The organism is Streptomyces shenzhenensis (assembly GCF_003688995.1).
GTDB classification, from domain to species: domain Bacteria; phylum Actinomycetota; class Actinomycetes; order Streptomycetales; family Streptomycetaceae; genus Streptomyces; species Streptomyces shenzhenensis_A.
In genome coordinates, this window is sequence record NZ_PENI01000010.1 from 1 (window position 1) to 56,835 (window position 56,835).

Here is a 56,835-nt window from a genome sequence, read left to right on the forward strand (position 1 = left end):
GGTGCCGGGCGGCGAAGCGAGGCAAGCCACGAGACGGCAGCCGCCTGATAGCCACACCCAGCACCCCTGGGCGACCCAACCCTACGAATGGCTCGACCAACCCGATCAAGACGGTAGAGCCGCCTGACGGTTCGGGCTTCGACCGAACGGCGTTCCTGCGGACCCACGTGCGCAGCTCCTCCGGATACGGAGACCGGCGTCCCACCTGGACATCCCTTCCTGGACCACCGAGCCCCACCGTCAGGATGCCCATTCCCCAAGACCAGCCTCACCGGTCCAGCACGTCCGTGGCAGACATGACGCACAGCTCCTGACCTCTGCCAGCAACTGCATGGGTGCCAAATGCGCGCTGCGAGTAATAACGCCCTCCCGTCCCCGGGAGGAAAGGGCTTCTGGCGAGGTATTTCTCTGTATCCCGGCAGGATTCGAACCTGCGACACTCGCTTTAGGCGTTCGATCACGGTGCGGCGCGGCGTGCCGAAGCAGTGCTCGGCGGGCGGTGGTCGATCTGACTGCGGCCGCATCTGTGCGCCATCGTCCGCCGCCGTTGATGTCGACTGGTGATGTCAGCGGAGGGCTCTTGAGGTGCGCGATAGCCTCGCTGGCGTTGTTTCTGGCTCCGACAGACTGGCTGGCTCTGGCGGGGGCCACTGAGTGCCATGAGTGGAGGTGTCCGGTGCAGATCGGCGGCGTTGAGGTGTACGTGAATCACCCGGTGCTGCATCTGGGTGCGACCGATTGGGTTCCCATCTCCCTCGACCTGGGGGACGCCGGTGCGGCCAGTTGCGACACCCATGTTGCGGTCCGTGTCCGGCCCCAGTCGGATCTGATCCGAGTACGAGTCTTCCAGGATTCTGACGACCCTTCGGGTGCCGACCCTTCCTTTACGACCGTGTTCGACGGCCAGCTCCTCCTGCCGGATGGGCGCTTTGCTGTAGGCGATGCCGAGGGGCTCACGCGCTTTGTGCGATTGCTCGGGGACCGAGGAGCTTGGAACGTCCGTGTGGCCGTGGACAATCCGGGACGGGACGCGCGTGCTATCGACGTGACTGTCGGATGGCCTGGCGTGTAGCACCGTCGACGGTCCCCCAAACCCCGGCCGAATGCTGTGACATCAGCTTGGGAAGCGCCGAGCACGAGGCCCTGCCCCCGGGTCCTGGACAGCGAGGTCAGCGCCTACAACCCCGGCCTGCGAGCCGCCTACGGCGTCGGCCCCGACACCGCGGCGCAGTTGCTGGTCACCGCCGGAGCCAATCCCGAACGCATGCGGACCAAGGCATCCTTCACCGCCCTGTGCGGCGTCGCCCCGGTCCCCGCCTCCAGTGGCAGAACGAACCGACACCGCCTGTCCCAGGGCGGAGACCGCGATGCCGACGCGGCCCTCTACCGCATTGCCCTGGTCCGCACGTCCAGCGACTCCACAACCCGCGCATACACGGCACGGCAGACCGCCGCAGGCCGGACGAAGAAGGAGATCATCCGGCTCCTGAAACGAGCCATGGCCCGGGAGATGTTCCGCTACCGTCACCGTCCCCGGCGTCGCCGACCTGTGGCCCCTGCGTCAAGCCAAGAACATCACCCTCACGGCCGTCGCTCAGCACTTCGGTGTCTGGCCCACCACCACCTCCAGACTTGAACGAGGCCTCAGCCGAGACGACGACCTCGCCCATGCCTACCGCGACTGGATCCAGGAGCATCAGCGGTGGTCCTTGGGAAGCCTCCGCGGACGTCTTGCTTGGGCCGTGTGGTCGTTCTTCTGAACTCGTATACCCCAACACGCTTACGTGTATGGACGAGTGGGCAAGTCGCCGTACGACTGCCACCTCGTCGGATGCAACAACCTCCGCACGCCCCGCTGCGCGGCCTGCGCCAAGGTCTACCGTTGGCGACACCTTCCACCTGATCACTGTCGACGGCGAGGCGGCAAGGGCGCCTGCGAACACGTCGCCGCTCACCCCCGGGCTTCGTCACCTTCACCGCCCCCGGCTCGGCCCCCTCCGTAATCGCCGCACCGATGGCCGCCCCTGCCGCTGCGGCAGCCACCACGACGTAGTGATAGCTACGTAGCTGCAACGCTTGAACCGTGAAGGGTCTACTCGAGGGAACCTCTCTTGGTTCTGGCCTTTCTGTCCGTACGCCTCCCTCTTGCCCATCTCGTAGTATCCTTGAAATGCTGCTTTCCCTTGCTTTGCTTCCTCTGGTTGCGCTAGCCTTGGGGAGTCGACACTGACTGGCAAGGGGGAAGGCATGAGCCCAACTATTGACGTTGATGAACAGACCTACCGCTCCATCGAGTTCGCCGCACGCATGGGCAATACCACTGCAGGTGAGGTCGTTGCTCGACTCGTGAGAACCGCAAGCGTGCCGCCCTCTGGGGCGACCGCTACGGACCAAGGTGGCGTGGAGCCTGACCGCAAGGTCGATGTGTACGTCGACTATGAAGGCCATCGCACTCGTGGCAACTATGACCGTGACACGAAGAGGATCGACATCACATCGGGGCCACTTGCCGGGCAGAGCTTCAAGACGCCGACTGGGGCAGCCCGGGCGGTAGTGGCGCACTACAAGCCGGACGTCAACCCGAACCGCAACGGTTGGTCGTTTTGGGTGCTTGATGACGGGTCCGGCGAGTTCCTGCAGACCATCCGGCACTCGACGTGAGTTCGCGGCGAGCGATGCCAGGGGCAAGGACGGGCCTGTGGCACAACCCCTGAAACGCCGAAGGGCCAGCCCAGGAGGGAACCCCTCCTGAGCTGGCCCTTAGCGCTGTGCCCCCGGCAGGATTCGAACCTGCGACACCCGCTTTAGGAGTTCTCTCTGTGCGGGGCTGTGACCTGCGGAAACGTGAGTGGCAGGGTATCTGGCCTGGGAAACACCCCTCCGTAGTTCTCATGTGTTTACAGGGCTTCTCGTCCTCATGTGTGCCTTATCCGTTCCGTGTGGGTACCGATCGGACGGCATGGAGTCCGAGTCTTGGTCCGGTGATCGTGCCACGGTGCGGCGCGGCTTCTCGGACAGATGCATAGCCTTGTGAGGTGCCGAGGCATGAGCCCCGTGTCGGCGCTCGTGAGCCTGTTACGTGAAATGAATCAGACCCACGAGCTGCGCCCGTGAAAGAGTCGAGTGGCGCTTGCGTGCAACGTGGACTAATCGCGCAGTAGGCGCATGGCCAGTATGGAACCGTCGGGATGTACGGAAACGGGGCCGTTCCAGCGTGGAGCCCAGGTGTCGCGTGGCCAAGTGGACTGGCGCGCGTAGATTTCCCGGCGGTACTGTTCCAGCCGTCCTTCCTCAAGGTGGCGGAAGAGATCCTCCGCGACTCCAGAGAATGCCTCGACTCGCTTCCTGTTAAGCCGGAAGATGTGGTCTGTGCCGACGAAGTCGGTACCGAAGAACTGGTGCCGTGCGTCTTGGACGCTGTCCGTAGCTGCGTGCGTAGTTCCTTCGAAGTGTCGTTTTCCTTGTCGCTTCGTCAGGTATGGGATGGTCGCTCTTGTGTCTCCGGCGAAGGCCGTAAGACCAGCGGCAGCTGTGCGAGCAAGCGCGTGTTGAAACCATCCGTAACGTTCGGGACTCACGTGATAGCCGGGTTCGGGCTCTACGGGCTCGTCGCTTTGCGTGGGTGGCTGGATGCCGGGATAGACGTTCTCGTCCTCCAACGCGTGATCAAGAACGTGCTCCGGACCGTCCAGCCAACCTCCTTCTCCGCCCGCCTCCAGAGTGTGGACCGTCAGTGGGCCGTCGAGTGGGAGCTCTGTGCTGAACACCAGACACGGTGTCTCGTCCCATGCTCCGATGTGCACTGCCTCGGCGTGGCCGGAAGCCGAGGCGAGCTGAGCATGGGAGGCGGAGAGCCCGCTGTGGTTGCCCTTGCACGCGATCGGGAAGACGCGAGAAGGCTCGCCGGGCTTCCATACCTCGGCGAAGAACTGTGGTCGGTATCGATAACCCGACTTCGGGCCAGAGTCCCTACTGGTCAGGGCCCACCCTGCGCGCAGAGCTGTGTCAGCCGGCACCATCGAGACGAAGTGGTTCGGATAGCGCCTGTTCAGGAGCCGTGTGGCGAGCGTCAACGCGAAACCGATGCCGAGTTCTCCCGACTGAAGCGCCTTGTAGTACTCCGCGGTCTCCTTGCCCTCGGCGGAGAGGGCCATGAAGGACTCCGAGTTCCCGGTTAGAGCCTGGTTGTACTTCAGGCAGCCCCAGTGCTCGGCGAGACCGCGGCCCGCTCCGCGCCGCGCCAAGGCGATTGCCCGTCCAAAGGTGTGGAGCACATTCCAGGGTGTGAGTTGCGCGGGGCGGCCGAGATCCTTTGCCGGTATGGGGCACAGCTCGGGCTTCCGGCGAAGCCGATCAAGTTCCTTCTCCCTTCTTTGCTTGTCGTCGTACGCCGCCGCGGCGCTCACATCTCCGGCCAGTTCCGGGTTCGAGTGGACCGCGACGTTTGACGGCTCCGCAAGGTCTCTCAGCACTTCTGCCGTGATCTTCAACCTGCTCCCCCTCGTGATCCGATGTGCCTGGGTTGAGCGCCGCGGCCCGGCAGCCACGCCGCGGATTTCTTATGTGCCAGCTCTATGCGTCGGCTTCGGGCTGGCTGGCCGCGAGGTCGTTGAGGGCGCCGTTTACGACGTACCAGGAAACGGTGAGCGTGTCGCGGTCGGGAGTGTGCGCCTCGCGGAACTCACGCCGTGGGTGGACGAAATTGCGGTACTTGCAAACGGCCTGGCTGAAGCGCTCCATGTCGACGTCGATCCAGCCCGCCTGGTGGCAGATGTCGATGAGCGCCTTGAGGCCAATGAAATTAGGGTCCTTGTTGCTCAGCAGGGAGGCGTCGCGCTCCTCGATCACCGTAAGCAGAACGCCTTCGAGGAGGCTGCCCAGCATGATGATGGCCGCGACATGAGCGCCGTTGGCGTAACAGGTACGGGCTTCGTCCAGTCGGCGTTGGAGCAGCGCGGCCATCCGTGGTTCACGGATGATCTCGGCCATGGTGGCCTTGAGCTCGACCGGTGCCTGCTGGCCCGGGTGCGCCATAGCCGGGTCGCAGATGACGATCCTGGGGCGGCCGCCCGGATTTTCCAGGCGGAAACCCTCGTGGACGAGGAAAGTGTTGACCGCGTTGACGACGGTCGGGAGCACATCGGGTTCACCGAGGTACTCGCGTGCATCCGCGAGTCTGAGCAGCACCTTCTCCAACTCGGTGGGGCTATCACGACGAGCAGTGAGGAGCTGGAGAGTCCACTCGCCCCGGTACTCGCCGTCGTACTCGGGCACATTGAGCCACCCGGCGTTCTCCAGGAACTGGGCGATCTCGAAGCCTCTGCGGTAGTAGAGGTGGTCGTCACCGCAGATGACGCGGGTTAGCTCCTTCAAAGTGTTGCCGTCGAGCGGGCCCAGAACGGTTTCTTGCGTCATGCGGCGTCGTCCTCTGCGGTGTCGTCGTCGATTCGGTCGTCGGTCTGTTCGTCCCCGGTGCCCTCGTCGTCGGTGAGCTCGTCCTCCGAGGAGAGGTCGAGCGGCTTCCACTCGGCTTGGGAACCAGCTGTCTGGGCGACTGGAGCGGGGCGCGCGTGGCTGGCGGGCCGGATCTCCTGGCGGTCGAGTTCCTCCCACAGGCCGTCGAGCGCGGCGTCGGGATCGAAGCGGAATTCGCTTTCCCGTACCCGCCAGAACTCCCAGCCCACGCGCTTCAGTTCGCGGTCCCGCCGCTGGTCGTTCTCGATCTGCTCCCGTGTGGCGTGGTGGAAGGCGTCGCCATCGCACTCGACGGCGAGACGGCCGCGGGCACCCACGACCACCAGGTCGATGCGCTTGCTGCCGGCCGGGAACTGCGGGATCACGTGGTAGCCCCGCTGCTTGATCATCAGATACACCTGCTGTTCGAAGAGCGAGTCGAAGGGAGCCCTGCGTACGTCCGGCAGCACCGGTCCGATGTCGTCGGCGGCCTCCAACGCGGCGGGCGGATTCTCCATGTACGTCAGGAGGTTGAGCCGCAGGTCATGCGGTTTGAGACGGTCCGGCGGGACCGAATAGAAGAGCCACATCTGGTCCTGGGCCCTGCTGGCGGCGACGTTGTACGACTGCTGCTCGCTCTTGTTCCCGCCCACTGCGCGCGGCGGGTTCGTCACGACCATGGACAGCAGGATGATGTGACGCTCGTCGCCCTGGAACGAGGCCGCGTTGCCGACACGGATCCGGTGACGCTCGCGCACGGTGACCGGCAGTCGCTCGATGAGGGACTCCAGGAGCTTGATCTGCCCGAAGCCCTGGAGCACGATCACGCCCATGGTTTTGTCCTGATAGGAGGGGTCCTCGGCCAGGCGAGCCAGGCAGTCGACGATCGCCTCGGCCTCCTTGGGGTTGTGGACACGGCTTTCGCGGCCCGCGACCACGGCGCCTTCGACGAAGTGGGTACGCAACGGGTCCAGCCGTTCGGCGCCGTACTGACGCAGAGGCAGGAGCTTGTTGTTGTAGAACGTGCTGGAGGACCAGTTGATGATCTCGGGCACACAGCGGAAGTGCTCTTCGAGGCGGATTACCTGCGGGAAGAAGGTGGACAGCAACTGGTACAGGTTGGTGTGCGGCGTGTAGAGCTGGCGCAGTCGGCTGGGCATGTCCGGCAGATGGGCGGTCAGCTTGTCCTGGATAGCTTGGTGACGGCCGTTGCGTGTGAGGGCGGGCGCGCACTGTTTGTCGTCACCGACGACGATCACGCGGGGAGCCAGCCACAGGAGGAACAGTGCGTCCATGCCCGCCTGGCTGGCTTCGTCCACGATGACTACGTCAAAGGCGTCCCGCCTCGCCTGCACCATCTCGGCGACCTGAGGGATGGGCATGACCCACGCGGGCACCGCGTCCTGAGCCACGGACATCGCATCGCGTGCCGCAGCTTTGAAGAGGCCCGTGTTCTTTCCCTTGCCCTTGCCGAGGGACGCCATATGCGTTCGGTACGCCTGAAGCGCCGAGCGCTGTTCCTGCGTCATCCGTTCCAGGCAGTACAACCGGCCCCAGGCTGCGGCGAGTTCACCGGTCACCTGCTCCAGTCGGTCTTCGTGCTCGCTCAGGTCGCCTTCGAGCTTGCGCTCCAGCCCGGGCGTGCGCTGCCTGTCCAGAAACTGCGAAGCCTTCGCCCACGACCACGCCCGCTCCAGGGAGCCCAGCCGTTCCTCCCAGTCGGGGTCGTCGGCGTTGTGGACGAGGCGGCCCGCGAGCAAGGAGTGGCCGGCGTGCAGGGCGCCCAGCAACTCGGCGCACCGGCGTGTGCGGTGCTCCCGCTGGTGCGCGGTGGCCAGTGCCTCCAGGGCCTCGGCATAAGCCTCCACATCCTGGTCGCGGAGAGCCTGTACCAGGGCTATGGACTCAGTGGCTGGCTGCGTGCCGTTGACGGGGGTACGAAGGAGTTCGTCCCACGCGGCCAGCTGTCCAACGGCCTCGTCGGCGGCCCGTCGGCCACGGAGTGCGGCGACACCGGCGTTGAAGTCCTGCCATGCCCGGCAGGAGGCGATCGTCAGCCGTACGCCGTGACGTACAAGAAGCTCGTCGATTCGGTCCCGGGCCGAACCGAATGCCTGTATGTGCTCAAGGCGCTCGGCGCGTGCGGTCAGTTCGGCCAGCCGCACCTCCACGTCCCCCGGCGGGACCGCGGTGTTCACCTGCTGCCAGCGCGTGGCCGCGCCGGCGAGCGCGGAGTGTGCCCGGAGGTGGGCCAGCACGGCGTCCAGATCTTCAGCCGTCTGCGGCGCGCGGCCGTCGACAGTGCAGCAGTCCAACAATTCTCTGGCGTCCTTCTGCGCCTTGCCCGGGAACCGGGACCGCAGTGTCTTGCCCGTGGCCAGGTGGGCCCGGAGAGCGGCACCCGCGGTTGTCAGTTGGCCTGCCTTCTGGGCGGTCAGTTCCTCGGGCACGGTCACCAGGCGCAGACCCAGCGCATCCACGTCCCGCACGACGTCGCGGATGTCGTCGGTGACGGCTGTCACACGCTGCCACAGTCCGAGGTCGGACCGCGAGAGCCGGTCCGTCAGCGCCCGGGTGATCCAGGAACCGGGATCCCAGCGCGTGGCGTCGGCAGGCATTCCGAGGTGGTGAAGGGCCGTCTCGCAGGCATCGAGCAGAGAGGCCAGCTCGGAGGTCACGGACTCGTCGAGATGGGCGAGTACGTTCCGGATCTCGACGGCCTCCGCGGACAGACCCTCATCGCTGAGGCTGCTGGCCGCGAATACGTCTGCGACGCGCCGTGGCGAAGGAAGCTCGGCAGGTACGGGAAGCGCGCCGCCGGAACGCGGTTCACCCGCGCCGCCACGCAACAGCACGAGCAGTTCGTGGGCCTCCTCGGAAGCCAGCGGCGGGACGTCCTCGGCGGTGTCGGGCAGACGGCCGATCCATCCGAACTCCTCGGCACCGGCATGGACCCGCTCCACGATCTCGGCGAGCGTTCCTGCGTATCCCGGTGCCACACTCCGATGTCGGTACTCGGCCTCTCGGAGCGAGATCACCTGCTCCGTGAGCGTCTCGATCCGTCCCCGCACTTCGTCCCGCTCGCCGGTGAGGCGGCGGATCTCAGCGCGTAGTTCGGCAGGGTCGCTGGCGGCCACCTGGTCGGTGAGCGCGTTGATGGTGCGCTCCAGCTCGCCCTCGCTCTCGCCGTCGTGGCGAGTGGAGCTGAGGAGCAGGACGCACAAGTCCCTTACCGGATGCGGAAGTTTGTCCCGCAACACGGTGAGCGGCTGGTCGCGGGCACTGGTCACGAGTACCCGCTGGCCCTGTGCGAGCAATGCCGAGACAAGGTTGGCGATCGTATGGGTCTTGCCCGTCCCTGGCGGCCCCTGGACCACCACACCGGTGTCGTGTTCCAGACGCCCCAGCACACTGCGCTGCTGAGCGTTCGTCTTGCCCGGGAAGAGAGGATCGTCACCGAAGAGCGGCGCCCTCTGGGCCCCGTCCCAGGTGGAACGGTCGGCGGTCTCGATGTTCATGGCCATCTGGGCCAGGCCGAGCGGTGCCCGGCCATCCGAGGCCACCGTCTCGGCGATGTGGTCGTAGAACCGCAGCAGCGAGTTGAGGTTACGTGGGCGCATGACCAGGGCCGGTGCGTAGGTGAGACGCGCTCCCGGTTCGGGTGCGCGGGGTGGCTCCCACGCTGCGCTGAAGCCCATGGGCCGCGTGGTCGCCCGCTCCTGCCATTGCGCGACCTGCTCCAGTGCCTCGGGCCCCAGCGGATCCATCCCGCGAGCCGTGATCTCCTCCGAGAGAGCGGCCCCGCGCTCGCGTACCCAACCGTCGTCACTGTCCAGGAAGTCCTGGTCTTCGAGACGCAGGGCGCTCTCCGACGACAGCTGCACCGTCAGTCGCGCCGTCCGGCGATCCACCGACGTCTCCACCCGATGGGTGAACAGATGGCGGTGCACTACGTCACCGTCCGGGGCGACCCAGGTCAAAAGCCCTACGCCCAGGACGAGTTCCGTCTGGCCGTCCTCCCGGGTCAGCTTCTGGTGCCACGCGTACATCCGGTCGTAGAGCTCGCGGAGCGGTCGCTCCGCGAGCTCCCGCGCTGCCCACCGGCGCCAGCGATCCAGCCATGTGCCGTAGGCCCGCAGCACCTCGCCGGCCTCTTCACGGCGCAGGGTGCTTTCATCCGCCGGCCGCTCCCTCTCGTCCGCGACGCGCACCAGTTCGCCCCCCGGCCCCTCCTCCGCAAGAGGAGGATCACCCCCGTCGGGGTCCAGGCAGCGCGTCGGCTCGACCCAGCCGTCGAGCGAGTCGGGCAGATCGGGCGGCGCACTCTGCGGCACATGGTCGAGTGTCAGCAGCACGCCGTCAGGGCGTGGTGCCGGCCTGCGGACGGGCTCCGGCAGCCTGGCCAGCCACAGGCGTTCACGGTTGCGGTCGTCACGCTGTCGCTGGTGGCTGCTGTGGACCATGTCGCGTAGGAAGTTGATCAGCCCCGCTGTTTGCCCGATGACATCGGGATCACTCGCGTGGCGTCGCGGATCGTTCACCGTTCTCCTCTCGGCCGCTGACGAACGTTTCAGGATGGGGGTCGGTCAGGAGTGCAACAACGAGCTCTGGGCAGGATGACCGGATCTGTTTCCCAGCTCCGGCGACGTGCGCGTCGCTGAATGGCCTTGTCGCGGATGTGCCGAACGGTCTGAGAGGAGCGCGCTCCACGTGCTCGTGGCAGGCGCCTCTACGCAGGTGAAAAGCGATGTGGAGAGGTCGGCGGGAGATACCGGCACGCACTTGCATGCGGGGTGCCGAGGGCAGGCGAACGTAGGGCTGAGCCCGCGACGAATGATGACCGGTTATGGTGCAAACCGGACGTCCGGCTTAAGGAATGGAGCGCGGAGGTGCCCACGTCGTGAGGCAGCGCGAATACTGGTAGTGCCCGGAAGCGAGGTTGGTCCCAAGGCCCACCCGACGGGCAGACCAGGACGCCTCCCCTGAGGAAGAAACCAGGTCAGCGGATGAAACGTGGTGCCCCTGGCAGGGTTCGAACCTGCGACACCCGCTCTATCCCGTCTGCTCAGGAGACGCCCCGGTCGCCAGTGATCGCCCGCGACCACCCCCGTTGATGTCAAAAGTAGATGTCAAAGGCCCCGGACCATGATCGGTCCGGGGCCTTTTGGCTGGTGCCCCCGGCAGGATTCGAACCTGCGACACCCGCTTTAGGAGAGCGGTGCTCTATCCCCTGAGCTACGAAGGCGGGGATCTGTCGGGGAGCGGGGCTGAGGTGCGGTTGTAGGTGGACGAACCGTACTCAGTCGGGATCCCGGCAGAGTCGTGGTGGTGCGGCCGAGGATGACTGCGCCACCGCGGCCAGTGTAGCGGGTGGCCTGGGGGACGGAGGTGGAACAGCACCCGGGGCCGATCCTTCGAAGGTGGATGAAGAGGGTGGGGTTGAGGGGGCAGGGTCGGTGGTTGTCCCTGTCCGCCGTCCCCCGCAACAGCGCCGTGTCCCGTTCCAGCGTTCCAAGGCTGCTGGATCTTCCCTGTTCAGAGCACGTTTCGGCGTTCCAGCGTGCCCAACTGGCCGGCGTACGTGGCGGCTGGGACGGATCGGCCCGCACGCTTCTGCCATCCGAGCACCACAGCCACCCGAACAGTGAAGGGGCAGCACCATGTCCGGCATCCGAAACTCCCGTACCCGTCTTGTCGGCGCCGCCGCCACCGTCGTTCTTGCCGCGCTCTCCCTGACCGCGTGCAACGACGGAACGGGCGTCACCGACGAAGGCGCCTCGACGGGCGCCTCCACCACCGGCTCGGCTCCCGCGGACGCCCCCGCCTCCGGCGCGTCCTCCCAGGGGGAGCCCACGGCGCCCGTCGGCTCCGAGCCGGCCGCGAACACCGCCGCCCCGAAGGGCCCGTCCTCCGCCGGCAAGCCCGTCACCTGCGAAGGCTCCACCACCAAGACCGTCGCCGCCCCGCTGAACCGCCCCGTCAACCACATGCTGCTCACCGTCACCAACACCGGCAGCAAGCCCTGCTTCCTCTACACCTACCCCGCCGTGCGCTTCGGCGAGGCCCAGGCCGTGCCGCCGGTCATCGAGGACTCCCGGCCGCAGGCCGTCGTCACCCTCGCCCCGGGCGAGTCCGGCTACGCCTCCGTCAACCTGTCCGCCGCCGACGGCAGCGGCACCAACGGCCGGACCGAGAAGTCCCTGACCGTCTACTTCCACGGCCGCTCCGGCAACGAGAGCGTCGGCGCCGGCGCCCACCCCGCGCTGCCCGCGAAGGGCGTCTACGTCGACGACTCGCTGGAGGTCACCTACTGGCAGCAGTCGATGGACGACGCCCTCACCTGGTGACGCCTGCGGCGTACGGTCCGAGGGCGGTGGCCCGGGCCGCGGTCAGGTGACGCAGTCCTCCAGGGTCCGGCGGGCCGCGTGGGTGGCCACGTTCACCGCGGCCACCGCCCGGCCCGCGCGGTCGCGGACCGGCCAGGGACGCCGGTTCGTTCAAGTGGTGGGCCAGGGCGGTCAGGTACGGGGTGGCCAGCTGGGGGAGGGGTGCGCGTCCGTCGTGCTCTGCGGCAGCCCCGTGCGGCGCCGACCGTTGATCCGTTCGCTCGGGCCTGGCGGCGGCGCCCGCGGCCCCATGGTGTGCGTGAGCGGCATCACGCTCGCCCGCCCTGAACCTCCGCCTCCGCGTGCGTACGTCTTCTACCCCCGCGCCACCCGTACCTTGTAGTCCCCGTTGGGCTCCTTGGCCGTCACCTCGATCGTGATCTTCCGGCGGGGGTCCTTGAAGGTTTCGCCGGGGGCGAAGGGGGCGTCGGAGAGTTCGGCGTGGACGTTGGGGCTGCGCGTACAGCCGCCGCTGTCGCGGTGGGCGTCGTACACCGTGACGGGTCCGCGGCCGGTGTCGACGTTCGCGTCGACCTTGTAGACGAGGACGCCGGGGTGGCACACGGCCTCGTCGTTGCCGCCGGTGGTGCGCACTTCGAGGGCGTAGCCGGTGTGCGCGGCGAGCGGGACGAAGATGAGTTTCCGGCCGCCGGCCCGGAACAGCGGGGACAGCGTGTACTCCTTGGTGCCCGAGGTGGCCGCGCAGCTCACCTGGTCGACGTCCAGCCAGCCCAGCTTCCACTTGTGCCAGCCGAGCAGGTCGTTGTTGGCGCCCCAGTCCTCGCTCATGATGTCCCAGTGGCCGACCGAGCCGCCGCCGTCCTGGGTGTAGAGGTCGGGCAGGCCGAAGACGTGGCCGTTCTCGTGGGGGAGTACGCGGTAGCCGGTACGGGCGTAGGAGCCGGAGCCGTCGTCCTGGCGGGAGTAGACGAAGGACGCGTTGGCGACGGCGACGCCGTCGGCTGTGGGCGCCTCCCCGTTGCCGGCGAAGGTCACCGACAGCACCGTGTCCAGGGCGGAGGGGCCGGCGTCGGGGCTGACCAGCACGTTCAGGAGGTCGTAGTCCCGGAAGTCGACGGTCGGGTCGGCGGCGGTCACGATGTCCTGGACCAGTTGGCGGTAGCCGGGGTCGAAGGGGGCGCCGCGTTCTATGCCGTAGTCCTGGAACGCCTTCGGCATCCGCAGCCAGGTCGGGATGGGGGTCTCGGCGCGGTAGTCGAGACGGCCGTAGGAGGCGGTGTGGAACCACTCCTGGGTCTGCGGGAAGAACTCGCGGAAGCGGTCGAGGGCGTCGCCCTCGCCGGGTGCGTCGGGGAAGTCGACCATCACGGTCAGCGCGCGGACGGTGCCGGTGGAGCGGGCGTAGCCGCCGGCGGTGGGGACGCCCTCGGTCATCTGTATCTCGCGGGCGCCGTTGATCAGGCACGGGGCGAGGGCGGCGATGCGGGTGAGGCCGGCGGCGGAGCCGGCTCCTGCGGCGGTGGCGCCCGGTGCGAGGCGGCCGGTTCCGGCGGAGGTGCTGACCGCCAGGGTCAGGGCGGTCACGGACGCGAGAGCGGCCACGCGCCGCGAGCGTATCCGACGGGCGAACGGCTGCGACTGCATGCAGAGGCCTTTCGCTCCACGGCAGCCGCCGGTCCCTGGCTGCACCTATGCGATCACCCTGTGTCGACAGGGCGCAGAGCGCGCGCTGGAGGAGACCGATCGTGGTATTTCCGTGGCGGGGATGTGAGTCAGGTCACAGGAATTCTTCATGGGGGCGGGAAATAACCGGGGATCCTCTCCCCGTTTAGACCTGTGTCCGAGCGGAAACGGGGAGTCCCTCCCCGGATTCCGCGCCCCGAATCGATCAAGCCCGAGTCGATCGAGCTCACATCGATCAAGCCCGAGTCCATCGGGCCGAGTCGAGCGAGCCGAATCACGTCGGGCGAGCCCGTCCAGCCGACCGAGGAGTACGCCGTGCAGACCGCGACCGCCGTGCAGCGCAAGGCAGCCAGGCCCCGCGCCGACGCCCTGCGCAACCGGGAGCGGATCGTCAACGCCGCCCGGGAGATTTTCGTCGAGCACGGTTCGGACGTGCCGCTCGACGACATCGCCCGCCGGGCCGGTGTCGGCAACGCCACGCTGTACCGCAACTTCCCCGACCGCGACGCCCTCGTGCGCGAGGTCGTCTGCTCCGTGATGGACCGTATGGCGCAGGCGGCGGAGCAGGCGCTCGCGGAGACCGGGGACGCCTTCGAGGCGCTGGAGCGTCTCGTGCACGTCGCCGCGGACGAGCGGATCAGCGCGCTGTGCCCGATGGTCTCCAGCGCCTTCGACCAGAGCCACCCCGATCTGAAGGCCGCGCGGGAGCGCACCGAGGGCCTCGTCGACGAGGTCATGGACCGGGCCAGAACGGCAGGCCAGCTCCGGCCGGACGTGGGCGTCGGCGATGTCATGGTCGCCGTGGCCCAGCTGTCCCGGCCGCCGGCCGGCCTCGGCTGCCTCAAAGTGGACCGCTTCGTCCACCGGCACCTTCAGCTGTTCCTGGACGGGTTGCGGGCCCCGGCCCGCTCCGCCCTGCCGGGCGCGGCGACGACCATGGAGGATCTGCGCCAGGCCTGACGCTCAGTTCCGGGCCGTGGACCGGTCCTCATTCACAACGTCCGTCACGTCCATCACGCCAATCGCGTCCGTTACGTCCATCGCGCCTTTCGCCTCGCGCGGATCCTCGTCCGGCACGTCCTTCTTCTCACTCACACGACCTTGCGGCCGTCAGCGGCGACGCGCCGTCCTGTTTCGATCACCTGATCCGTCACGACGTCCCGGCCTTCCCTGCTGAAGGTCAAGAAGTCCCCAAGTCCCGAAATGGGTACCCCCATGTCTGAAACAGCTACCAAGGCTCCCGGCGTCCCCGACGCCAACCGCTGGAAAGCGCTCGTCTTCATCGCGCTCGCCCAGCTGATGGTGGTCCTCGACGCCACCATCGTGAACATCGCCCTGCCCTCCGCCCAGCAGGACCTGGGCATCTCCGACGGCAACCGGCAGTGGGTCGTCACGGCCTACGCCCTCGCGTTCGGCGGACTGCTCCTGTTCGGCGGCCGGATCGCCGACCTCTGGGGCCGCAAGCGCGCCTTCGTCGTGGGCCTGGTCGGTTTCGCCGCCGCCTCCGCGCTCGGCGGCGCCGCGACCAGCGGCGCGATGATGTTCGGCGCCCGCGCCCTCCAGGGCGTCTTCGGCGCTCTGCTCGCGCCCGCCGCGCTGTCCCTGCTCGCCGTGATGTTCACGGACGCCCGGGAGCGCGCCAAGGCGTTCGGCATCTACGGTGCGATCGCCGGTGGCGGCGGCGCCGTCGGCTTCATCCTCGGCGGCGTGCTCACCGAGTACCTGGACTGGCGCTGGACGTTCTTCGTCAACATCCCGTTCGCGATCATCGCGGCGGCCGGCGCCTACTTCGTCATCCGTGAGCCGGAGGGCAGCCGTAACCGTTCCCCGCTCGACGTCCCCGGCGTCGTCCTGTCCACGCTGGGCCTGGTCTCGCTGGTCTACGGCTTCACCCGCGCCGAGTCCGACGGCTGGAGCGACTCGATGACGATCGCGCTGTTCGTCGGGTCGGCGGTGCTGCTGCTGGCCTTCGTGGTCACCGAGGCCCGGGTCAAGGCCCCGCTGCTGCCGCTGCGCGTGATCACCGACCGCAACCGCGGCGGCGTCTACCTCTCGCTGGGTCTCGCGATCATCGCGATGTTCGGCACCTTCCTGTTCCTCACCTACTACCTGCAGGTCGTCAAGGGCTACTCGCCGATCCAGAGCGGCTTCGCCTTCCTGCCGATGGTCGCGGGCATGATCACCGGTTCGACGCAGATCGGTACCCGCCTGATGACCCGGGTCGCGCCCCGGCTGCTGATGGGTCCGGGCTTCCTAGTTGCCGCGGCGGGCATGTTCCTGCTGGCCCAGCTGGAGATCGGCTCGACGTACGTCTCGCTGGTGCTGCCCGCGATGGTGCTGCTCGGCCTCGGCATGGGCACGGCGTTCATGCCCGCCATGTCGCTGGCCACGCAGGGCGTCGAGCCGCGGGACGCCGGTGTCGCCTCCGCGATGGTCAACACCTCGCAGCAGGTGGGCGGTGCGATCGGCACGGCCCTGCTGAACACGATCGCGGCCTCCGCGACCACCTCGTACATCACGGACCACATCGCGACCGCGGCCAACGGGCAGCAGCGGCAGCTGGTCCAGCTCCAGGGCATGGTGGAGGGCTACACCAGCGCCATCTGGTGCGCCGTCGGCATCCTGGTGGTGGCCGCGGCCATCGCCCTGACCCTCGTCAACGCCGGCCGTCCGGGCAGCGGCACGGCGGCCGCCGGTGCGGGCGCCGAGGACGACGTGGCGGTGCCGGTGGTCGCCCACTGAGGCACCGGGGTACCCGCTCGGCACCTGTCGTGCGGGCGCGGAAGGGGACGCCGCGCGCGTACGACGTCCGGGACCCGCCCGGCTCGCCGGGTGAGGTCCGCGGCCTGCCCCGGCTCCCGGGGTGAGCGGCTCAGCGGAGCCAGGGCAGGTCCGCACCCGCCTCGTTCGGCTGAAGGCCCTCGGCGACGATCTCCATGATCTCGCCGAGGGTCTTCTGCTGCTCGGGGGTCAGCCGCTCGAACAGCGCCTGGCGTACGGCCGCCACATGGCCCGGCGCGGTGCGCCGCAGCACTTCGAGGCCCTCCTCGGTCAGCACCGCGAACTGGCCACGCTTGTCGGCGGGGCAGTCCTCGCGGCGCACCCAGCCGTTCTTCTCCAGGCGGGCGACGGCGTGCGAGAGGCGGGAGCGGGTGATCTTCGCGCTCATGGCCAGCTCGGTCATCCGCAGCCGGCGGCGCGGGGCCTCGGCGAGCTGGACGAGCAGCGCGTAGTAGATGTGCGGCATGCCCGCGTCACGCTGTAGCTGGCGGTCGAGGTGGTCCTCCAGCAGGGTGGTGGCATGCAGGTACGAGCGCCACACGCGCTGTTCCTCGGCGGTGAGCCAGCGCTGCTGCGGGGTGGAGCCGGATGCCGTGTTCATGGGTCCACTGTACGAGGCATCTCCTTGAAAATTGAACAAGTCGGGCGTACCTTGTCTGGGGAGAGCTTGAGACTTAAAGCAATCGGATGCGGGTCGCCGTGGCGCCCCGTCCGCCGGAGGGAGCCGCCGTCATGTCCGCCGCCACGCAGGAGCGCATGCCCGCCCTCTATCTGAGCCACGGCGCCCCGCCGCTCGCCGACGACCCGGTCTGGCCCGGCCAGCTCGCCGCCTGGTCCGCCGGTCTGCCGCGCCCCAAGGCCATCCTCATGGTCTCCGCCCACTGGGAGGAGGCGCCGCTCGCCGTCGGCGCCGTCAGGACCGTCCCCCTCGTGTACGACTTCTGGGGCTTCCCCGAGCACTACTACCAGGTCACCTACGCGGCCCCCGGCGCCCCGGAGCTGGCCGAGTCCGTGCGCAAGCTGCTCCGCGCCCCCGGCACACCGGTCCAGGACATCCCGGACCGCGGCCTCGACCACGGCGCGTACGTCCCCCTCGTCGAGATGTTCCCCGCGGCCGACATCCCCGTCCTGCAGATCTCCATGCCGACCCTCGACCCGGTCCGTCTGATGGAGATCGGCCGCAGGCTGGCGCCGCTGCGCGACGAGGGCGTGCTGATCGTCGGCTCCGGCTTCTTCACCCACAACCTGGCCGCGCTGCGGCACACGGGCGGCGGGGTGCCCACCTGGTCGTCCGAGTTCGACGACTGGGGCCGCCGGGCCCTCGAAGCCCGCGACTGGGACGCGCTGCTCGACTTTCTCGACAAGGCCCCGGCCGGCCGCTACGCCCATCCCCGTACCGAGCACTTCGCTCCACTGTTCGTGACCATGGGGGCGGCGGACGACGGGAACGGTCCGGCGGTGCCGCAGTCGGTGATCGACGGGTTCTGGCTGGGGATGGCGAAGCGGTCGGTGCAGTTCGGCTGACCGCCGTGCGGGCCCTCCGGGTGCGATTGCCGTCCCGGGGGGCTCACGGCTTTGTGGAGCAGCGTGCCGGTGCCGCGGTGCAGGTCTTCCCGGCGAGGACTGCGAAGAGGGTCTTGCAGAGCGGGGTGCCGACGCCGTGGCGGTCAGCCCCGTGGTCTCCACCGAGGTGCCGTAAACCGGCCGGTCCGGGGCTCACAGTTCTTTTTCGTACCAGGTCACGTCCCAGTAGCGGTCGAATTTGCGGCCTACCTGGTGGTGGGTGCCGATGTGGTGGAAGCCGAAAAGAGGGCCTTGTAGAGCAGCGTGCCGATGCCGCGGCGGCCGGCCCGTGGGGCGACGTACACCGTGGTCTCCACCGAGGTGCCGTACGCGGGCTTCGGACGGTAAGGACTTGATGTGGCGTAGCCCAGAATTTCCTGAGAGTCCGCGTCCACGGCAACCATCAGACGATGCGAGCCGTCTTCCGGGTGAGAGAGCAGCCAAGGGCGGCGCTCTTCCGGACTGAACATCGCGGTGTCGAAGGTGATCGGGGTCTCGCGTACGTAGTGGTTGTAGAGATCCGTAAGGGCTTCGAGGTCGCCCTCGACCCCCGGCCTGACCTGCACCTCTGTACGTTCCGACGGCATCGGGCCTCCTATGTGGCGGCACAGGGTACTGCATGATCAGAAAAACTGGGGGGCGGGTTGGGAATTCTGTCCGGATTCCAGTCGTTGTTTCCTTCGGATGCAGGGCACTCCACGAGAGTCCCAGGAGTTCTCCGAGTGCTGAGCCTCCACCAGGACCACCCGCCAGCCCTCTCCCGAGTTCCCGGCTCCGGCCGGACCGGGGGACCCCGATACGAAAGGGAGCACGCATGGCAACCCGTGCCGTCGCCCGTCGTCAGTCCGCCTCCGGCAAGACGGCCGACAAGGCAAGCAGCGTTCGCGCCCGTGGCGGCGAGATCGCGGACCGCGACCTCGTCGGCATGTACCTCGACGAGATAGCGCGTACGCCGCTGCTCGACGCCGCCAAGGAAGTCGAGCTGTCCGAGACCATAGAAGCGGGTGTGTTCGCGCGACAGGTCCTCGACGGCGAGGAGGAGTCCCGCACGGACGCCACCCGCGAGGAGCTGCAGGCCCTGGTCGCCGCGGGCGAGCGGGCCAAGGACATCTTCATCCGGTCCAACCTCCGCCTGGTCGTGGCCGTCGCCCGGCGCTACCCGCGCAGCGGCCTGCCCCTGCTGGACCTGGTCCAGGAGGGCAACGCCGGCCTGGTGCGCGCGGTCGAGAAGTTCGACTACCGCAAGGGCTTCAAGTTCTCGACCTATGCCACCTGGTGGATCCGTCAGGCGATCACTCGCTCGATCGCGGACCAGTCCCGCACCATCCGGCTGCCCGTCCACCTGGTCGAGGAGCTGGGCCGGATCCGACGCGTGCAGCGCGAGTTCAACCGGGAGAACGGCCGCGACCCCGAGCCCGCGGAGATCGCCGCCGAGCTGGGTTCCACGGGGGAGCGCGTCACCGATGTGCTCGACTGGGCCCGTGACCCGGTCTCGCTGAACATGTCGGTGGACGACGAGGGCGAGACGCAGTTCGGCGATCTGCTGGAGGACACCTCGGCGGTCTCGCCCGAGCAGTCCGTGCTCACGCTGCTGCGCAGCGAGGGTCTCGACGAGCTGATCGGCCGCCTCGACCAGCGCACGGCCTCCATCATCAAGATGCGCTACGGCATAGAGGACGGCCGGGAGCGCACGCTGACCGAGGTCGGCAAGGAGCACGGCCTGACACGTGAGCGCATCCGCCAGATCGAGAAGCACGCGTTGCTGGAGCTGAAGAAGCTGGCCCGCCAGACCGGTTTCGACGCGGCCGCGTGAGCGACGCGAGCCGGACATGCGGGGCGCGCGCGGCTCCTTCCCGTCAGGCGCCGTGCGACCGCCGGACGCCGCGTGCGCCGGGTGGCGTGAGACCGCGCAAACATGGCTGTGTACCGTCGCTTCAACTCCCGGGGCCCCGGGAACAAACCCTCCGGGCCCAGGAGTTGGGGATCGATGGCCCGGGACCGCACTCCCGCGGCCGCACCCGATCCCGTAGAGCCACGTCCCGACGCACTCCCCCCTGCGCCGGGACCTTCCCCGAGCCGGGCTTCGGCGCCTATCCCCCCCCGGGCGCCGGAGCCCGGCTTCTTCTCGTGCCGGCCGGCCCGTCGTTCTCGTCGCCTCCGGGCGGGGCGAATCGGTGGGCCACCCCGTACCTGAACCACGGGGTGGCCCACCGAATGGCAGATTCTGCCACATGGGCATAGCCTGCCGACGTGAGCACCGCCGGCCCCACTGATCCCCGCCCCGACCAGGCATTTTCCGGCCTGGCAGGAGCCGTTTCCGGCTCGCTGACCGAGCGGCGCAAGGCGGAGACCCGGATGGAGATCGCCCGCGCGGCGGCGCGCCTCTTCGCCGGCCGGGGTCTGCGGGCCACCCGCGCCGAGGACATCGCCCAGGCCGCCGGCGTCGCCCCGCGCACCTTCTACCGGTACTTCGCCACCAAGGAGGAGGCCGTCGCCCCGCTCTACGCGGCGGGCGCCCAGCGCTGGGCGGAAGCCGTCCGCGCCGCCCCGGCGGACCTCCCGCTGCCCGCGGCCCTAGAACACGCCGCCCGGCACGTCCTCACTCCCGGCACCGGAGTCTCCACCGCCTCCTGGGAGTGGGTCCGCACCCTCGTCCGCCTCACCCACACCAGCCCCGCGCTGCGCCGGGTGTGGGCCGAGGTGTGCCAGGCGGCGGAGCGGACACTGGCGGAGACCCTGGAGGCACGGCTGGGCCCGCCGGCCGCCGACACCGACGCCTCCGACGCCTCCGGCGGGGCCCCGGCCGCCTCGGAACTGCGCTTCGGCGCGGCGGTGGCGAGCGCGGCGGTGCGGGTGGCCGTCGAGTCGTGGGCCGCGGGCTCGGCGGCGGCCACGGGCGAGGAGGGCCCCGCGGCGCTCGCCCTGCGCAACCTCCGCGCGCTGCACGGCTTCTCCTGGCCGACGGCCTAGCGGGGCCGGCTTCCGGCCCGGCTGACCGGCCCCGGCGGTAGGGCTGCCGAGCCATCGGGCTGCTGGGCAGTCGGGTTACGCGGCTGCTGGCCTGCCGAGCCGTCGGACTGTTGGGCTGCACGGCCATTGGGCTGCCGGACCGCCGGGCCAGGTCGTCAGGGTCACCGGGCCACCGGGGCGTCAGGGGCACCGGGTCACGGGTCGTCGGGCCACTGGGCCACAGAGTCACCGGGCCACCGGGTCATGGCGCGCCCGGTCGTCGAGAGTCGGCCGTGTTCGGGTCAGCTCGTGGCGCGTGTGAGCCGGCCCCCCAACTCCCGTACGCACGCGATGAGTTCCGGCGGCTCCCGGACGGTGAACTCGTGCCCGACGAGGGCCAGCCGCAGCGCGAGCCACTCCACGGGGTCGCCGGTGGAGCCGCGCACGACACAGCCGTGCCCCTCGGCCGGTTCCGGTGTGCCGAGCCAGGCCGGCAGGCGCGGGGCGACGACGTCAGCCGGCGCGGCGAAGCCGACCACGAACCCGTACGTCTCCTGCCGGCGGCTGATCGACCGCCGCAGATACTCCGCCGCATCGCCCGTCGGCAACTCCCGCGGAGCGAACCGCGTCCCGGTCGAGAACGGCTCGCCGACCCGGTCGACCCGGAACGTACGCCAGTCGTCCCGGTCGAGGTCGTAGGCGACGAGGTACCACCGCCGCCCGGTCGACACCAGCCGGTACGGCTCCGTCAGCCGCCGCGACGGCGAACCGTCCCCGGCCCGGTACGCGAACCGCAACCGCTCCCGCCCGGCCACCGCCGACGCCAGCACGGTCAGCGTCTCCGGCGCGATGCTCGCCCCGTCCCCGGTGGTCAGCGGGGTCGTCGCGGCCTGCAGGGTGGACACCCGGTGGCGCAGCCGGGACGGCAGCACCTGTTCCAGCTTGGCCAGCGCCCGCACCGACGCCTCGTCCACGCCCGCCACCGCGTGCCCGGCCCCGGCCCGCAGCCCGACGGCGATCGCCACCGCCTCCTCGTCGTCGAGCACGAGCGGTGGCATCGCCTTGCCCGCCACCAGCCGGTACCCGCCGTCCGCGCCCATGGTCGCCTGCACCGGATAGCCCAGCTCGCGCAGCCGGTCGATGTCCCGGCGGACCGTACGGCGGGACACCCCGAGCCGCTCGGCCAGTTCGGCGCCGGGCCACTCGCGGGGCGTCTGGAGCAGGGAGAGGAGCTGAAGGAGCCGGGCGGGAGTATCCGTGGTCATGCGTCCTCCGCGGTCATGAGCGCGCCGTCGGTGCGCCGCTGTCATGCTTGCGAGCATGCCGCAGAACTAGGACATGATCTGACCTACTGGCACCCTAGCTTCGTCCGCATGACCTCCACCGAGACCCAACCCGCACCGCCCACGGCACCGACCACGGCACCACCCCCTGCTCAGCCCGCCGCGGGCGACCGGCGCCGCTGGTACGCGCTGGCGATCGTGATGACCGCGGCCTTCATGGACCTGGTCGACGTCACCATCGTCAACATCGCGATCCCGTCGATCCAGCGGGACGCCGGCGCCTCCTTCAGCCAGATCCAGTGGATAACGGCCGGTTACGCCCTCGCCTTCGCGGCCGGCCTGATCACCGGCGGGCGCCTCGGTGACATCCACGGCCGCAAGCGGCTCTTCCTCGTCGGCATCGGCGGCTTCACCCTCGCGTCCGCGCTGTGCGGCTTCGCCGTGAACCCCGAGATGCTGGTCGCCTCCCGCCTCCTGCAGGGCGCGATGGCGGCGCTGATGGTGCCGCAGGTCCTGTCGATCGTGCACGCCACCTTCCCGGCGCACGAGCGTGGCAAGGTCTTCGGGCTCTTCGGCGCGATCGTCGGACTCGGCGCCGTGTCCGGACCGCTCCTCGGCGCGCTGCTGACCGAGTGGAACCTGTTCGGCCTTGAGTGGCGGCCCATCTTCCTGATCAACCTGCCGGTCGGTGTCGTGGCCTTCCTGCTCGGGCGGCGGTTCATCACGGAGTCACGCGCCCCGCGGGCCCTCAAGCTGGACCTGGTCGGTGTCGCACTGGTCACACTGGGCCTGCTGATGCTGCTCTACCCGCTCACCCGCGGCCGTGAGCTGGGCTGGCCGCTGTGGGGTCAGCTGTCGATGGCCGGTGCGCTCGTCGTCTTCGCGGTGCTGGTGGCGTACGAGCGGCGCAAGGGCGCGCGGGACGGCTCGCCGCTGGTCGAACTGTCGCTGTTCAGGGTGAAGAGCTTCGCGGCGGGCATCGCGGTGCAGACCGTGTTCGGGCTCGCGCTCGGCATCTTCTTCCTGGTGTGGACGCTGTACATGCAGACGGGCCTGGGCTGGAGCCCGCTGCGCGCCGGTCTGACCGGCGTGCCCTTCTCGATCGCCGTCTCCACCGCGGCCGGCCTCTCGGTCCAGAAGCTGGTGCCGCGCTTCGGCCGCGGGGTGCTCCAGGCGGGCGCGCTGGTGATGGCACTGGGCGTGCTGCTCTACCTCGCCGAGTCCGAGCGGTACGGCCTTGGCATCGCCCCCTGGCAGATGGCGCTGCCGCTGGTCGTCATGGGCGTCGGCATGGGCCTGATCGTCGCCCCGCTGACCGACGCCGTGCTCTCGGAGGTGCCGCGCGAGCACGCCGGCTCGGCCTCCGGGCTGATCAACACTGTCCAGCAGATGGGCAACGCGCTCGGCCTCGGCCTGGTGTCGGTGGTGTTCTTCGGAGTGATCGACGACGGACTGGCCCCCGCCCAGGTGGGTCCGGCCTTCGTGCACGCCTTCCAGCACGCGCTGGGCTGGGTGGCCGCCGTCCTGGGCGCCATCTTCCTGCTGATGTTCGCGCTGCCGCGGCGGCCGGCGCAGCACAGGGAGGGGGCCGAGCCGGCCCTGTCGGTGGAGCAGGAGCCGGAACTCGTGGGGTGAACCCCCGCCGGGCGTCCTGAGCCGTGCCGGAAATGCCCTGCGGGGCGTCTCCGGCACGGCTCGAAGTCCGTTCATGCCCGGATGAAGTCTGAACCTGTTTACTTTTCGGAAATACGGGCGTAGCCTCCAGGCGAAACCACACGTTCGGGCAAGGTCGGAGGTAAGCGGGCATGTACGCACCGGAGCGACAGCAGGAGATCCTCCGACTCGCCCGTGAAGGCGGCCGGGTCGACGTGGTGTCGCTGGCCGAGGAGTTCCAGGTCACCGCGGAGACGATCCGCCGTGACCTGAAGGCCCTCGACCGGGCCGGTCTGGTCCGCCGGGTGCACGGCGGCGCCATCCCGGCCGGACGCCTCGACTTCGAGCCGGACCTCGCCGAGCGCGAGTCCACGGCCGCCGACGAGAAGGACCGCATCGCCAAGGCGGCCCTCGCCGAACTGCCGGCCGAGGGCACGCTCATCCTCGACGCCGGCTCCACGGTGGCTCGGTTCGCCGCGGCCATCCCGCTGGAGGCACAGCTCACGGTCGTCACGCACAGCCTGCCGATCGCGGCGCGCCTCGCCGACCATCCGGGCATCCAGCTCCATCTGGTCGGCGGGCGGGTCCGGCACCGTACCCGGGCCGCCGTGGACGCCTGGGCACTGCGCGCCTACGGCGAGATCCGCGCCGACCTGCTGTTCGTCGCCGCCAACGGCTTCTCGACCGAGCACGGTCTGACCACCCCCGACCTCGCCGAGGCGGCGGTCAAAGCCGCGGCGGTCGCCGCGGCCCGCCGTGTGGTCCTGCTCGCCGACTCCGGCAAGCACGGCCAGGAGCACTTCGCCCGCTTCGGCGACCTGAGCGACGTCGACCTGCTGATCACCGACAGCGGGCTGAGCCCCGAGGACGCCACCGCCATCGAGTGCGGCGGCACGGAAGTGGTGCGCGCATGATCCTCACCGTCACGCCCAACCCGTCCCTGGACCGCACCTACGAGGTTCCCGCGCTGGAACGCGGCGAGGTCATCCGCGCCACCGGCGAGCGCATGGACCCCGGCGGCAAGGGCGTGAACGTCTCGCGCGCCGTGGCCGTCGCCGGCCGCCGCACGGTCGCCGTGCTGCCGCTGGGCGGCGCGCCGGGCGCGCTCGTCGCCGAACTGCTGGACGCGCAGGGCATCGAGGTCGCCCCGGTCCCGGTCGCCGGAGCCACCCGTTCGAACATCGCCCTCGCGGAGTCCGACGGGGTGCTCACGAAGATCAACGCGCCCGGGCCCGAGCTGTCGGCGGCCGAGCAGGAACTGCTGCTGGAGACGGTGCGCGCGCAGTCCCGGCTGGCGGACTGGATCGCCTGCTGCGGCAGCCTGCCGCGCGGGCTCGCCCCCGCCTGGTACGCCGACCTGGTCGCGCGGGCGCACGCCGTCGGTGCCCGTATCGCGCTGGACACCTCCGGCCCGGCCCTGCTGGCGGCGCTGCGCGAACGCCCGGACGTGGTGAAGCCGAACGCCGAGGAACTGGCGGAGGCCGTGGGACGGCCCCTGGCGACGGTCGGCGACGCGGTGAAGGCGGCCGAGGAACTGCGCGAGAAGGGCGCGCGGGCCGTGCTCGCGAGCCTCGGCGCCGACGGGCAGCTGCTCGTGGACGGTGCGGGCGCCTGGTTCGGCAGCGCCCGCGTGGACGTCGTACGCAGCAATGTCGGCGCGGGCGACGCGTCCCTGGCCGGTTTCCTGATCGCGGGCGGCAGCGGCCCCGAGGCGCTGGCCTCGGCCGTCGCGCACGGTGCCGCGGCCGTCCAGCTGCCCGGCAGCGTGATGCCGACGCCGGCCGACCTGGACCCGGCGGCGGTGACGGTCACGGCGGAACTCCCGACGGACCGCGAACTCAGGGAGCCGGTGTCATGAACCCGCGTACGACCCCTCCGAGGGCCCACGCCCGCGAACCGGACCGTAACCGGATCCGGCGAGGCGCTCCGGCACTGGCCGGCGCCACCCCCGTCGACCCCCACAGCACTTCCGTCGCCCCCCACACCCCCGTCCCCACTCCCGCACACCCGATTCCCCGGGCGATACGCGAGCGAAGGAGCCCGCGATGAGCGACATGATCACCGCGGACCTGGTCGATCTCGACCTGTCCGCCGACACCAAGGAAGCGGCGGCACGTGCCCTCGCCGAGCGCATGGTGGCCCTGGGCCGGGTGACCGACCTGGCAGGCTTCCTCGCCGACGTGGCCGCCCGTGAGGCGCAGATGCCGACCGGCCTGGACGGCGGCATCGGCATCCCGCACTGCCGCAGCGAGCACGTCACCGAGCCGACGCTGGCCTTCGGGCGCAGCGCCGCCGGGATCGACTTCGGCGCGGCGGACGGCCCGGCCGACCTGGTCTTCCTGATCGCGGCGCCGGCCGGTGCCGACGACGCCCACCTCACGATTCTGTCCTCGCTCGCCCGGAAGCTGATGAACGCCGAGTTCACGTCCGCGCTGCGGTCGGCGGCCGACCCGGAGACGGCGGCGGCGCTGATCCGCGGGGACGAGCCGCCGACGGCGCAGCCGGCCGCGGACGACACCGCCGTGGCGCCGGCGGCGGCCTCCGCCGGCGCCACGGCGGGCAGTGCGGCCGCCCAGGACGCCCCCGCGCCGAACACCTCGGACCAGGGCGCCGCGGACGGGGCTTCCGGGCCGGCGGAGCAGCCGTTCCGTATCGTCGCCGTCACCTCCTGCCCGACCGGCATCGCCCACACCTACATGGCCGCCGAGTCGCTGGAGAACGCGGGCCGCGAGGCGGGCGTCGAGGTCGTCGTCGAGCCACAGGGCTCGGCCGGCTTCACCCGGCTCGACCCGGCCGTGATCGCGGCGGCCGACGCCGTGATCTTCGCGCACGACGTGCCCGTCCGCGAGAAGGACCGCTTCGCCGGCAAGCCGACCGTCGACGTCGGTGTGAAGGCGGGCATCAACCGCCCCGGCGAGCTGATCGCCGAGGTCCGCGACAAGGCCGCGCGCGGCGAGGTGACGGCCGCCGCCAGGCCGGACGGCAGCCCGGTCGAGCGCTCCGGCGACGCCACCGAGGGCTACGGCACCCGGCTTCGCAAGTGGCTGATGTCCGGCGTCAGTTACATGGTCCCGTTCGTCGCCGCGGGCGGTCTGCTCATCGCCCTCGGCTTCGCGATCGGCGGCTACGAGATCAACAAGGCGCCGTCGGTCATGGACCACTTCGTGTGGACCCAGGCCGACAGCTGGGGCGCGCTGCTGTTCCAGATCGGCGGCGTGGCCTTCGGCTTCCTGGTCCCGGTGCTGGCCGGCTACATCGCCTACGGCATGGCGGACCGCCCCGGACTCGTCCCCGGCTTCGTCGGCGGCGCGATCTCCCTCACCATCAACGCCGGTTTCCTCGGCGGTCTTGCGGCCGGTCTGATCGCCGGTGGTGTGGTGCTGGCGATCCAGAAGATCGACATCCCGGCGGCGTTGCGCGGCATCATGCCGGTGGTGGTGATCCCGCTGATCTCCTCGGCGGTCGTCGGATTCCTGATGTTCGTCGTGATCGGCAAGCCCATCGCCTCCGCGCAGAAGGGCATGACCGACTGGCTCAACGGCCTCAGCGGCACCAACGCCATCCTGCTGGGCGCACTGCTCGGCCTGATGATGTGCTTCGACCTCGGCGGTCCGGTCAACAAGGTCGCCTACACCTTCGCCACGGCCGGCATCGCGGTCGCGAGCCCCAGCGACTCCGCGATGAAGATCATGGCCGCGGTGATGGCGGCCGGCATGGTGCCGCCGCTGGCGATGGCGCTCGCCACGACCGTGCGCGGCAGGCTCTTCACACAGACCGAGCGCGAGAACGGCAAGGCGGCCTGGGTGCTGGGCGCCTCCTTCATCTCGGAGGGCGCGATCCCGTTCGCTGCGGCGGACCCGCTGCGCGTCATCCCGTCCTCGATGGTCGGCGGCGCGGTCACCGGCGCCCTGTCGATGGCCTTCGACGCCACCCTGCGCGCTCCGCACGGCGGCATCTTCGTGGTCCCGCTGATCGGCAACCCGCTGCTCTACCTGGTCGCCATCGCGGCCGGCGTGTGCGTCACGACGGCGCTGGTCGTCCTCCTCAAGGGCATGCGCAGGCCGACCCCGGCGGGCACCGCCGAACCGGCGGCGAACCCGTCCACGGCGTCGGCACAGACGAAGCAGGCGGTGGCGGCGTAGACGCCGACACTCCTGTCCGTTTAATGGTGTTGTGCGTGATTCATGGCACCTGCGAGATAACTCACGGTCCGGGCCATAAGGTCCGGACCGTGGTGTCTACTGGGGCGCATGCCTGATGACGTCTCGATCCTCGCGATGCTCGGCGTGACCCTGTTGGTCCTGGCGGCGGTCGCCTGGACGGCCGTGCTGGTGCTCCTGCTGCGCCGGGCCCGCTCCGAGTGCGCCGCCAGGCGTTCGGGGCGCGGCCTGCCCGGCTTCCCGCGCCCGCGCCAGGCGGCCCCTCCCCTGGAGGCCGTCGAACTGACCCCCGCGGAACAGGACGCGTTCGCGGGCCTGGTACGGCGGCTCGGCCGACGCTGACCAGGGCCGCGCGGCCGCCTGTCGCGCCTGGGCGCGGGCGCGCTCAGATCCGGCGGGCCGCCCGGCGCTCCATGGCGGCGCGGGCCGCGTCCTCCGTGGCGTACACCTCGCACATATGGCGTCCGTCCGGTGTCGCCGTGTGCTCGACCTCCCACAGGGAGAGTTCGCTGCCGTCGCACAGCAGGAACGCGTGCTCGTAGAGCGAGAAGCCGGGCCTCGCCCGGCCGGGCTGCCCCGGGCGGCCGAAGGCCTGGGATATCTGGTGCGCGAACGCCGTCGTGAGCAGCGCGGCCGTCTCCGGGTCCGGCCGGTCCGCGTTCTCCGCGCGGCGCAGCAGCCGGCGCGCATGGTCCGCGGAGTCGTCCGGGATGTACGCGTGCCGCGGCGCGGGGACCGGCGGCAACTGGACCAGCACCGGCAGCTCGAAGTCCGGGTCGTCGGACGGCAGCGGCAGCCGGGCGGTGGCGGCGTGCAGCTCCTCCTCGTCCGCGTACACCTCGTGCTGCGGCTCGCTGCCGGGCGCGGTGTTGTGCACCAGCTCCCAGAGCGTGACCGCGGAGCCGTCCGTGAGCAGCCAGGTGTGCCGGTACGTCTCCCGGTGCAGGCCGGCGCTGTGGTGGGCGGAGTGCAGCGAACCGTCGTGCGCCAGCGCGCAGTCGAGCCGCTGGATCGTCTCGTCGGGCAGTTCGAAGGAGTTCAGGGCACGGCCGAGGAGCCGCGCGAGGTGCTCCTCCGGAGACTCGGGCGACTCGGCTGCTTCGCACGCTGCCGTCTCGTACGGAACGCTCAAGGCTTCTCCCGGCGTTGCTGCATGTCACCTTGTGGGTGCATACCGTAGCCCCTCGATCGGACATCATGTCCGGGAACCGAGAAAACGTACGCCGCGAAAACGCGCGGGCCGCTGGGAAAGTTCCCACACGACCCGACGTCCCGTCAAAAACCCCTGGTCGGACGGCACTTCGCGGCTGGGCGGCGGGGGAGGCGGCACGACCGGGATGTCGTACTCGCCGCCGACCGCCGCGCCCACCTCGCCCTGTCCCGCCTACCGTGTGCCGTACAGCTCCTCGTACGACGGCCACGCTCCGCCCGGTCCGGCCACCGGCTCGGCCGACCGCAGGGCCTTCACGATCGCGCGCGTCACGACGTCGGCACCGGCCGCGAGGATCTCGTTGAGTGCGAGCGGGTTCCCGGCGTCGAGCGGACGCTCCCCGGTGGCCAGCCCGAACACCGTGTCGCCGTCGTTGAGCAGATGCACCGGCCGCACGGCCCGCGCGATGCCGTCGTGAGCGGTGCCCGCCATCTTCTGCGCCTGCGCCTTCGACAGGTCAGCGTCGGTGGCGACCACGGCCAGCGTGGTGTTGAGCGGCGGCGCCTGGTTCCGCGCCGCGGCCTCGGACAGGCGCCGGCCCGCGGCCTCGTGGACAGGTGCCTCCGGATACGTCACCCGCCCCTGGAACAACTCCCCGTACAGCACGCCCGTCCGCGGATCCAGCGCCGATCCCGCGGCGTTGGCGACCACCAGCGCGGCCACCGTGATCCCGGAGTCGAGGACCGTGCTCGCGGTGCCGATCCCGCCCTTGAGCTGCCCCACCACGGCGCCCGTACCGGCACCCACGCACCCCTCGGCCACGGGCGAGCCGGGGGCGGTGGCCGCGGCGGCCTCGACCGCGGCGCGCCCCGTGGCCGCGTCCGGGCGCGCCCGGAAGTCGCCGCCTCGCCCGAGGTCGAAGACACAGGCGGCGGGCACCACCGGCACGACGTGTGCGGGATCCGCCCCGACCCGCACCCCGCGCCCCCGTTCCTCCAGCCAGGCCATCACACCGGAGGCCGCGTCGAGCCCGTACGCGCTGCCGCCGGTGAGCACGACCGCCTCGACCGTGCGCACCAGGTTGCGCGGGTCCAGAGCGTCGGTCTCCTTCGTGCCGGGCCCGCCGCCGCGCACGTCCACGGCGGCCACGGCACCGCCCTCCGGGGCGAGGACGACCGTGGTGCCGGTGAGCAGTCCACCGCCGGTACGGGTGGCGTGTCCCACCCGAAGCCCGGCGACGTCCGTCAATGCGTCAACTGTCATGCCGGCCAGTCTCCCCCGGGCACGGGTCCCCGGCGCCGGGGCGTCGGAGGGCGCGGCCGGGGCGGGCGCAGCTGGGGGTGCCGGGCAGGAACGGGTGCGGTTGGGGTGGCAGGTGGCAGGTGGCAGGTGGCAGGTGGCAGGTGGCAGGTGGTCGTGGCCGGAGCCGGCTGGGGTGCCGGGCCGTGGAGCGCGATCCGCGGCGGCCGATGGCGGGCAGCGGCGGGGAGGCGGCGTAGGGCGGGGGACGCGGCCCGCGGCGTCAGGTGGTGGATACGGCCGGCTTCGCCTGTCTTCCGCCGCCGCGCATCGTGCCGCGCGCGGTGAGAACGACCCCGACCACCACCGTCAGCGCGGCCACGATGCCCGCCGAGAGCACCGACCAGTGGCCCAGGAAGGTGCAGCAGATCACCAGTAGCGCCGAGACCGGCAGCACCAGTTGCTGGGCGATGCCCGCCTTGAAGTGGCGCGCGTGCAGAGCCCAGACCGTCAGCAGATAGAGCGCCGTGGGCAGGGTGACCGCCGCCGAGGCGGACAGGGTCGAGATATGCGCCTTGCCGACCGCCTCCTCGACCGCCACTTCGAGTCCGGCGCCGATCGCGGCGGCCGAGGCGAGGACCACATAGTGGCCGTAGCCCCACAGGAACGCCTGTCTGCTGGAGCGCAGATGCCCGTGGATGGGCACCCCGAAATAGATCCACCAGGCCGAGAAGACGATCAGCAGGCCGCCGGCCGCGATCGGCAGGAGCGTGCTGAAGGCGCCGTGCTCGGCCTCGGCGGACTTCACGGCGACCGTCGCCGCGGCGATCGTCTCGCCGAGCACGATGATCGTGAACAGCCCGTACCGCTCGGCGATGTGGTGCGGATGCCAGGCGGTGGTGTGGTGCCGCTCCGCGTACATCGGCACGCACAGTTCCGCGATCACCATCACCAGGAACACCCAGGGGCGCGCGGGAGCCGGCAGGACCACCAGCCCGAGCCAGCCGACCTGACAGAGCAGCACGCCGCCGGCGTATCTGAGTGCCGTGGTCCGCTCCGCGCCCTCGGCGGTTCTCGCGGCTCGCAGCCACTGCGCGACCATCGCCAGCCGCATGATCACGTAGCCGAGCCAGACGGCGACGTAGTCATGATGCTCGAACGCCCGCGAGATCCCCGAGGCCAGGACCAGGACACCGGCGATCTGGACGAGGGTGACGACGCGGTAGAGCACGTCGTCGTTGTCGTATGCCGAGGCGAACCATGAAAAGTTCACCCAGGCCCACCAGATGGCGAAGAACAGCATCGCGTAGTTCAGGATGCCGTTGCCCGCGTGCCCCTCCGCCACCGCATGCACCAGCTCGGCGCCCGCCTGCGCGACGGCCACGACGAAACACAGATCGAAGAAGAGTTCGAGCGGCGTGGCGACGCGGTGCGGCTCGCCGCGTCCGCGGGCGGTGAGCCGGCGCAGCGGGTGGGGTGTGTGGGGAGCGCCCGCGGCGGCGGGCGGCGGAACGGAACTCGACATCACGCCTCTCAGCACAGCAGAAAATCTCACCGAAATCCTGTGAGGCGGTTCACGCCGGCGCATGGGTCCGGAACGCGGCGGGAAAGGCCGGGCCGGATGCTGTCCGGGTCGGCCGGAGCGGCTCACCGTGCGGGGGCCGGCCGGCCCGGGGCCGTACCCTTGACGCATGAGTACCGCCCCCGAGCCGCGCGGCCCCAAGGCCGCGCTCGTCTTCGACGACCCGCTCAACCAGCAGTCCTCGGACGACACGGACCGCGGCTGGGGCGAGACCGGCGACGGTGACGGCGCCGCCGACCTCAAGCGCTTCCTCGACGAGAAGCCGCCCCACCACCTCTGAAGGGGACTTTGCGGGGCCGCTACCGCTGGTCGTGGCCCGAGCCGCGCTGTGCGACCAGTGCGTCGCGGATCTCCTTGAGCACCTCCAGCTCGCTCACCTCGATGACCTCGCGGGTGCCCTCCCTCGCCTTCCTGCGGGCCTCCACCCGGGACAGGTACTTCGCCATGGGCAGCACCATCAGGAAGTAGACCACCGCGGCGGTGATCACAAAGCTCAGCGCGGCGCCGAGGACCGAGCCCCACATCAGCTGGATGCCGTTCGTGCCCGAGCACGACGCGCTGAGGCATGAGCTGTAGTGGTCGAGGTTCTGTGTGCCGATCGCCCCGACCAGCGGGTTGATGATGCCCTTCACCACCGAGTTGACGATGTTCGTGAAGGCCGCGCCGATGACCACCGCGACCGCCAGGTCGACGACGTTGCCGCGCGTCAGGAAGGCCTTGAAGCCTTGCCAGATGCTCGGATCCTTCTTCTCGCTCACCTCGGGGACTCTCCTCGTGCGCACAGGATGGGGAACAAAACGCTCCGCAACCTACGGCACCATGCGGCCATCCTGTCCAATTTTTTCCCTCGAACGAGGGACTTGACAGCGTGTCGTCAAGACGTGGTCCGCCGTGGTTCAGCACAGCGTCACCGCCAGGCGTGCCGTCGTGCTCGCTCCTACGAGCCGCGCCGCCGTGGCGCGCGGCACCGAGAGCATGACGAGTGCCCCGCTCTCCGCGGCGCCTTCGAGGGGCTCCGGCAGCCTCGTCACCCGCGCCCCGCGCGCGATCACCTGGGCCTCGCCGCCCGTGGTGGGATCCTGCGCGGCGATGACGTCCACCCGGTCACCGGGCCGCAGCAGCCGGACGGTGGCGGCGTCGGCGATCCGCACCGGTGCCGTCACGACCTCGACCGTGCCGGGCCGTCGTACGGGCTCGGCCGCGGGGTGGCCGCGGGCCCGCTCGGCGTGGTGCGGCTCCGTCGTGGCGTGCGGCCCGGCCGCCACCAGCGCGGCGGCGGTGACGGCGAGGCCGGCGGCCACGGCCCGCCTGCGGTGCCGGACGAGCCGTTGCAGTCCGTACCGCCCGCCGCGCACCCGCACCGGCGGGAACTGCGGGACCTCGCAGATGGCGGGCGCGTCGGTGCCGAGCGGGCGCGGCACGGGAAGCGGAGGCGGAAAGGACGCAGGGGCGGCGGGGAAGAACGGCGGAGAGGGAGCGGCGGAAGGCGGGGGAGCGGACGTCGAGGACGGCGGGGGAGCGGAAGCAGCGGACGGCTGGGAGAAGTGCGGGGGAGAGACGGGCATGAGGACCACCACCTGCGGCGCGGAATCGGCTTGCGATGCCACGATGACGCCTCGCGCCGCCGCTCGCCGGAGCCGGTGGACCACAGCCCGACTGTGGATAACTCGCCCACCCGAACGTGAAGTTCCGCCGCGGCGGCGCCAACCTCACACGCCTTGCCGCCGCTCGCCCCCGCCCTCACCTACGGCAGCTCGAACCCCGGATCCATCCCGCCGAGCGCGCCGACGCACAGGCAGTCCCGTGCGGCGGTCTCCGGCAGCGCCGCCACCGCGTCGAACAGCACGCCCCTCAGCCGGTCCACATTGGCGGCGAACACCCGCAGCACCTCGTCGTGCGAGACGCCCTCGCCGGTCTCCGCGCCCGCGTCGAGATCGGTCACCAGCGTCAACGACGTGTAGCACAGCTCCAGTTCACGGGCGAGCGCCGCTTCGGGGTGGCCGGTCATGCCCACCACCGACCAGCCCTGCGCCTGATGCCACAGCGACTCGGCGCGGGTGGAGAACCGCGGGCCCTCCACCACGACCAGCGTGCCGCTGTCCACCGGCTCCCAGTCCCGGCCGCGGGCGGCCTTCAGCGCGGTGGCCCGACCGGTGGGGCAGTAGGGGTCGGCCAGGGAGACGTGCACCACGTTCGGCACGGTGCCGTCGGGCAGCGGCAGCCCGTCGAAGTACGTCTGCGCGCGCGATTTCGTGCGGTCCACGAACTGGTCCGGGACGAGCAGTGTGCCGGGCCCGTACTCGGGCCGCAGGCCGCCCACGGCGCAGGGGCCGAGGATCTGGCGGACGCCCACCGACCGGAGGGCCCAGAGGTTGGCCCGGTAGTTGATGCGGTGGGGCGGCAGGTGGTGGCCGCGGCCGTGCCGGGGCAGGAAGGCGACCTGCCGGCCCGCGATCTCGCCGAGGAAGAGGGAGTCGCTGGGCACGCCGTAGGGCGTGTCCACCTGGATCTCGGTCACGTCGTCGAGGAACGAGTAGAAGCCCGAGCCGCCTATTACACCGATCTCTGCGTGCGCCATGACGAGCACATTAGCTGGCGGGGAAAAAGCCGGCGAAGCGGCGCCGATCCGGGACGCCGAAGACCCCACCGTCGGGTGACGGCAGGGTCTCGTGGGAGGAGTCTCAGGCGGCCGAGCTGCCGCTGGAGCCTGATGCCGACGAAGACGCCGAGGATGCCGAAGACGACGACGATGACGCCGAGGAGGACGACGACTTCGTGTCGGACGAGGAGTCCGAGGAGCCGGACGCGGCGGGCTTCGCGGCCGGGCTGCTGCTCGACGAGGAGCCGCGGCTGTCGTTCCGGTAGAAACCGGAGCCCTTGAAGACAATGCCGACCGCGGAGAACACCTTCTTCAGGCGGCCACCGCAGCTGGGGCACTCGGTCAGGGCGTCGTCGGTGAACTTCTGCACCGCCTCGAGGCCCTCGCCGCACTCGGTGCACTGGTACTGATAGGTCGGCACTGTCTTCCTCCTGGCACTCTCACTCGTTGAGTGCTAACGACGGTCCATAGTGACGTATTCCCGTCGATCAGTCCACCGGGACCGGTGAGCGGTGACCGACGCCACGCGCGACGGTACGGTGCCGGGGCGGGGCAACCAGCCGCGAACGCAGTGCCAGCAAGGTGACCAGGGCGAGCAGGGTGCCGCCCAGCGGCACCAGGAATCCGGCGCCGTCCCACAGCCGGTCCTCCAGCTGACCCGCGACGGTGACCGCGGCCGCCTGGCCGAGCGCGACCGCGCCGGTCAGCCAGGTGAACGCCTCGGTGCGGGCGCCGGCCGCGACCAGATTCTCCACCAGGGTGTAGCCGGTGATCAGGGCGGGCGCGATGCACATGCCGACGAGCAGGCCGAGCCCGGCGAGCGGGAGCGCCGAGTGGGCGGTCCACAGGGCGGACGCGGCCAGCGCGAGCGCCGTGTAGCCGAGCACGAGGCGGCGCTGCGGTGCGCTCTTCCAGGCGATGGCGCCGCACGCGATACCGGAGAGCATGTTGCCCGCCGCGAAGGTCCCGTACAGGACGCCGTTCAGACCGGGCTCGCCGATCGACTCGCTGAACGCGGCGAGCGAGACCTGCATGCCGCCGAAGACGGAGCCGATGCCCAGGAACGTCACGATCAGCACGCGCACACCGGGGACGCGCAGCGCGGAGGCCTGCCGTACGCGCGCGTGGCCGCCGGCGGTCACCGGGGGCTGGGTGCTGCGGCGCGCGGCGAACAGCAGACCGCCGAGGAGTGTCAGCGCGGCCTCCGTGACCAGGCCCGCGGCCGGGTCGACCGTCGTGCACAGGGCCGTGGCCAGCAGCGGGCCGACGACGAAGGTCAGCTCGTCCGTGACGGACTCGAAGGCCGCGGCGGTGGCCATCAGCGGGGAGCCCTGGAGCCGTACGCCCCAGCGGGCGCGCACCATGGGGCCGACCTGCGGCACCGAGGCGCCGGTCGGCACGGCCGCCGCGAACAGTGCCCACAGGGGTGCGTGCGACAGTGCGAGCGCCGTCAGGGACATGCCTGACAGCGTGTGCACGAGGACGCCGGGGATCAGTACCGCGCGCTGGCCGTGCCGGTCGGCGAGGCGCCCGCTGTAGGGGGCGAACAGTGCCATGGAGACGCCGGTGACGGCCGCGACGGCGCCCGCGGCGCCGTAGGAGCCGGTGGTGTGCTGCACGAGCAGCACGATGGAGAGGGTGAGCATCGCGAACGGCTGGCGCGCCGCGAAGCCGGGGAGCAGGAATGTCCAGGCGCCGCGCGTGCGCAGCAGTTGTCCGTATCCCGGGCGGGACGGTGCCGCCGGGTTCTCCGACGGCTCGGTGGTGACCGTGGACGCCACGGCCCGTGCCTTTCTGCCGCCTGGTAGCGCGACCGTTGCCGGGCCGTTCGCCTCCGGAGCGCGCTCCTTCGGTTCACGCGCCGTGCGGGGGCGCCGAGAGCTGTCCTCTTGCGCGGGACTGCGGTAGATACCGGCGCCCACTGCTCAGGGATGTCCGGCCGCCATACGGTCGCGCCAGCTCTGCGTCAGACAGAGTTGGTTCGATGAATTGATCCGATCAGGAAGGCCTTCATCGTACAGGGGGTAAAGGGTCGTACACCTGTGAAAGCGCGCACCACAAGGCGCGTTCGCCTGGGATTGGCGGAGGTGTGAACCGTACGAAACACACCCTTAACGCGCGCTCAGTGTTCCGCTCCCGCGCCGTTCGTGCCCAGCCATCCGGCCAGCTTGCCGCCCTGGGCGACCGCGCGCAGCCGGCGTTCCGCGGCGTCGCGGACGGGGTCGATGGTGACCACGAGCAGTTCGTCCCCGTGCCGCAACACGGTCGTCGGCATCGGTACGAACGACTTCCCGTCGCGCACGACCAGGGTGACCCCGGCGCCGGCCGGCAGGCGCAGCTCACCCACCTCGACGCCGTGCATCCGTGAACCCTCGGGGATCTCGAAGGACAGCAGATGCCCGCGCAGCCGCTCCAGGGGCGCCGATTCGATGCCGAGGTCGGCCGCCTCCGTGCCGTCGCCGAGCTTCAGCGTGCGCGCGAGCCAGGGCAGCGTCGGCCCCTGGACCAGGGTGAAGACGACGACCAGGACGAAGACGATGTTGAAGACGTGGCGGCTGCCGTCGACGCCCTTCACCATGGGGATCGTCGCCAGGATGATGGGCACGGCGCCGCGCAGTCCGGCCCAGGACATCAGGGCCTGTTCCCGCCACGGCACCCGGAACGGCGCGAGGCTGAGCACCACGCTCAGCGGTCGCGCGACCAGGGTCAGCACCAGGCCGATCACCATGGCCGGCAGGAAGTCGTCGCCCAGGTCGTGCGGCGTGACCAGCAGGCCGAGCAGGACGAACATGCCGATCTGGGCGATCCAGCCGAGCCCTTCGGCGAAGCCGCGCGTGGCGGGCCAGTGCGGCAGCTTGGCGTTGCCGAGCACCATCGAGGCCAGGTAGACCGCGAGGAAGCCGCTGCCGTGCACCAGGGCGCCGGCCGCGTAGGCGGTGACCGCGATCGCCATCACGGCGATCGGGTAGAGGCCGGAGGCCGGCAGCGCCACGTGCCGCAGACCCCAGGCGCCGAGCCAGCCCACCGCGAGCCCAATGGCCGCGCCGATGGCCAACTCCAGGAGTATTTCGCCCAGCAGCACGTACCAGTGCTCGACGGGTCCCACGGCGGAGAAGGCGATGACCAGGATGACCACCGGGGCGTCGTTGAAGCCGGACTCCGCCTCCAGCATGCCCGTCACGCGCGCGGGGAGAGGAATTCTGCGCAGCACCGAGAAGACCGCCGCCGCGTCCGTCGAGGACACCACCGCCCCGATGATGAGGGCCTGCCGCCACTCCAGCCCGACCAGGAAGTGCGCGGCCGACGCCGTCACCCCGACGCTCACCGCGACGCCGAACAGGGCCAGCGTGGAGGCGGCGGTCAGCGAGGGCTTGATCTCTTTCCACTTCGTGCCCAGACCGCCCTCGGCCAGGATCACGACCAGGGCCGCGTACCCGATGACCTGGGTCAGCTCGGTATCGCTGAAGTGGATCTTCGCGATGCCGTCCTGGCCCATGAGGATGCCGATCCCCAGGTAGACGAGCAGGCTGGGGAGCCCGCTGCGCGAGGAGATCCGGACCGCCGCCACGGCGACGAGCAGGACGAGGGAGCAGACGAGCAGGAGCTGGTTGAGGTGGTCGACAGTCAGCAGCGCATCCCTTCACCGGCTCGCGCGCGAGGGGCGCGACGCTCACGTACACACGATCGAGGCTGCGGCACTCCGCACCCAACTACTTCATTACCTTACCTAACTCTTGACGTTTTCTTGACGCTGGGGGAGGCAAGATCGAACGTCCGTCCGCGCTGGTTCCCGACTCCGGGTCAAGTGCCGCAGGGCCCTGCGCCTATGGTTGCTCCAGCGCTCATTCAAAGTCACAGCCCGACCTGCCGCTCGCGTTAGGACAGCAAGGACAGCGATGCCCCCCAACACCACCGCCTCAGCGGCTGCCCGGCCCGGCAAGTCCGGCAGGAAGAAGGGGCGCAGAGCCCGACTGATCGTGCTGGTGCTCGTGCTGGCCCTGGTCGGCGGTGTCGCCTACGGGGCGTACTGGTCGATCAGCACCGTGCGTGCGTCGTTCCCACAGACCAAGGGAACGATCACACTCGACGGCCTGTCCGGACCGGTCGACGTGAAGCGGGACGGTTACGGCATCCCGCAGATCTACGCCTCCTCCGACGAGGACCTGTTCATGGCGCAGGGCTTCGTCCAGGCGCAGGACCGGTTCTACGAGATGGACGTGCGTCGCCACATGACGTCCGGCCGGCTGTCCGAGATGTTCGGCAAGGGCCAGGTCAAGAACGACGAGTTCCTGCGCACCCTGGGCTGGCACCGGGTGGCCGAGGAGGAGTACGACAGCAAGCTGTCGGACTCCACGAAGAAGTACCTCCAGGCCTACGCCAAGGGTGTCAACGCCTACCTGGACGGCAAGGACGGCAAGGACATCTCCCTGGAGTACGCCGCCCTCGGGTTCACCAACGACTACAAGCCCGAGAAGTGGACTCCGGTCGACTCCGTCGCCTGGCTCAAGGCGATGGCCTGGGACCTGCGCGGCAACATGCAGGACGAGATCGACCGCGCCCTGATGACCAGCCGCCTCGGCCCGCAGCAGATCAAGGACCTCTACCCGGAGTACCCCTTCAGCCGCAACAAGGCGATCGTCCAGGAAGGCCAGTACGACCAGCTGACCCAGGCGTTCCAGCAGAGCGGCGGCACGAGCGGTACCCAGGGCACGACGGGCACCCAGGGCACGACGGGTGCGAGCGGGACGACGGGCACAGGCGGCACGACGGGTACGAGCGGATCCACGGGCACGGTCGGCGCCTCGGGCACCTCCACGGCCGGTTCGGGCCTCACGGGCCAGCTGTCGGGCCTCTACAGCGTCCTGGACGACCTCCCCACGGCCGTCGGCGTGAACGGCCAGGGCATCGGCTCCAACTCCTGGGTCGTGTCCGGGCAGTACACGATCACCGGCAAGCCGCTGCTCGCCAACGACCCGCACCTGTCGGCCTCGCTGCCGTCGGTCTGGTACCAGATGGGCCTGCACTGCCGGAGCGTCTCCGCCAAGTGCCAGTACGACGTCACCGGTTACACCTTCGCGGGCATGCCCGGCGTGATCATCGGCCACAACGGCGACATCGCCTGGGGCTTGACCAACTCCGGCGTCGACGTCAGCGATCTCTACCTGGAGAAGCTGACCGGCAGCGGCTACCTGTACGACGGCAAGGTCAAGCCCTTCACCACCCGCGAGGAGACCATCAAGGTCGCCGGCGGCACGTCCAAGAAGATCGTCGTCCGCGAGACCGACAACGGGCCGCTGCTGTCCGACCGCGACGACGAACTCGTCAAGGTCGGCAAGAAGGCCACCGTCAACACCGCCGCCCCCGACCGCGGCGACGGCTACGGCATCGCCCTGCAGTGGACCGCCCTGAAGGCGGGCACCTCCATGGACGCCGTCTTCGCCCTGGACCGGGCCGCGGACTGGGAGGACTTCCGGGCTGCCGCCGCCCTGTTCGACGTGCCCTCGCAGAACCTGATCTACGCCGACACCGAGAACCACATCGGCTACACGCTGCCCGGGAAGATCCCCACGCGCGCGGAGGGTGTCGACGGCTCCGTCCCGGCGCCGGGCTGGGACTCCAAGTACGCGTGGACCGGCTACATCAAGCAGGACGAACTGCCCTACGAGTACAACCCCGCGCGCGGCTACATCGTCACCGCCAACCAGGCCGTCGTCGACCAGGACAAGTACCCGTACACGCTCACCGCCGACTGGGGCTACGGCACCCGCAGCCAGCGGATCACGGACCTGATCGAGTCCAAGATCAAGGGCGGCGGCAAGATCTCGACCGACGACATGCGCCAGATGCAGCTCGACAACAGCAGCGAGATCGCCAAGCTGCTGGTGCCCAAGCTGCTGAAGATCCACCTGGACGACAAGGATGTCCGTGAGGCGCAGCAACTGCTGGAGGGCTGGGACTACACCCAGGACGCCGATTCCGCGGCGGCGGCCTACTTCAACGCGGTCTGGCGCAACATCGTCAAGCTCGCCTTCGGCAACAAGCTGCCCAAGGAGCTGCGCGTCAAGGGCCAGTGCCTGTGGGTCGACAAGATCGACAGCACCGGTCCGGTGGACGACGACACCAAGGTGCGCGAGTGCGGCGAGCGCGACGCCGACCAGGCCCAGCCGGACGGCGGCGACCGCTGGTTCGAGGTGGTGCGCACCCTCATGGACAAGCCGGACAGCGACTGGTGGACGACGCCGGCCTCCAGGACGGGCAACCGGCCCGAGGCCGGCAACCGCGACGAGCTGTTCGCCCGCGCCATGATCGACGCGCGCTGGGAGCTGACCTCCAAGCTCGGCAAGGACCTCGACACCTGGAGCTGGGGCCGGCTGCACCGGCTGTTCCTGAAGAACCAGACCCTGGGCACCGAGGGCCCCGGCGTCCTCCAGTACATCCTCAACCGCGGCCCCTGGAAGCTCAGCGGCGGCGAGGCGACGGTCAACGCGACCGGCTGGAACGCCGCCGGCGGCTACGGGGTGGTGTGGGTGCCGTCCATGCGGATGGTGGTCAACCTCGACGACCTCGACAAGTCGAAGTGGATCAACCTCACGGGCGCCTCGGGCCACGCCTACAGCGCCCACTACACCGACCAGACCGACAAGTGGGCCAACGGCGAGCTGCTGTCCTGGTCGTTCTCCGGCAAGGCGGTCGACAAGAACACGAGCGACACCCTGGTGCTCAAGCCGTGATCTGCTGACGTCTGCTGACGGCACGGTGAAAGGGCCTTCCACGCGCGCGTGGAAGGCCCTTCGTCGTCTGTCCGGGCGGTCCGCTGTCAGGTGCGTGTGAATCGGCGCACGCCCGAGGGTGTCACGGCGGTGTGTCCGGGGCGGTTGTGCGCTGTGCCGGGAGGCGCTCGACGTGCTCTTCCCGGGCGGTCGCCGTCAGGTGTGCGTGAATCGGCGCACGCCCGAGGGCGTCACGACGGCGTGCTCCGGCCGGTCGTGCGGCTGTGTGGGGAGACGCTCGACGTCGTCTGTCCGGCCGGTCCGCTGTCAGGCGCGTGTGAATCGGCGCACGCCCGAGGGTGTCACGGCGGCGTGTACCGGGCGGTCGTGCGGGTGTGCCGGGAGGTGCTCGACGATCTCCGTGTCGTAGAGGAGCACCACCAGGGCCGGGTGCGCGTCCGCGCGCTCCAGGCGGGCCAGCACACGGTCGTACGAGCCCCCGCCGCGGCCCAGGCGCATGCCGTGCGCGTCCACCGCGAGGCCGGGCAGCAGCACGACGTCGGCGGTCGTCACGGCGTCCGGGCCCAGCCGGTCCCCCGCGGGCTCGAACAGCGCCATCCGTCCGCCGTGCCGGACCAGCGTGAGGGAGCCCTCCCCGGCGTACGCGCCCCAGTCCAGGTCCTGGTCCGGCAGCAGCGCGGGCAGCAGGACGCGTACGCCCCGCGCGTGCAGCGCGGCCAGCAGCGCCAGGGTGCCGGGCTCGGTCTCGACGGAGACGTACGCCGCCACCGTGCGCGCCCCGGCCAGCTCGGGCAGCTCCAGCGCGCGCTCGGCCAGCGCGGCTCCGGCCTCCCTGACGTCATCCGCCGTCAACCTGTTCCTCACCGTGAGGAGCTCTCGCCGCAACGTGCGCTTGTCAGGCTCGGCCGTACGTCCCTCGTGTTCCACGGATCGTTCTCGCATCCTTCTCAATGTGCTCATATGAGAGCGAATTAACCGGAGCCACGGATTCCTTACAAAGGCACCGGATAAGGTTGCGCGCATGACTCAGTCGCACCCCAGGATCAGCAAGGCTGTCATCCCCGCAGCAGGCCTCGGTACCCGGTTCCTGCCGGCCACCAAGGCCACTCCCAAGGAGATGCTGCCGGTCGTGGACAAGCCGGCGATCCAGTACGTGGTCGAGGAGGCCGTGTCGGCGGGGCTCGACGATGTCCTCATGATCACGGGGCGCAACAAGCGTCCCCTGGAGGACCACTTCGACCGCAACTACGAGCTGGAGTCCGCCCTGCAGAAGAAGGGCGACGCCGAACGGCTCGCCAAGGTCCAGGAGTCCAGCGACCTCGCGACCATGCACTACGTGCGCCAGGGCGACCCGAAGGGGCTCGGTCACGCCGTGCTGTGCGCGGCTCCGCACGTCGGCCACGAGCCCTTCGCCGTGCTGCTCGGCGACGACCTGATCGACCCGCGCGACCCCCTGCTCCAGCGCATGATCGAGGTCCAGGAGCGGCACGGCGGCAGCGTGATCGCCCTCATGGAGGTCGCGCCCGAGCAGATCCACCTCTACGGGTGCGCGGCCGTCGAGACCACCGCGGACGGCGACGTCGTCAGGGTCACCGGCCTGGTCGAGAAGCCGGACGCGGCGGACGCGCCGTCGCACTACGCGGTCATCGGCCGCTACGTCCTCGACCCGCACGTCTTCGGCATACTCCGGCAGACCGAGCCGGGCCGCGGCGGCGAGATCCAGCTGACCGACGCCCTCCAGCAGCTCGCCCAGGACGAGAAGGTCGGCGGCCCCGTGCACGGCGTCGTCTTCAAGGGCCGCCGCTACGACACCGGCGACCGTGGCGACTACCTGCGTGCCATTGTCAGACTCGCATGCGAACGTGAAGACCTGGGCCCGGACTTCCGGACCTGGCTTCGCAGTTACGTAGCCGAGGAGATGTAGCGATTTGACCAGCGCCGCGCCCCGCCCCGCCGACCCGGACCACCTGTGGTCGGTGGACGAGCACCTGGAGGACATCCTCACCACCGTCCACCCCCTGGAGCCCATCGAGCTGCAACTCCTGGACGCCCAGGGCTGTGTTCTCGTCGAGGACGTCACGGTGCCGGTCGCGCTGCCGCCGTTCGACAACAGTTCCATGGACGGGTACGCGGTGCGGGTCACGGACGTCGCGGGCGCGAGCGAGGAGTTCCCCGCCGTCCTGGAGGTCGTCGGGGACATCGCGGCCGGCACGGCCGATCCGGTCCGGGTCGGCCCCGGCCAGGCCGCCCGCATCATGACCGGCGCCCCGCTGCCGCCCGGCGCGGAGGCCGTCGTACCCGTGGAGTGGACCGACGGGGGCCTCGGCGAGGGCCCGGTGACCGGGATGCACGCCCGCAGCCTGGCCCCGGAGGGCGCCGCGGGGCACGTGCGCGTGCACCGCTCCGTCGAGCCCCGCGCGCATGTGCGCGCGAGGGGCAGCGACGTGCGGGCCGGTGACCGCGCCCTGGAGGCCGGCACGGTCCTCGGCCCGTCGCAGATCGGTCTGCTGGCCGCCATCGGCCGCGGCACGGTACGCGTCCGCCCGCGCCCGCGCGTGGTCGTCATGTCCACCGGCAGTGAACTCGTCCAGCCCGACGAACCGCTCGGCGGCGGCCAGATCTACGACTCCAACAGCTTCGCCCTCACCGCTGCCGCCCGCGACGCCGGGGCCATCGCCTACCGGGTGGGCGCCGTCGCCGACGACGCCGTGACACTGCGCTCCACGATCGAGGACCAGCTGATCCGCGCCGATCTGCTGGTCACCACGGGCGGCGTCAGCGTCGGGGCGTACGACGTCGTCAAGGAGGCGCTGTCGGACGTGGGCGACGCGGACGAGGCGGGCGGCGGCGTCGAGTTCCGCAAGCTGGCCATGCAGCCCGGCAAGCCCCAGGGCTTCGGCTCCGTCGGCCCCGAGCACACGCCGCTGCTGGCCCTGCCCGGCAACCCCGTGTCGTCGTACGTCTCCTTCGAGCTGTTCGTCCGCCCCGCCATCCGCGCCCTGATGGGGCTGGCCGACGTGCACCGGCCGCGGATCCGGGCGACCCTCACGGCGGACGCGCCGCTGAGCTCCCCCAAGGGCCGCAGACAGTTCCTCCGGGGCACCTACGCCGACGGCGAGGTGACGCCGGTGGGCGGCGCCGGATCCCATCTGATCGCAGCCCTGGCGCACGCCGACGCGCTGATCGTCGTCCCCGAGGACGTGGAGTCCGTCGAACCCGGAACCGAGGTCGAGACGGTCCTGCTCCGCTGAGCGGGCCCGGCACCGCGCGGCCGGGCGGCCCGGCACCCCGGTCCTGCTCCGGTGCGCACCCCGAGTTGGCGGTACCGTATCGCGCACGACACACCCGTGCGCCGCACCGCGACGGGCACCGACCGGGAGCGCCACACAGCATGAGTACGCAGGACCGACTGACGCACCTCGACGACGCGGGCGCGGCCCGCATGGTCGACGTATCCGGGAAGGACGTGACCGCGCGCACCGCCCGCGCCAGCGGCCGCGTCCTCGTCACGCCCCGGGTGATCGAGCTGCTGCGCGGTGAGGGAGTCCCCAAGGGCGACGCCCTGGCCACCGCGCGCATCGCGGGCATCATGGGCGCCAAACGCACCCCTGACCTGATCCCGCTGTGCCACCCGTTGTCGGTGTCCGGTGTGAAACTGGACCTGTCGGTCGCGGACGACGCCGTCGAGATCGTGGCCACCGTGAAGACGACGGACCGCACGGGCGTCGAGATGGAGGCCCTCACCGCGGTGTCGGTGGCCGCCCTCACCGTGATCGACATGGTCAAGGCGGTCGACAAGGGAGCGGTCATCACGGACGTACGCGTGGAGGAGAAGACGGGCGGCAAGTCCGGCGACTGGAGCCGGACGTGACCGCCGGGGCCTATCGCGCGCTGGTCGTCACGGCCTCCAACCGTGCCGCCGCCGGTGTCTACGAGGACAAGGGCGGCCCGCTGGTCGCCGACGGGCTGAAGCGGCTCGGCTTCGCCGTCGAGGGCCCGCAGGTGGTCCCCGACGGGGACCCGGTGGCCGCCGCCCTGCGCGCCGCGGTCGACGCGGGCTACGACGTCGTCGTCACCACCGGAGGCACCGGCATCTCGCCCACCGACCGCACTCCTGAGGCCACCCGCGAGGTCATCGACCACGAGGTGCCGGGCATCGCGGAGGCCGTGCGGGCGTTCGGCCGTCAGAAGGTGCCGACCGCGGCGCTCTCCCGGGGGCTGGCCGGAGTGGCGGGCCGGACACTGATCGTCAATCTGCCCGGGTCCAGCGGCGGGGTGAAGGACGGCCTGGCCGTCCTGGAGCCGCTGCTCGGCCACGCCGTCGACCAGCTCCGCGGCGGCGACCACCCCCGGCCGGACGCGGCGCCCCCGCCGGCCGGCCACGACCGTTCCGGACACCTCGGGGGTGCCAGCTGAACAGCCCATCCTGGCCCGTGGTGCTGTCGGACGGCGATGTCGTCCTCCGGCCGATAAGGCTGCGCGACCAGCGCACCTGGCGCGAGGTGAACCGGCGCAACCGGGACTGGCTGCGCCCCTGGGAGGCGACCATTCCGCCGCCCACGCCCAGCGGGCCGATCACCCACCGGCCGACCTACCGCCAGATGGTCCGGCATCTGCGGTCCGAGGCGAACGCGGGCCGGATGCTGCCCTTCGTCATCGAGTACCAGGGGCGGCTGGTGGGGCAGTTGACCGTCGCCGGGATCACCTGGGGATCCATGTGCTCGGGACACATCGGTTACTGGGTGGACGAGGCGGTGGCCGGCCGCGGTGTGATGCCGACGGCCGTGGCGCTCGTGACGGACCACTGTTTCCGCACCGTCGGTCTGCACCGCATCGAGGTCTGCATTCGCCCCGAGAACCGGCCCAGCCGCCGGGTCGTGGAGAAACTGGGATTCCGTGAGGAGGGGCTGCGGCCGCGTTATCTGCACATCGACGGGGCCTGGCGCGACCATCTCGTCTTCGCGCTCACCGCGGAGGAGGTGCCCGAAGGGCTGCTCGCGCGCTGGCAGCGGGCACGCTCCCGGCAGACGACGGACAACGGGAGCGCGCCGAGCGGCCGGAGCGCCCCCTGGAATCCGCAGAACACTCCGGGGAATCCCGCGTAGCCCCGGAAATTGAATGTATGTTCGAAATTGATCGGCGGATGACCGACTCGGGGCATTGAATTCGCGGCAACGGCGGTCTGTTGATCGCATCGGTCGCAAAAAAAGCTGGAAATATCAGCTGGATCGCGCGACACACCGGCCCAATTGGCAGATGGCCTCACGCAAACCCCTCTACCGTGTGAGGCGTGAGCAGCAGCGGCCTCATCTACGCAGTCATTGTCGGGGCCTGGGCCGCCTACTTGGTGCCGATGTGGCTCCGTAGGCAGGACGAGCTGAACGAGGCCCGTCCGACGGAACGCTTCAGTACCGCCATCCGGCTGCTGTCCGGACGGGCGGGGATGGAGCGCCGATACGCCAAGGACCTGCGGTCGCGCTCCGCCCGCGAGGGGGAGCCCGACACCGACGCACCCGGCGCCGCCACCGACTCGGTGGACGTCCGGGCCTTCGCCATGCCTCCGTCGCGCCGCCCGGCGCGCGCGGAGGCCGAACCGGAGGTGTCCGCCCCCGTGGCCAGGACCCCGGCCGCCCCCGCGGCCAACTCCCCTTCCGCACAGGCGGTCAGGTCCCCGGCCGTACCGGCGGCCAAGTCCCCGGCCGCGTCCGCGCAGCAGGGCGTCCCGGCCGCGCGGCGCGCCCCCTCGGCGCAGGCCGCCGCGGCGCGCGCCCGGCGCTCGAAGGTGCTTGCGCGCCGTCGGCGCACCACGGTGCTGCTCTTCCTCGCCTTCACGCTCGGCGCGATCGTCGCCGCCGTCGGGGGGCTCGCCTTCCTGTGGGCGCCCGGCGTGCCCGCCGTCCTGCTCAGCGTGTACATCGCGTATCTGCGCACCCAGGAACGCCGCCGGTTCGCCTACCACATGGACCGGCGCCGGGCCGAGGTCGCGGCGCAGCGGCTCAGGGAGCGCCAGCCGCGCCGGCGCGCGCCCCTGGACCCGGGCGCCGCCGCCGACGAACCGGACGAGGGACCAGAACCGGAGACCGACCCCGGGCTCTCCGCGCTCGCCGCCGACCGACGTGCCCTCGTCGAGCAGACCGACCACGCCGAATGGGTCGACCAGCAGCGTGAGCGGCAGCGGCGCCCCGGGCACGGTGACAGCTGGGACCCGGTGCCGGTGCCGCTGCCCACGTATGTGACCGCGCCGGTCGCGCCCCGGGCCACGTCCGACGTGGACCTGGCGGCGCCCGACGCGTGGAGCTCCGCGCGCTCCAGCTCCTTGGTCCCCGAGCCCGAGCAGGAGACGGAGCGGGCCGCGCCCGACGCGGCGGCCGAGGAGCCGGCGCCCGCCGCGGAGGACAAGCCGGCGGCGGACGGGCGCAGTGACGCGCGCCGGGCCGCCTCCGCCCGCCGCGCACGCGAGCGCGGGCGCACCCCGCTGTTCGACCAGTACGAGGACGGCGACCGGCCGCGCGCGGCCAACGAGTGACGGCGGGCGCGCGGCGGTCCCGGAAACCCGGCCCCTGACCAGTCCGGGAACGGATTTCCAAGCACCCCGACGGGGATGCTAAAGTTTCACTCGTTGCAAGGGCCTGTGGCGCAGTCCGGTAGCGCACCTCGTTCGCATCGAGGGGGCCAGGGGTTCGAATCCCCTCAGGTCCACGCACGACCGTCCTTGAGTTCGCTCAGGAGCGGTTGACGAGATCCCGCCGATCATCAAGATCGGTCGGGATCTTTGTCGTTCCTGGGGCTTGTTCGAGCCTGCTCGGGGTGATGGCTGGCAGAGGTCCTCGGCGGGGGCTGGGTCGGCGGGCTGGCACAGGCTTCTGCGGATGCGGCGATGCATCCAGGGGACGGCGGCTCGGCTCAAGTTCAGAGCTGACCGTGAACGCCGCAGTCCGCAATGTTCCAACCGCTCAACGCTCCCTCGCAAAACCGTTCGTGAAGGTTCTGCGCTTCCTGGACGCGCTGAACTGGCCTCTGGGGTGCGGTTGTTGTCCCGACCGGGCCTCGGCATGATGGATGCCGCATGCCGTGAATCGACGCTGACCATCCATTGCCCCTCCGCGATGGGGCCCAGCCGGGGTCCATGTCGCGATATAGCGTTAGTCTTCTGTTCGCGCCGCTGCCTGCGCCGCGCGGAGACGTTCGACAGGACCAGGACGGAAGCATGTCGGGAGACGTTTCGCCCACCGGAAAGCGCCCCGGCCCCGGCTCGGCGCCCGAGCTGCGGGCCTCTCACGCGGACCGGGACCGGGTGGTGGATGTGCTGCGTATCGCGGCGGGGGACGGCCTGCTGACCGCGGACGAGTTGGACGAGCGCCTGGAAGCCGCCCTGTCGGCGCGGACTCTGAGCGAACTGGCCTTGCTCACCGCCGACCTGCCGGCCGTGTCGATCGCCGCGGACGGTATCGCGGCAGAGGCCGCAGAGGTCAAGGACCTCGTCCGGATCGAGCAGGTGTTCAGCGGTGCGGTCGAGCGGACGGGCCGTTGGGTGCTGCCGCGGCGGCTGGAGCTCGCGGTGACCTGGTGCGACGTGACGCTCGACTTCACCGAGGCCGTGATCACGCAGGACACCCTGCGGATCGACGTGGCCATGGCGGGGAAGAGCCTGACGCTGGTCACGAGGCCGGGCGTCGAAGTCGATGTCGACGGTCTGACCCTGGTCCACTGCAAGCTCCGACACCGCCGCTCCCGGACGCCCCCGGACGTACAGACCACTCTGCGAGTGGAGTTGGTCGGTCAGAAGGCACACGGCAGGGTGGTGGTCCGGCCCCCGCGTCGGACGTTCTGGCACTGGCTGCTGCGCAGGCCCGCGTCCCCTTCTGCAGGCTGACTCCATCGTCGTGGACCGTCGCACGCATGCACCGCCGCCCCCACATGTGCTTGAACGCCAGGGCCACCGAGCCCAACGCCTTCGTCCACGCGTACGGACTGCGCGTCCCGTGCCTGGCGATCCAGCCTCACCGAAACCAATGGCTCAGCGGCGGTCCGTGGCTCGCGGGTGCCCGGTCCCTGCGAAGGTGATCCAGCAGGTCTCGTGGGCGGTGTCCAGGAGGTACCAGATGCGGCCGCTGCCGGTCACCTCGATCTGCCATTGCTCGCAGGTCTGTCCGCGGTGGGTCCCATGCGCCAGGCTGCCCTTGAGGCGGTGGTGTCGGGGCGTCTCGCCGGCCGGTCTGGGGGAGGTGCGCATGGTGATCCATGCGCGGTAGGTGTTCTCGCGGGCCTGCTGGGCGAGGCTCTCCCAGCCCTTGGCCGAGGCCGCGTCGGCGAAGCGGACCTCCCAGTGGCCGTCGGGTGCCGGGGGTGCGGCGCGGTCGCCGCGGCCCGCGGTCATGTGACGTTCCGAGGGTCTGGTACCGGGCCGTAGTCCTCGCCGTGGTCCTGGGTCAGTGCGGCCAGCAGTTCAGGGTCGGAGTAGACCTCGGCGGTGTGTTGCCAGGCGATGAGCAACTGGGCGACGGAGGCGCTGTTGCCGACTGAGTCGGCGGCCCGCATGGTGTCGACCAGTTCGACGGCGAAGGCGTGGAGATCGGGCTCGGGCAGGAAATGAACCCACGGGAATGCCTCCGGCAGTATGTCGAGGAGCAGTTCCATGCTGCCGGGCTCCCGGCGCGCCATCGCCGCCAGCATCCGGGTGGCCGCCGACACCACCGTCTGGTCCTGCTCGGCCCGCGCTGCGGTGGTGAGGACCAGATCCTCGCCGTCCCTGCGGTGCAGGAGCAGTCTCGGCGATTCCTGGAGCCGGGCCAGCGTCTGTTTGTTCTTGTTCACCAGCTCGGAGAAGTTCACGGCGGCGCTTTCGGGACCCATGACTTTGAAACTACTTCGAAAGCTATCCCGGCGCCATCACCCAGAAGAGGGGAAGAGCAGTGGACCTGCCACGCATGCAGCGGGCTTCCTCGGGGTGGCGCTTTGCCGTGGTCGTGTCCGGAGTCTGAGGGGCGTCGTCGGCGACGGTGGGGTTCCCACGCTGCCGCGTACTCCGTCATGTACGCGGCTGGGGCTGTAGCCCACAGCGATCCACTGCCGGGGATCGATCGCTCCCCACGCAGCATGGAGCCCCAGTCGGAGTGGCCGGCTGGGGCTTCGGCTGTCTACAGGGGCTTCGCGTAGCAGAGGCTTGAGTCGTGGTGGCGGTAGTAGCCGAACTTGGCGCACGGCTCATAGCCGCTGGAGACGTACAGGGCGATGGCCTCCGGCTGCTTGGTGCCTGTCTCCAGGACCATGCGGCTGCGGCCGGCCGCGCGTGCGTCGTCCTCCAGGGTGGTCAGCAGGCGGCGGGCCAGGCCGCGACCGCGCATCTCCTCGATCACGAACATGCGCTTGAGTTCGGCGTCGCCGTCCTCGTTACCCTCGCCGTTCTCGTCCTGGCTGCGCCAGCCGCCGGTGGCCACGGGCCGGTCGTTCTCGTCGTAGGCGATCAGGTACACGCCCCTCGGCGGGGTGAAGTCCGACGCGTCCAGGGCCGTGGCGTCGCCGCCGTCGCCGTAGCGCAGGTGGTACTCGGCCTGGACCTCGTCATTGAGCTTGAGGGCGTCGGGATGGTCGAAGGGGACGGGGTGTATATTCATACTGGGCATCGTACTTCTATGCGGGCGGCGGAACGGGATCTCGTCCAGTGTGCCGGTATCGTGCCCTGGTGCTGACTGTGACCTCTGTGAATGTGAACGGACTGCGGGCCGCCGCGAAGAAGGGCTTCGTGGAGTGGCTCGCCGAGACCTCGGCGGACGTGCTCTGTCTGCAGGAGGTGCGCGCCGAGCCGCAGCAGCTGCCCGAGGGGGTGCGGCAGCCGGACGGCTGGCATGTCGTGCACGCCCCGGCCGCCGCCAAGGGGCGCGCGGGCGTCTCCCTGTACACCCGGCGCGAACCCGACCGCGTCCAGGTCGGGTTCGGCTCGGCCGAGTTCGACGCGAGCGGACGGTACGTCGAGGCCGACCTGCCCGGGGTCACCGTCGCCTCCCTCTACCTCCCCTCAGGGGAGGTGGGCACCGAACGGCAGGACGAGAAGGTCCGCTTCATGGACGAGTTCCTCGCCCACCTGAAGCAACTGCGCGTCCGGGCCGCCGCCGACGGCCGTGAGGTCGTCGTCTGCGGCGACTGGAACATCGCCCACCAGAACGCCGACCTCAAGAACTGGCGCGGCAACACCAAGAACTCCGGCTTCCTGCCGGAGGAACGCGAGTGGCTCACCCGGGTGTTCGCGGCCGAGGACGGCGGCTACGTCGACGTCGTCCGCGCCCTGCACCCGGACACCGAGGGGCCGTACTCCTGGTGGTCGTACCGGGGGCGCGCCTTTGACAACGATTCAGGATGGCGCATCGACTACCACGTCGCGACGCCGGGGCTCGGGGGCAAGGCCGTCAAGGGCTGCGTGGAGCGGGCGGCCACGCACGCTGAGCGCTGGTCGGACCATGCGCCGGTGACGGTCGTCTACGACCTCTAGCGCGGCCGCGCCCCCGTCAGCCCCGTTTGTGCAGGCGTCTGTCCAGGGCCAGGGAGAATTCTGCTTCCAGGATGCTGCGGGCCAGGGGGCGCAGGCGGTCGATGTCGTCCTCGGGGGCGTGGCGCAGGACCAGTTCGGCGAACATGTCGGCCAGCGCGTCGGCGTGTTCGCGTACCCGCCCGGCCGCGGTCAGCACGTCCGCGAGCGGGATGCCCTCGCGGACCAGCGCGGACGACACGTCCAGCAGGCGGCGGCTGATGTGCACGATCTCGTCGCCGTCGGTGCCCAGGTAGCCCAGTTCGAGGGCGGCGGCCAGGTTCTCCGGGGTGACCTCGCCCTCGAAGCGGGCGGCGAGTTCCTCGGGGGTGAGGCGGACCGGCTCCTCCTCGCTGGGGCCCTCGACGCCGAGCAGGTCGGCGACGTCCCGGCCGTGGTCGAAGGCTTCCGCCAGTTCGGCGATGCCGCTCAGGGTGTGGCCGCGCTCCAGCAGTGCCGAGACGGTGCGCAGCCGGGCCAGGTGGTGGTCGTCGTACCAGGCGATACGGCCCTCGCGGCGGGGCGGCGGGAGCAGCTTGCGTTCGCGGTAGAAGCGCAGGGTGCGCACCGTGATGCCGGCCAGCCGGGCCAGTTCCTCCATGCGGTACTCGCGGGGGCCGGCGTGCAGGTCGCCGCCGTTCCCGTCGCCTCGTCCACCGTCTGCTGTCACCTGTGCAGCCTATGGCGTACCGTCGGTAACTTTCCTTCTCCCGCCCCCTATCCAGCAGTACGCGGCTGCCCTACCCTCCCATTGCGCCAGTGTTCACTGGCGTAATTCAGTGCGATGCCTGGAGGCTGCGGGATGGCCGAGCACAAGCATGTACGGGTGGCGGTGATCGGGTCCGGATTCGGCGGGCTGGGCGCGGCCGTGCGGCTGCGCCGTGAGGGGATCACCGACTTCGTCGTCCTGGAACGGGCGGACAGCGTCGGCGGCACGTGGCGGGACAACGACTACCCCGGGTGCGCCTGCGACGTACCGTCCCACCTGTACTCCTTCTCCTTCGCGCCCAACCCCGAGTGGCCGCGCGCCTTCTCCGGGCAGGGGCACATCCGGGCCTACCTGGAGCACGTCACCGACACCTTCCGGCTCCGCCCGCACCTGCGCCTCGACTCCGAGGTGAAGAGGATGACCTGGGACGCGCAGCGGCTGCGCTGGCAGATCGAGACCAGCAGCGGCCCGCTCTCCGCCGACGTCGTCGTCTCCGCCACCGGGCCGCTGTCCGACCCCAGGATCCCGGAGATCCCGGGCCTCGACTCCTTCCCGGGCCGGGTCTTCCACTCGGCGCGCTGGGACCACGGCTACGACCTGCGCGGCCGGCGCGTCGCCGTGGTCGGCACGGGCGCCTCCGCCATCCAGATCGTGCCGTCCGTCCAGCCGCTCGTCTCCCGGCTCACCCTCTTCCAGCGCACCCCGGCATGGGTGATGCCGCGCGCCGACCGGGCCATCAGCGGCGCCGAGCGCCGGCTGCACCGGCGGTTCCCGTTCACCGTCCAGGCCCGGCGCGGACTGCTGTGGAGCATCCGGGAGTTGCAGGTGCAGGCCTTCACCAGGCACCCGGGCGAACTCGGCCCGGTCGAGTGGCTCGCCAGGCGCAACATCGCGCGCGCCGTCAAGGACCCCGTGCTGCGCGCCAAGCTCACGCCCGACTACCGGATCGGCTGCAAGCGGATCCTGCTGTCCAGTTCCTACTATCCGGCCCTCGCCCGGCCGAATGTCGACGTGGTGGCCAGTGGGCTGAGCGAGGTCAGGGGTTCGACGGTGGTCGCCGCCGACGGCAGCGAGGCCGAGGTCGACGCGATCGTCTTCGGCACCGGCTTCCACGTCACCGACATGCCGATCGCCGAACGGGTCGTCGGGGCGGCGGGCCAGACCCTCGCGGAGTCCTGGAAGGACGGCATGCAGGCGCTGCGCGGGGCCTCCGTGCCCGGCTTCCCCAACTGGATGACGATCATCGGGCCCAACACCGGCCTGGGGAACTCCTCCATGGTCCTGATCATCGAGTCCCAGCTGAACTACCTGGCCGACTTCCTGCGGCAGCTCGACGTACTCGGCGGCCGGGCCGCCCTCGACGCCCGCCCCGGCGCGGTGCGCGGCTGGAACGAGCGGGTCCAGGAGCGGCTGAAGCGCACGGTGTGGAACACCGGCGGCTGCACCAGTTGGTACCTGGACGCGAGCGGCCGCAACACCACTGTCTGGCCCGGTACGACCACGGAGTTCCGGCGGGCCACCCGGCGGGTGGACCTCGCCGAGTACCAGGTGCTGCGGGTACCCGCCCGCGTGAACGCCCCGGCGGAGGTGGCGGCGTGAGCCGGCTGACGCAGCTGACCGCGGGCCCCTACGCGCCGCCCGTACCCGCCCGGGAACTGACGGTCGTCTCCGCCGACGGCGCGCGGCTGCACGCCGAGGTGCACGGCCCCGGTGACGCGCCGTCGGTCGTCCTCGCGCACGGCTGGACCTGCTCGACCGCGTTCTGGGCGGCGCAGATCCGGGACCTGGCGGTGGACCACCGGGTCATCGCGTACGACCAGCGGGGCCACGGGCGCAGCCCGGCGCACCCCGTGTGCTCGACCCGGGCGCTGGCGGACGACCTGGAGGCGGTGCTCGCCCACACGCTCGCGCCCGGCGAACGGGCCGTCGTCGCGGGGCACTCCATGGGCGGCATGACCGTGCTGGCGGCGTCCGCACGGCCCCGCTTCCGTGCGCACGCCGCCGCCGTACTGCTGTGCAGCACGGGCAGTTCGCGGCTGGTCGCCGAGGCGCGCGTGGTACCGATGCGCGCCGGGCGCGGGCGTACCTGGCTGACGGCGCGCATCCTGGGCTCGCGCGCCCCGCTGGGTCCGGTCACGCCGATGGCCCGGCGGATCCTCAAGTACGCCACGATGGGCGCCGGTTCCGCCCCGCACATGGTGGAGGCGTGCGCGCGGATCGTGCACGCCTGCCCGCGCGGCGCCCGGCACGCCTGGTCGCGGGTGCTGGAGCGGCTCGATCTCGACGACGGGGTACGGGAGTTGGCGGTGCCGACGGCGGTGGTCGCGGGGAGCGCCGACCGGCTCACCCCGCCGGTGCACGCGCGGGCCATCGCCGCCGCGCTGCCGCTCTGCGTCGGCCTGACCGAACTGCCCGGCCTCGGGCACATGACCCCGGTGGAGGCCCCCGACCTGGTCAGCGGGCGGATCCGGGAGCTCGTCACGACGTACGTCGGGCGGACGAAGGACACGACGGACACGACGGACACGACGAACACGAAGGACACGACGGACGCCGAGGGCACGACAGGCGCCGTGGACACGGTGGGCGCCGAGAGCGGCGTGGACGGCGTGGACGGCGCGGACGCGCACGCCAAGGAGGGCGCATGAGCAGGGTCGGTCTCGAAGGGCAGGTCGCCGTCGTCACCGGAGCGGCGCGCGGCGTCGGCGAGTTGCTCGCCCGCAGACTGTCCGCGCGCGGCGCGCAGGTGGCGCTGGTCGGGCTGGAGGCCGACGCGCTCAAGGAGGCCGCCGGGCGGCTGCACGGCGCCGGCGGCCACTGGTACGCCGACGTCACCGACCACGCGGCGATGACCCGCGTCGCCGGCGAGGTCAAGGACCGCTTCGGCAAGGTCGACATCGTCGTCGCCAACGCGGGCGTCGCCACCGGCGGCCCCTTCGCCGACTCCGATCCGGACGCCTGGCGGCGGGTGATCGAGGTCAATCTGATCGGCTCGGCGGTGACGGCCCGCGCGTTCCTGCCGGTGCTCACCGAGAGCCGCGGCTATCTGCTGCAGATCGCCTCGCTCGCCGCGCTCACCCCGGCGCCGATGATGACGGCGTACTGCGCGTCCAAGTCCGGCGTGGAGGCGTACGCGCACAGCCTGCGCGCCGAGGTCGGCGTCCAGGGTGTGCGGGTCGGGGTGGCGTATCTGTCCTGGACCGACACGGACATGGTGCGCGGCGCCGACCAGGACGACGTCATGCGGGAGTTGCGGCAGCGGCTGCCGTGGCCGGCCAACAGGACCTATCCGCTGGGGCCCGCGGTGGACCGGATCGTGGCGGGGATCGAACGCCGGTCGAGCCAGGTGTACGGGCAGTGGTGGCTGCGCGGGATGCAGGGCGTGCGCGGCTGGCTGCCGGGGCTGATCGGAACGGTGGGGCAGCGCGAGATGCGGCGGTTCGCACCCCGGCTCCAGGGGATGCGCACGGGGCTCGTCGGCGCGGGCGGCCGGGCCGACGAACAGGCGCGCGCTACGCACGGTGACTGATCGACATGCGGTCCGTGTCCGGCCGTGTGAATCTGGTCGGGGCCCACTGAGGGCCCCAACACCCCTCACCCTCACGGGAGTGAACCCACATGGGTATCAAGGACCAGTTCCAGGACAAGGCGAAGAACATGCGGGACCAGGCCGAGCAGAACGCGCGTGAGAAGAGCGGCCAGCGCGGGCAGCAGCAGTCCGGCAAGTCGCAGGCCGGCAAGTCGCAGGCCGAGCGTGGCCGCCAGAACACGCGGGACGGGCAAGACCCCGAGCGTGAGATGCGCGACCGCATGGACCAGGACTACGACGCCTGACGCCTGACGCCACGGTCGGCCATCGGCCCGGAAAGGGCGCCCCGGACGCGGGGCGCCCCTTCCCCTGTCCGGGGCGGCGGCCCGCTCAGCGCCGGGGCGGCAGCTTCGGACGCGAACGGTCCGGGACCTCGCTGTGGTCGGGCGGCGTCGCCACGGGCCAGGTGTCCAGCAGGTCCAGGACCAGCCGGATCGCCTCGTCCATCTCGACGTGGCGGCCCTCGGCCCAGTCCAGCGGGGTGCGCAGGACCTCCACGTCCGGGGAGACACCGTGGTTCTCCACGGACCAGCCGTACGCGTCGAACCAGGCCGCGTTCATCGGCACCGTGATCACCGTGCCGTCGCCCAGCCGGTGCCGCCCGGTGATGCCGACCACGCCGCCCCAGGTGCGCTGCCCGACCACCGGGCCCAGCTTCAGCAGCCGGATGGCGGCCGTGATCATGTCGCCGTCGGAGGAGGTCGCCTCGTCGGCCAGCGCCACGATCGGGCCGCGCGGCGCGTTCGACGCGTACGACACCGGCTGGGCGTCGCGCGTCAGGTCCCAGCCGAGGATCGTCCGGGTCAGCTTCTCGACGACGAGTTCGCTGATGTGCCCGCCC

General features: G+C 70.8%; 50 protein-coding genes, 2 tRNA genes and 1 pseudogene (1 of these 53 only partly in view). 29 read left to right on the forward strand and 24 right to left on the reverse strand.

Annotated elements, in window-relative coordinates; translation table 11 throughout:
- Positions 1-676 precede the first annotated feature (676 nt).
- From CTZ28_RS17435 to CTZ28_RS17450, 3 genes are all read left to right on the forward strand, one after another.
- On the forward strand, positions 677-1,072 hold the full coding sequence (locus CTZ28_RS17435; protein ID WP_121890347.1) for a hypothetical protein: 396 nt from the start codon (positions 677-679) through the stop codon (positions 1,070-1,072).
- Positions 1,073-1,108: 36 nt separating this feature from the next.
- Positions 1,109-1,636, forward strand: a complete 528-nt coding sequence (locus tag CTZ28_RS47720) for a transposase (protein ID WP_121890348.1) — start codon at positions 1,109-1,111, stop codon at positions 1,634-1,636.
- A 611-nt stretch (positions 1,637-2,247) separates the two neighbouring features.
- A complete protein-coding gene (locus CTZ28_RS17450) occupies positions 2,248-2,661 on the forward strand; it encodes a hypothetical protein (RefSeq protein ID WP_121890349.1) in 414 nt (137 codons plus the stop codon).
- Positions 2,662-3,146: 485 nt separating this feature from the next.
- Here the strand turns inward: CTZ28_RS17450 and CTZ28_RS17455 are convergent, their stop codons facing one another.
- From CTZ28_RS17455 to CTZ28_RS17475, 4 genes are all read right to left on the reverse strand, one after another.
- A complete protein-coding gene (locus tag CTZ28_RS17455) occupies positions 3,147-4,490 on the reverse strand; it encodes a hypothetical protein (RefSeq protein ID WP_121890350.1) in 1,344 nt (447 codons plus the stop codon).
- 82 nt (positions 4,491-4,572) lie between these two features.
- Positions 4,573-5,415: a carbohydrate kinase family protein gene (locus CTZ28_RS47045; protein WP_183154443.1), complete on the reverse strand. Its 843-nt coding sequence runs from the start codon at positions 5,413-5,415 to the stop codon at positions 4,573-4,575.
- Positions 5,412-9,995, reverse strand: a complete 4,584-nt coding sequence (locus CTZ28_RS17470; RefSeq protein ID WP_121890352.1) for an AAA domain-containing protein — start codon at positions 9,993-9,995, stop codon at positions 5,412-5,414. The genes CTZ28_RS47045 and CTZ28_RS17470 overlap by 4 nt, the downstream gene beginning before the upstream one ends.
- Positions 9,996-10,623: 628 nt before the next feature.
- Positions 10,624-10,699 (reverse strand) — tRNA-Arg (locus CTZ28_RS17475).
- Positions 10,700-11,114: 415 nt separating this feature from the next.
- Between CTZ28_RS17475 and CTZ28_RS17480 the strand changes: the two genes are divergently transcribed.
- Complete coding sequence (locus CTZ28_RS17480; protein ID WP_121890353.1) at positions 11,115-11,801, forward strand: DUF4232 domain-containing protein; 687 nt, start codon at positions 11,115-11,117, stop codon at positions 11,799-11,801.
- A gap of 354 nt (positions 11,802-12,155) precedes the next feature.
- On the opposite strand, the gene CTZ28_RS17485 is transcribed toward CTZ28_RS17480, so the two are convergent.
- The gene (locus CTZ28_RS17485) at positions 12,156-13,445 is read right to left on the reverse strand and encodes a M6 family metalloprotease domain-containing protein (protein ID WP_121890354.1); all 1,290 of its coding nucleotides are present in this window, start codon (positions 13,443-13,445) and stop codon (positions 12,156-12,158) included.
- 354 nt (positions 13,446-13,799) lie between these two features.
- Between CTZ28_RS17485 and CTZ28_RS17490 the strand changes: the two genes are divergently transcribed.
- Positions 13,800-14,444 carry a TetR/AcrR family transcriptional regulator gene (locus CTZ28_RS17490; RefSeq protein WP_121890355.1) on the forward strand — a complete coding sequence of 215 codons (645 nt, stop codon included), beginning with the start codon at positions 13,800-13,802 and terminating at the stop codon, positions 14,442-14,444.
- A gap of 3 nt (positions 14,445-14,447) precedes the next feature.
- Here the strand turns inward: CTZ28_RS17490 and CTZ28_RS48330 are convergent, their stop codons facing one another.
- Positions 14,448-14,579, reverse strand: coding sequence for a hypothetical protein (locus tag CTZ28_RS48330; protein WP_259471677.1), 132 nt, complete (start codon positions 14,577-14,579; stop codon positions 14,448-14,450).
- A 120-nt stretch (positions 14,580-14,699) separates the two neighbouring features.
- Between CTZ28_RS48330 and CTZ28_RS17495 the strand changes: the two genes are divergently transcribed.
- On the forward strand, positions 14,700-16,226 hold the full coding sequence (locus tag CTZ28_RS17495; protein ID WP_121890356.1) for an MFS transporter: 1,527 nt from the start codon (positions 14,700-14,702) through the stop codon (positions 16,224-16,226).
- Positions 16,227-16,356: 130 nt separating this feature from the next.
- Here the strand turns inward: CTZ28_RS17495 and CTZ28_RS17500 are convergent, their stop codons facing one another.
- Positions 16,357-16,866 carry a MarR family winged helix-turn-helix transcriptional regulator gene (locus tag CTZ28_RS17500; protein WP_121890357.1) on the reverse strand — a complete coding sequence of 170 codons (510 nt, stop codon included), beginning with the start codon at positions 16,864-16,866 and terminating at the stop codon, positions 16,357-16,359.
- A gap of 131 nt (positions 16,867-16,997) precedes the next feature.
- Here CTZ28_RS17500 and CTZ28_RS17505 point away from each other — a divergent pair, with 131 nt between their 5' ends.
- Entirely contained in the window at positions 16,998-17,789 is a 792-nt protein-coding gene (locus CTZ28_RS17505) for a dioxygenase family protein (RefSeq protein WP_121890583.1), read from the forward strand.
- A 192-nt stretch (positions 17,790-17,981) separates the two neighbouring features.
- Here the strand turns inward: CTZ28_RS17505 and CTZ28_RS17510 are convergent.
- Positions 17,982-18,415: pseudogene (locus CTZ28_RS17510) on the reverse strand (GNAT family N-acetyltransferase).
- Between the two features lie 227 nt (positions 18,416-18,642).
- On the opposite strand from CTZ28_RS17510, the gene CTZ28_RS17515 reads away from it, so the two are divergent.
- Complete coding sequence (locus CTZ28_RS17515; protein WP_121890358.1) at positions 18,643-19,641, forward strand: sigma-70 family RNA polymerase sigma factor; 999 nt, start codon at positions 18,643-18,645, stop codon at positions 19,639-19,641.
- A gap of 437 nt (positions 19,642-20,078) precedes the next feature.
- Positions 20,079-20,798, forward strand: coding sequence for a TetR/AcrR family transcriptional regulator (locus tag CTZ28_RS17520; RefSeq protein WP_398656140.1), 720 nt, complete (start codon positions 20,079-20,081; stop codon positions 20,796-20,798).
- A 281-nt stretch (positions 20,799-21,079) separates the two neighbouring features.
- Here CTZ28_RS17520 and CTZ28_RS17525 read toward each other — a convergent pair whose 3' ends face one another.
- Positions 21,080-22,042, reverse strand: a complete 963-nt coding sequence (locus tag CTZ28_RS17525; RefSeq protein ID WP_121890360.1) for a helix-turn-helix transcriptional regulator — start codon at positions 22,040-22,042, stop codon at positions 21,080-21,082.
- Between the two features lie 108 nt (positions 22,043-22,150).
- Here CTZ28_RS17525 and CTZ28_RS17530 point away from each other — a divergent pair, with 108 nt between their 5' ends.
- The 5 genes from CTZ28_RS17530 (at position 22,151) to CTZ28_RS17550 (ending at position 28,215) form a co-directional block, all read left to right on the forward strand.
- Positions 22,151-23,695: an MFS transporter gene (locus CTZ28_RS17530; protein ID WP_121890361.1), complete on the forward strand. Its 1,545-nt coding sequence runs from the start codon at positions 22,151-22,153 to the stop codon at positions 23,693-23,695.
- Positions 23,696-23,865: 170 nt separating this feature from the next.
- Positions 23,866-24,627, forward strand: a complete 762-nt coding sequence (locus tag CTZ28_RS17535; protein WP_121890362.1) for a DeoR/GlpR family DNA-binding transcription regulator — start codon at positions 23,866-23,868, stop codon at positions 24,625-24,627.
- A complete protein-coding gene (gene pfkB, locus CTZ28_RS17540) occupies positions 24,624-25,571 on the forward strand; it encodes a 1-phosphofructokinase (RefSeq protein ID WP_121890363.1) in 948 nt (315 codons plus the stop codon). The genes CTZ28_RS17535 and pfkB overlap by 4 nt, the downstream gene beginning before the upstream one ends.
- A gap of 187 nt (positions 25,572-25,758) precedes the next feature.
- A complete protein-coding gene (locus tag CTZ28_RS17545) occupies positions 25,759-27,855 on the forward strand; it encodes a PTS fructose transporter subunit IIABC (RefSeq protein WP_121890364.1) in 2,097 nt (698 codons plus the stop codon).
- Positions 27,856-27,963: 108 nt separating this feature from the next.
- Positions 27,964-28,215 (forward strand): hypothetical protein, encoded by a 252-nt coding sequence (locus tag CTZ28_RS17550; RefSeq protein ID WP_121890365.1) that lies wholly within the window; start codon positions 27,964-27,966, stop codon positions 28,213-28,215.
- Between the two features lie 43 nt (positions 28,216-28,258).
- Here CTZ28_RS17550 and CTZ28_RS17555 read toward each other — a convergent pair whose 3' ends face one another.
- The 3 genes from CTZ28_RS17555 to CTZ28_RS17565 form a co-directional block, all read right to left on the reverse strand.
- Positions 28,259-29,005 (reverse strand): DUF6227 family protein, encoded by a 747-nt coding sequence (locus CTZ28_RS17555; protein ID WP_121890366.1) that lies wholly within the window; start codon positions 29,003-29,005, stop codon positions 28,259-28,261.
- 252 nt (positions 29,006-29,257) lie between these two features.
- Positions 29,258-30,286, reverse strand: coding sequence for a P1 family peptidase (locus CTZ28_RS17560; protein ID WP_121890367.1), 1,029 nt, complete (start codon positions 30,284-30,286; stop codon positions 29,258-29,260).
- Between the two features lie 259 nt (positions 30,287-30,545).
- Entirely contained in the window at positions 30,546-31,787 is a 1,242-nt protein-coding gene (locus CTZ28_RS17565; protein WP_220795359.1) for a low temperature requirement protein A, read from the reverse strand.
- A 166-nt stretch (positions 31,788-31,953) separates the two neighbouring features.
- On the opposite strand from CTZ28_RS17565, the gene CTZ28_RS47050 reads away from it, so the two are divergent.
- Positions 31,954-32,124 (forward strand): hypothetical protein, encoded by a 171-nt coding sequence (locus tag CTZ28_RS47050; protein ID WP_183154445.1) that lies wholly within the window; start codon positions 31,954-31,956, stop codon positions 32,122-32,124.
- A 19-nt stretch (positions 32,125-32,143) separates the two neighbouring features.
- Here the strand turns inward: CTZ28_RS47050 and mscL are convergent, their stop codons facing one another.
- The 6 genes from mscL to CTZ28_RS17600 form a co-directional block, all read right to left on the reverse strand.
- The gene (mscL, locus tag CTZ28_RS17570; protein ID WP_121890369.1) at positions 32,144-32,602 is read right to left on the reverse strand and encodes a large conductance mechanosensitive channel protein MscL; all 459 of its coding nucleotides are present in this window, start codon (positions 32,600-32,602) and stop codon (positions 32,144-32,146) included.
- 138 nt (positions 32,603-32,740) lie between these two features.
- Positions 32,741-33,265 carry a CpaB family protein gene (locus CTZ28_RS17575; protein WP_121890370.1) on the reverse strand — a complete coding sequence of 175 codons (525 nt, stop codon included), beginning with the start codon at positions 33,263-33,265 and terminating at the stop codon, positions 32,741-32,743.
- 323 nt (positions 33,266-33,588) lie between these two features.
- A complete protein-coding gene (locus CTZ28_RS17580) occupies positions 33,589-34,422 on the reverse strand; it encodes an S-methyl-5'-thioadenosine phosphorylase (protein ID WP_121890371.1) in 834 nt (277 codons plus the stop codon).
- Between the two features lie 103 nt (positions 34,423-34,525).
- A complete protein-coding gene (locus CTZ28_RS17585; protein WP_121890372.1) occupies positions 34,526-34,864 on the reverse strand; it encodes an FmdB family zinc ribbon protein in 339 nt (112 codons plus the stop codon).
- 67 nt (positions 34,865-34,931) lie between these two features.
- Positions 34,932-36,224, reverse strand: a complete 1,293-nt coding sequence (locus CTZ28_RS17590) for an MFS transporter (RefSeq protein WP_121890373.1) — start codon at positions 36,222-36,224, stop codon at positions 34,932-34,934.
- Positions 36,225-36,565: 341 nt separating this feature from the next.
- Positions 36,566-38,074: a potassium/proton antiporter gene (locus CTZ28_RS17600; RefSeq protein WP_121890374.1), complete on the reverse strand. Its 1,509-nt coding sequence runs from the start codon at positions 38,072-38,074 to the stop codon at positions 36,566-36,568.
- A gap of 265 nt (positions 38,075-38,339) precedes the next feature.
- Here CTZ28_RS17600 and CTZ28_RS17605 point away from each other — a divergent pair, with 265 nt between their 5' ends.
- Positions 38,340-41,174, forward strand: a complete 2,835-nt coding sequence (locus CTZ28_RS17605) for a penicillin acylase family protein (RefSeq protein WP_121890375.1) — start codon at positions 38,340-38,342, stop codon at positions 41,172-41,174.
- 306 nt (positions 41,175-41,480) lie between these two features.
- On the opposite strand, the gene CTZ28_RS17615 is transcribed toward CTZ28_RS17605, so the two are convergent.
- Positions 41,481-42,026 (reverse strand): 5-formyltetrahydrofolate cyclo-ligase, encoded by a 546-nt coding sequence (locus CTZ28_RS17615; RefSeq protein WP_398656147.1) that lies wholly within the window; start codon positions 42,024-42,026, stop codon positions 41,481-41,483.
- A 169-nt stretch (positions 42,027-42,195) separates the two neighbouring features.
- On the opposite strand from CTZ28_RS17615, the gene galU reads away from it, so the two are divergent.
- The 8 genes from galU (at position 42,196) to CTZ28_RS17655 (ending at position 49,047) form a co-directional block, all read left to right on the forward strand.
- Complete coding sequence (gene galU / locus CTZ28_RS17620) at positions 42,196-43,098, forward strand: UTP--glucose-1-phosphate uridylyltransferase GalU (RefSeq protein ID WP_121890377.1); 903 nt, start codon at positions 42,196-42,198, stop codon at positions 43,096-43,098.
- Positions 43,099-43,102: 4 nt separating this feature from the next.
- A complete protein-coding gene (glp, locus tag CTZ28_RS17625; protein WP_121890378.1) occupies positions 43,103-44,425 on the forward strand; it encodes a molybdotransferase-like divisome protein Glp in 1,323 nt (440 codons plus the stop codon).
- Positions 44,426-44,565: 140 nt separating this feature from the next.
- Positions 44,566-45,045: a cyclic pyranopterin monophosphate synthase MoaC gene (moaC, locus tag CTZ28_RS17630; RefSeq protein ID WP_121890379.1), complete on the forward strand. Its 480-nt coding sequence runs from the start codon at positions 44,566-44,568 to the stop codon at positions 45,043-45,045.
- Complete coding sequence (locus tag CTZ28_RS17635) at positions 45,042-45,590, forward strand: MogA/MoaB family molybdenum cofactor biosynthesis protein (RefSeq protein ID WP_121890380.1); 549 nt, start codon at positions 45,042-45,044, stop codon at positions 45,588-45,590. Before moaC ends, CTZ28_RS17635 begins: the two co-directional genes overlap by 4 nt.
- A 20-nt stretch (positions 45,591-45,610) precedes the next feature.
- A complete protein-coding gene (locus tag CTZ28_RS17640; RefSeq protein WP_121890585.1) occupies positions 45,611-46,279 on the forward strand; it encodes a GNAT family N-acetyltransferase in 669 nt (222 codons plus the stop codon).
- A 185-nt stretch (positions 46,280-46,464) separates the two neighbouring features.
- Complete coding sequence (gene sepX / locus CTZ28_RS17645; protein WP_121890381.1) at positions 46,465-47,700, forward strand: divisome protein SepX/GlpR; 1,236 nt, start codon at positions 46,465-46,467, stop codon at positions 47,698-47,700.
- 99 nt (positions 47,701-47,799) lie between these two features.
- Positions 47,800-47,873 (forward strand) — tRNA-Ala (locus CTZ28_RS17650).
- A 508-nt stretch (positions 47,874-48,381) separates the two neighbouring features.
- Positions 48,382-49,047, forward strand: a complete 666-nt coding sequence (locus CTZ28_RS17655; protein WP_121890382.1) for a DUF1707 SHOCT-like domain-containing protein — start codon at positions 48,382-48,384, stop codon at positions 49,045-49,047.
- A gap of 144 nt (positions 49,048-49,191) precedes the next feature.
- On the opposite strand, the gene CTZ28_RS17660 is transcribed toward CTZ28_RS17655, so the two are convergent.
- The 3 genes from CTZ28_RS17660 to CTZ28_RS17670 form a co-directional block, all read right to left on the reverse strand.
- Positions 49,192-49,551, reverse strand: a complete 360-nt coding sequence (locus CTZ28_RS17660; protein ID WP_121890383.1) for a hypothetical protein — start codon at positions 49,549-49,551, stop codon at positions 49,192-49,194.
- Entirely contained in the window at positions 49,548-50,027 is a 480-nt protein-coding gene (locus tag CTZ28_RS17665) for a hypothetical protein (protein ID WP_121890384.1), read from the reverse strand. The genes CTZ28_RS17660 and CTZ28_RS17665 overlap by 4 nt, the downstream gene beginning before the upstream one ends.
- A gap of 284 nt (positions 50,028-50,311) precedes the next feature.
- Positions 50,312-50,788: a GNAT family N-acetyltransferase gene (locus tag CTZ28_RS17670; RefSeq protein ID WP_121890385.1), complete on the reverse strand. Its 477-nt coding sequence runs from the start codon at positions 50,786-50,788 to the stop codon at positions 50,312-50,314.
- Positions 50,789-50,856: 68 nt separating this feature from the next.
- On the opposite strand from CTZ28_RS17670, the gene CTZ28_RS17675 reads away from it, so the two are divergent.
- Positions 50,857-51,660 carry an exodeoxyribonuclease III gene (locus CTZ28_RS17675; RefSeq protein ID WP_183154446.1) on the forward strand — a complete coding sequence of 268 codons (804 nt, stop codon included), beginning with the start codon at positions 50,857-50,859 and terminating at the stop codon, positions 51,658-51,660.
- 16 nt (positions 51,661-51,676) lie between these two features.
- On the opposite strand, the gene CTZ28_RS17680 is transcribed toward CTZ28_RS17675, so the two are convergent.
- Positions 51,677-52,297 (reverse strand): MerR family transcriptional regulator, encoded by a 621-nt coding sequence (locus CTZ28_RS17680; protein WP_121890587.1) that lies wholly within the window; start codon positions 52,295-52,297, stop codon positions 51,677-51,679.
- A 201-nt stretch (positions 52,298-52,498) separates the two neighbouring features.
- Between CTZ28_RS17680 and CTZ28_RS17685 the strand changes: the two genes are divergently transcribed.
- The 4 genes from CTZ28_RS17685 to CTZ28_RS17700 all read left to right on the forward strand — a co-directional run bounded on the left by CTZ28_RS17685 (position 52,499) and on the right by CTZ28_RS17700 (position 56,239).
- Positions 52,499-54,004, forward strand: a complete 1,506-nt coding sequence (locus tag CTZ28_RS17685) for a flavin-containing monooxygenase (protein ID WP_121890387.1) — start codon at positions 52,499-52,501, stop codon at positions 54,002-54,004.
- Entirely contained in the window at positions 54,001-55,053 is a 1,053-nt protein-coding gene (locus tag CTZ28_RS17690) for an alpha/beta fold hydrolase (RefSeq protein WP_121890388.1), read from the forward strand. The genes CTZ28_RS17685 and CTZ28_RS17690 overlap by 4 nt, the downstream gene beginning before the upstream one ends.
- Positions 55,050-55,934 (forward strand): SDR family oxidoreductase, encoded by an 885-nt coding sequence (locus CTZ28_RS17695; RefSeq protein ID WP_121890389.1) that lies wholly within the window; start codon positions 55,050-55,052, stop codon positions 55,932-55,934. The genes CTZ28_RS17690 and CTZ28_RS17695 overlap by 4 nt, the downstream gene beginning before the upstream one ends.
- Positions 55,935-56,023: 89 nt before the next feature.
- Positions 56,024-56,239 (forward strand): hypothetical protein, encoded by a 216-nt coding sequence (locus tag CTZ28_RS17700; RefSeq protein WP_121890390.1) that lies wholly within the window; start codon positions 56,024-56,026, stop codon positions 56,237-56,239.
- 85 nt (positions 56,240-56,324) lie between these two features.
- Here the strand turns inward: CTZ28_RS17700 and CTZ28_RS17705 are convergent, their stop codons facing one another.
- Positions 56,325-56,835 carry the end of a S41 family peptidase gene (locus CTZ28_RS17705; protein WP_121890391.1) on the reverse strand. 2,816 nt of this gene lie beyond the right edge of the window, so only the last 511 of its 3,327 coding nucleotides appear in the window; its start codon lies beyond the right edge, outside the window — the gene reads right to left on this strand; its stop codon occupies positions 56,325-56,327.

What these genes read in the sequence shown, in the direction of transcription:
- CTZ28_RS17450 (WP_121890349.1), top strand. Translation starts at nt 2,248, where the DNA reads ATGAGCCCAACTATTGACGTTGATGAACAGACCTACCGCTCCATCGAG.
- CTZ28_RS47045 (WP_183154443.1), bottom strand. Translation starts at nt 5,415, where the DNA reads ATGACGCAAGAAACCGTTCTGGGCCCGCTCGACGGCAACACTTTGAAG.
- CTZ28_RS17480 (WP_121890353.1), top strand. Translation starts at nt 11,115, where the DNA reads ATGTCCGGCATCCGAAACTCCCGTACCCGTCTTGTCGGCGCCGCCGCC.
- CTZ28_RS17485 (WP_121890354.1), bottom strand. Translation starts at nt 13,445, where the DNA reads ATGCAGTCGCAGCCGTTCGCCCGTCGGATACGCTCGCGGCGCGTGGCC.
- CTZ28_RS17495 (WP_121890356.1), top strand. Translation starts at nt 14,700, where the DNA reads ATGTCTGAAACAGCTACCAAGGCTCCCGGCGTCCCCGACGCCAACCGC.
- CTZ28_RS17500 (WP_121890357.1), bottom strand. Translation starts at nt 16,866, where the DNA reads ATGAACACGGCATCCGGCTCCACCCCGCAGCAGCGCTGGCTCACCGCC.
- CTZ28_RS17505 (WP_121890583.1), top strand. Translation starts at nt 16,998, where the DNA reads ATGTCCGCCGCCACGCAGGAGCGCATGCCCGCCCTCTATCTGAGCCAC.
- CTZ28_RS17515 (WP_121890358.1), top strand. Translation starts at nt 18,643, where the DNA reads ATGGCAACCCGTGCCGTCGCCCGTCGTCAGTCCGCCTCCGGCAAGACG.
- CTZ28_RS17525 (WP_121890360.1), bottom strand. Translation starts at nt 22,042, where the DNA reads ATGACCACGGATACTCCCGCCCGGCTCCTTCAGCTCCTCTCCCTGCTC.
- CTZ28_RS17530 (WP_121890361.1), top strand. Translation starts at nt 22,151, where the DNA reads ATGACCTCCACCGAGACCCAACCCGCACCGCCCACGGCACCGACCACG.
- CTZ28_RS17535 (WP_121890362.1), top strand. Translation starts at nt 23,866, where the DNA reads ATGTACGCACCGGAGCGACAGCAGGAGATCCTCCGACTCGCCCGTGAA.
- pfkB (WP_121890363.1), top strand. Translation starts at nt 24,624, where the DNA reads ATGATCCTCACCGTCACGCCCAACCCGTCCCTGGACCGCACCTACGAG.
- CTZ28_RS17545 (WP_121890364.1), top strand. Translation starts at nt 25,759, where the DNA reads ATGAGCGACATGATCACCGCGGACCTGGTCGATCTCGACCTGTCCGCC.
- CTZ28_RS17550 (WP_121890365.1), top strand. Translation starts at nt 27,964, where the DNA reads ATGCCTGATGACGTCTCGATCCTCGCGATGCTCGGCGTGACCCTGTTG.
- CTZ28_RS17560 (WP_121890367.1), bottom strand. Translation starts at nt 30,286, where the DNA reads ATGACAGTTGACGCATTGACGGACGTCGCCGGGCTTCGGGTGGGACAC.
- CTZ28_RS17565 (WP_220795359.1), bottom strand. Translation starts at nt 31,787, where the DNA reads ATGTCGAGTTCCGTTCCGCCGCCCGCCGCCGCGGGCGCTCCCCACACA.
- CTZ28_RS47050 (WP_183154445.1), top strand. Translation starts at nt 31,954, where the DNA reads ATGAGTACCGCCCCCGAGCCGCGCGGCCCCAAGGCCGCGCTCGTCTTC.
- CTZ28_RS17580 (WP_121890371.1), bottom strand. Translation starts at nt 34,422, where the DNA reads ATGGCGCACGCAGAGATCGGTGTAATAGGCGGCTCGGGCTTCTACTCG.
- CTZ28_RS17605 (WP_121890375.1), top strand. Translation starts at nt 38,340, where the DNA reads ATGCCCCCCAACACCACCGCCTCAGCGGCTGCCCGGCCCGGCAAGTCC.
- galU (WP_121890377.1), top strand. Translation starts at nt 42,196, where the DNA reads ATGACTCAGTCGCACCCCAGGATCAGCAAGGCTGTCATCCCCGCAGCA.
- moaC (WP_121890379.1), top strand. Translation starts at nt 44,566, where the DNA reads ATGAGTACGCAGGACCGACTGACGCACCTCGACGACGCGGGCGCGGCC.
- CTZ28_RS17655 (WP_121890382.1), top strand. Translation starts at nt 48,382, where the DNA reads ATGTCGGGAGACGTTTCGCCCACCGGAAAGCGCCCCGGCCCCGGCTCG.
- CTZ28_RS17660 (WP_121890383.1), bottom strand. Translation starts at nt 49,551, where the DNA reads ATGACCGCGGGCCGCGGCGACCGCGCCGCACCCCCGGCACCCGACGGC.
- CTZ28_RS17665 (WP_121890384.1), bottom strand. Translation starts at nt 50,027, where the DNA reads ATGGGTCCCGAAAGCGCCGCCGTGAACTTCTCCGAGCTGGTGAACAAG.
- CTZ28_RS17670 (WP_121890385.1), bottom strand. Translation starts at nt 50,788, where the DNA reads ATGAATATACACCCCGTCCCCTTCGACCATCCCGACGCCCTCAAGCTC.
- CTZ28_RS17680 (WP_121890587.1), bottom strand. Translation starts at nt 52,297, where the DNA reads ATGGAGGAACTGGCCCGGCTGGCCGGCATCACGGTGCGCACCCTGCGC.
- CTZ28_RS17685 (WP_121890387.1), top strand. Translation starts at nt 52,499, where the DNA reads ATGGCCGAGCACAAGCATGTACGGGTGGCGGTGATCGGGTCCGGATTC.
- CTZ28_RS17695 (WP_121890389.1), top strand. Translation starts at nt 55,050, where the DNA reads ATGAGCAGGGTCGGTCTCGAAGGGCAGGTCGCCGTCGTCACCGGAGCG.
- CTZ28_RS17700 (WP_121890390.1), top strand. Translation starts at nt 56,024, where the DNA reads ATGGGTATCAAGGACCAGTTCCAGGACAAGGCGAAGAACATGCGGGAC.